This is a genomic window from Streptomyces sp. NPDC088747 (genome assembly GCF_044751025.1).
Classification (GTDB): domain Bacteria; phylum Actinomycetota; class Actinomycetes; order Streptomycetales; family Streptomycetaceae; genus Streptomyces.
Genome location: NZ_JBIVKZ010000003.1, coordinates 307093 through 364763, shown reverse-complemented (window position 1 = coordinate 364763; position 57671 = coordinate 307093). Strand labels below are relative to the sequence as shown.

At 70.2% G+C, this 57671-nt stretch carries 49 protein-coding genes and 2 pseudogenes (1 of these 51 running past the window's edge); 34 read left to right on the top strand and 17 right to left on the bottom strand.

Features of this window, described 5'->3' with window-relative positions; genetic code table 11:
• The 3 genes in view from ACIP79_RS10005 to ACIP79_RS09995 are tightly spaced (at most 36 nt apart) and all read right to left on the bottom strand, a layout consistent with a single transcriptional unit that may run on beyond the window.
• Positions 1–1628, bottom strand: partial view of a fumarate reductase/succinate dehydrogenase flavoprotein subunit gene (locus tag ACIP79_RS10005; RefSeq protein ID WP_401221659.1) — the 5' portion only. It extends 418 nt beyond the left edge of the window; 1628 of the gene's 2046 nt are visible here — the first part of the coding sequence; it begins with the start codon at positions 1626–1628; its stop codon lies beyond the left edge, outside the window.
• Positions 1629–1644: 16 nt separating this feature from the next.
• Positions 1645–2466 carry a hypothetical protein gene (locus ACIP79_RS10000; RefSeq protein ID WP_383680267.1) on the bottom strand — a complete coding sequence of 274 codons (822 nt, stop codon included), beginning with the start codon at positions 2464–2466 and terminating at the stop codon, positions 1645–1647.
• A 36-nt stretch (positions 2467–2502) separates the two neighbouring features.
• Positions 2503–2790: a hypothetical protein gene (locus tag ACIP79_RS09995; RefSeq protein WP_383680268.1), complete on the bottom strand. Its 288-nt coding sequence runs from the start codon at positions 2788–2790 to the stop codon at positions 2503–2505.
• A 329-nt stretch (positions 2791–3119) separates the two neighbouring features.
• Between ACIP79_RS09995 and ACIP79_RS09990 the strand changes: the two genes are divergently transcribed.
• The 7 genes from ACIP79_RS09990 to ACIP79_RS09960 all read left to right on the top strand — a co-directional run bounded on the left by ACIP79_RS09990 (position 3120) and on the right by ACIP79_RS09960 (position 14716).
• The gene (locus ACIP79_RS09990; RefSeq protein ID WP_401221655.1) at positions 3120–5426 is read left to right on the top strand and encodes an ABC transporter family substrate-binding protein; all 2307 of its coding nucleotides are present in this window, start codon (positions 3120–3122) and stop codon (positions 5424–5426) included.
• A gap of 472 nt (positions 5427–5898) precedes the next feature.
• The gene (typA, locus tag ACIP79_RS09985) at positions 5899–7806 is read left to right on the top strand and encodes a translational GTPase TypA (protein ID WP_387182133.1); all 1908 of its coding nucleotides are present in this window, start codon (positions 5899–5901) and stop codon (positions 7804–7806) included.
• Positions 7807–8450: 644 nt separating this feature from the next.
• The gene (locus tag ACIP79_RS09980; protein WP_401221652.1) at positions 8451–9479 is read left to right on the top strand and encodes an ABC transporter permease; all 1029 of its coding nucleotides are present in this window, start codon (positions 8451–8453) and stop codon (positions 9477–9479) included.
• Between the two features lie 101 nt (positions 9480–9580).
• The gene (locus ACIP79_RS09975; protein ID WP_401221649.1) at positions 9581–11377 is read left to right on the top strand and encodes an ABC transporter substrate-binding protein; all 1797 of its coding nucleotides are present in this window, start codon (positions 9581–9583) and stop codon (positions 11375–11377) included.
• An 86-nt stretch (positions 11378–11463) separates the two neighbouring features.
• Positions 11464–12441, top strand: coding sequence for an ABC transporter permease (locus ACIP79_RS09970; RefSeq protein WP_401221646.1), 978 nt, complete (start codon positions 11464–11466; stop codon positions 12439–12441).
• Positions 12442–12518: 77 nt separating this feature from the next.
• Positions 12519–13583, top strand: a complete 1065-nt coding sequence (locus ACIP79_RS09965; RefSeq protein ID WP_401221643.1) for an ABC transporter ATP-binding protein — start codon at positions 12519–12521, stop codon at positions 13581–13583.
• Between the two features lie 47 nt (positions 13584–13630).
• On the top strand, positions 13631–14716 hold the full coding sequence (locus tag ACIP79_RS09960; protein ID WP_401222106.1) for an ABC transporter ATP-binding protein: 1086 nt from the start codon (positions 13631–13633) through the stop codon (positions 14714–14716).
• 31 nt (positions 14717–14747) lie between these two features.
• On the opposite strand, the gene ACIP79_RS09955 is transcribed toward ACIP79_RS09960, so the two are convergent.
• Positions 14748–15515 carry a class I SAM-dependent methyltransferase gene (locus ACIP79_RS09955; RefSeq protein ID WP_401221641.1) on the bottom strand — a complete coding sequence of 256 codons (768 nt, stop codon included), beginning with the start codon at positions 15513–15515 and terminating at the stop codon, positions 14748–14750.
• Positions 15516–15615: 100 nt separating this feature from the next.
• Between ACIP79_RS09955 and ACIP79_RS09950 the strand changes: the two genes are divergently transcribed.
• From ACIP79_RS09950 to ACIP79_RS09940, 3 genes are read left to right on the top strand one after another with little or no spacing between them, the layout of a single operon-like run.
• Entirely contained in the window at positions 15616–16278 is a 663-nt protein-coding gene (locus ACIP79_RS09950) for an HAD family hydrolase (RefSeq protein WP_401221638.1), read from the top strand.
• Positions 16279–16319: 41 nt separating this feature from the next.
• Entirely contained in the window at positions 16320–16829 is a 510-nt protein-coding gene (locus ACIP79_RS09945) for a DinB family protein (protein ID WP_401221636.1), read from the top strand.
• A 22-nt stretch (positions 16830–16851) separates the two neighbouring features.
• A complete protein-coding gene (locus ACIP79_RS09940) occupies positions 16852–17226 on the top strand; it encodes a VOC family protein (protein WP_401221633.1) in 375 nt (124 codons plus the stop codon).
• A gap of 159 nt (positions 17227–17385) precedes the next feature.
• On the opposite strand, the gene ACIP79_RS09935 is transcribed toward ACIP79_RS09940, so the two are convergent.
• The 5 genes from ACIP79_RS09935 to ACIP79_RS09915 form a co-directional block, all read right to left on the bottom strand.
• Positions 17386–18432: an ABC transporter ATP-binding protein gene (locus tag ACIP79_RS09935; protein WP_401221630.1), complete on the bottom strand. Its 1047-nt coding sequence runs from the start codon at positions 18430–18432 to the stop codon at positions 17386–17388.
• Positions 18433–18458: 26 nt separating this feature from the next.
• Complete coding sequence (locus ACIP79_RS09930; RefSeq protein ID WP_401221627.1) at positions 18459–19496, bottom strand: ABC transporter ATP-binding protein; 1038 nt, start codon at positions 19494–19496, stop codon at positions 18459–18461.
• A gap of 58 nt (positions 19497–19554) precedes the next feature.
• Positions 19555–20535 (bottom strand): ABC transporter permease, encoded by a 981-nt coding sequence (locus ACIP79_RS09925; RefSeq protein WP_401221624.1) that lies wholly within the window; start codon positions 20533–20535, stop codon positions 19555–19557.
• A 102-nt stretch (positions 20536–20637) separates the two neighbouring features.
• Positions 20638–22392, bottom strand: coding sequence for an ABC transporter substrate-binding protein (locus ACIP79_RS09920; RefSeq protein ID WP_401221622.1), 1755 nt, complete (start codon positions 22390–22392; stop codon positions 20638–20640).
• Between the two features lie 99 nt (positions 22393–22491).
• Positions 22492–23526 carry an ABC transporter permease gene (locus tag ACIP79_RS09915; RefSeq protein WP_401221619.1) on the bottom strand — a complete coding sequence of 345 codons (1035 nt, stop codon included), beginning with the start codon at positions 23524–23526 and terminating at the stop codon, positions 22492–22494.
• A gap of 524 nt (positions 23527–24050) precedes the next feature.
• On the opposite strand from ACIP79_RS09915, the gene ACIP79_RS09910 reads away from it, so the two are divergent.
• From ACIP79_RS09910 to ACIP79_RS09890, 5 genes are all read left to right on the top strand, one after another.
• Positions 24051–25685: an ABC transporter substrate-binding protein gene (locus tag ACIP79_RS09910; RefSeq protein WP_401221616.1), complete on the top strand. Its 1635-nt coding sequence runs from the start codon at positions 24051–24053 to the stop codon at positions 25683–25685.
• Between the two features lie 61 nt (positions 25686–25746).
• The gene (locus tag ACIP79_RS09905; protein WP_401221613.1) at positions 25747–26670 is read left to right on the top strand and encodes an ABC transporter permease; all 924 of its coding nucleotides are present in this window, start codon (positions 25747–25749) and stop codon (positions 26668–26670) included.
• A gap of 22 nt (positions 26671–26692) precedes the next feature.
• Positions 26693–27676 carry an ABC transporter permease gene (locus ACIP79_RS09900; protein WP_383680307.1) on the top strand — a complete coding sequence of 328 codons (984 nt, stop codon included), beginning with the start codon at positions 26693–26695 and terminating at the stop codon, positions 27674–27676.
• A gap of 5 nt (positions 27677–27681) precedes the next feature.
• Complete coding sequence (locus ACIP79_RS09895; RefSeq protein ID WP_401221610.1) at positions 27682–28668, top strand: ABC transporter ATP-binding protein; 987 nt, start codon at positions 27682–27684, stop codon at positions 28666–28668.
• The gene (locus ACIP79_RS09890) at positions 28649–29737 is read left to right on the top strand and encodes an ABC transporter ATP-binding protein (protein ID WP_401221607.1); all 1089 of its coding nucleotides are present in this window, start codon (positions 28649–28651) and stop codon (positions 29735–29737) included. The genes ACIP79_RS09895 and ACIP79_RS09890 overlap by 20 nt, the downstream gene beginning before the upstream one ends.
• Positions 29738–29885: 148 nt before the next feature.
• Here the strand turns inward: ACIP79_RS09890 and ACIP79_RS09885 are convergent, their stop codons facing one another.
• Entirely contained in the window at positions 29886–32003 is a 2118-nt protein-coding gene (locus ACIP79_RS09885; protein WP_401221605.1) for a prolyl oligopeptidase family serine peptidase, read from the bottom strand.
• A 188-nt stretch (positions 32004–32191) separates the two neighbouring features.
• On the opposite strand from ACIP79_RS09885, the gene ACIP79_RS09880 reads away from it, so the two are divergent.
• The 8 genes and pseudogenes from ACIP79_RS09880 to ACIP79_RS09845 all read left to right on the top strand — a co-directional run bounded on the left by ACIP79_RS09880 (position 32192) and on the right by ACIP79_RS09845 (position 40567).
• The gene (locus ACIP79_RS09880; RefSeq protein ID WP_365435437.1) at positions 32192–32386 is read left to right on the top strand and encodes a hypothetical protein; all 195 of its coding nucleotides are present in this window, start codon (positions 32192–32194) and stop codon (positions 32384–32386) included.
• 65 nt (positions 32387–32451) lie between these two features.
• Positions 32452–33357 carry an N-acetyl-1-D-myo-inositol-2-amino-2-deoxy-alpha-D-glucopyranoside deacetylase gene (gene mshB / locus ACIP79_RS09875; RefSeq protein WP_401221603.1) on the top strand — a complete coding sequence of 302 codons (906 nt, stop codon included), beginning with the start codon at positions 32452–32454 and terminating at the stop codon, positions 33355–33357.
• Positions 33357–33776, top strand: a complete 420-nt coding sequence (locus tag ACIP79_RS09870) for a DUF6113 family protein (RefSeq protein ID WP_401221600.1) — start codon at positions 33357–33359, stop codon at positions 33774–33776. Before mshB ends, ACIP79_RS09870 begins: the two co-directional genes overlap by 1 nt.
• Before the next feature lie 160 nt (positions 33777–33936).
• Complete coding sequence (locus ACIP79_RS09865) at positions 33937–36270, top strand: hypothetical protein (RefSeq protein WP_401221597.1); 2334 nt, start codon at positions 33937–33939, stop codon at positions 36268–36270.
• Positions 36271–36443: 173 nt separating this feature from the next.
• Positions 36444–37388 carry an ABC transporter ATP-binding protein gene (locus ACIP79_RS09860; protein WP_401221594.1) on the top strand — a complete coding sequence of 315 codons (945 nt, stop codon included), beginning with the start codon at positions 36444–36446 and terminating at the stop codon, positions 37386–37388.
• Positions 37385–38125 (top strand): ABC transporter permease, encoded by a 741-nt coding sequence (locus tag ACIP79_RS09855; protein ID WP_401221591.1) that lies wholly within the window; start codon positions 37385–37387, stop codon positions 38123–38125. The genes ACIP79_RS09860 and ACIP79_RS09855 overlap by 4 nt, the downstream gene beginning before the upstream one ends.
• Positions 38122–39270 (top strand): annotated as a pseudogene (locus ACIP79_RS09850) (sensor histidine kinase); the annotation flags it as partial. The gene ACIP79_RS09855 and the pseudogene ACIP79_RS09850, both read left to right, overlap by 4 nt.
• A gap of 682 nt (positions 39271–39952) precedes the next feature.
• Positions 39953–40567: a response regulator transcription factor gene (locus ACIP79_RS09845; RefSeq protein ID WP_401221588.1), complete on the top strand. Its 615-nt coding sequence runs from the start codon at positions 39953–39955 to the stop codon at positions 40565–40567.
• 21 nt (positions 40568–40588) lie between these two features.
• Here ACIP79_RS09845 and ACIP79_RS09840 read toward each other — a convergent pair whose 3' ends face one another.
• On the bottom strand, positions 40589–41440 hold the full coding sequence (locus tag ACIP79_RS09840; RefSeq protein ID WP_401221585.1) for a transglutaminase-like domain-containing protein: 852 nt from the start codon (positions 41438–41440) through the stop codon (positions 40589–40591).
• A 275-nt stretch (positions 41441–41715) separates the two neighbouring features.
• Positions 41716–42717 (bottom strand): annotated as a pseudogene (locus ACIP79_RS09835) (GNAT family N-acetyltransferase); the annotation flags it as partial.
• A gap of 140 nt (positions 42718–42857) precedes the next feature.
• Here ACIP79_RS09835 and fdxA point away from each other — a divergent pair.
• Together fdxA and ACIP79_RS09825 are read left to right on the top strand one after the other, a co-directional pair.
• The gene (gene fdxA / locus ACIP79_RS09830; protein ID WP_006346810.1) at positions 42858–43178 is read left to right on the top strand and encodes a ferredoxin; all 321 of its coding nucleotides are present in this window, start codon (positions 42858–42860) and stop codon (positions 43176–43178) included.
• Between the two features lie 174 nt (positions 43179–43352).
• A complete protein-coding gene (locus ACIP79_RS09825) occupies positions 43353–44450 on the top strand; it encodes a bifunctional succinyldiaminopimelate transaminase/glutamate-prephenate aminotransferase (protein ID WP_401221581.1) in 1098 nt (365 codons plus the stop codon).
• Positions 44451–44599: 149 nt separating this feature from the next.
• Here ACIP79_RS09825 and ACIP79_RS09820 read toward each other — a convergent pair whose 3' ends face one another.
• Together ACIP79_RS09820 and ACIP79_RS09815 are read right to left on the bottom strand one after the other, a co-directional pair.
• On the bottom strand, positions 44600–45070 hold the full coding sequence (locus ACIP79_RS09820) for an ATP-binding protein (protein WP_401221578.1): 471 nt from the start codon (positions 45068–45070) through the stop codon (positions 44600–44602).
• Between the two features lie 348 nt (positions 45071–45418).
• Positions 45419–46453, bottom strand: a complete 1035-nt coding sequence (locus tag ACIP79_RS09815; RefSeq protein WP_401221575.1) for a heavy metal transporter — start codon at positions 46451–46453, stop codon at positions 45419–45421.
• Positions 46454–46546: 93 nt separating this feature from the next.
• Here ACIP79_RS09815 and dapE point away from each other — a divergent pair, with 93 nt between their 5' ends.
• Both dapE and ACIP79_RS09805 read left to right on the top strand, forming a co-directional pair.
• A complete protein-coding gene (gene dapE / locus ACIP79_RS09810; RefSeq protein ID WP_401221572.1) occupies positions 46547–47626 on the top strand; it encodes a succinyl-diaminopimelate desuccinylase in 1080 nt (359 codons plus the stop codon).
• A 119-nt stretch (positions 47627–47745) separates the two neighbouring features.
• Complete coding sequence (locus ACIP79_RS09805) at positions 47746–48504, top strand: TIGR00730 family Rossman fold protein (protein WP_383683393.1); 759 nt, start codon at positions 47746–47748, stop codon at positions 48502–48504.
• Positions 48505–48626: 122 nt separating this feature from the next.
• Here ACIP79_RS09805 and folP read toward each other — a convergent pair whose 3' ends face one another.
• The gene (folP, locus tag ACIP79_RS09800; RefSeq protein WP_401221568.1) at positions 48627–49487 is read right to left on the bottom strand and encodes a dihydropteroate synthase; all 861 of its coding nucleotides are present in this window, start codon (positions 49485–49487) and stop codon (positions 48627–48629) included.
• 184 nt (positions 49488–49671) lie between these two features.
• Between folP and ACIP79_RS09795 the strand changes: the two genes are divergently transcribed.
• Both ACIP79_RS09795 and ACIP79_RS09790 read left to right on the top strand, forming a co-directional pair.
• Positions 49672–50028: a DivIVA domain-containing protein gene (locus ACIP79_RS09795; RefSeq protein WP_387182181.1), complete on the top strand. Its 357-nt coding sequence runs from the start codon at positions 49672–49674 to the stop codon at positions 50026–50028.
• Positions 50025–50603, top strand: coding sequence for a DNA-3-methyladenine glycosylase I (locus ACIP79_RS09790; protein ID WP_401221565.1), 579 nt, complete (start codon positions 50025–50027; stop codon positions 50601–50603). The genes ACIP79_RS09795 and ACIP79_RS09790 overlap by 4 nt, the downstream gene beginning before the upstream one ends.
• 94 nt (positions 50604–50697) lie before the next feature.
• Here ACIP79_RS09790 and ACIP79_RS09785 read toward each other — a convergent pair whose 3' ends face one another.
• Entirely contained in the window at positions 50698–51504 is an 807-nt protein-coding gene (locus ACIP79_RS09785; RefSeq protein WP_401221563.1) for an enoyl-CoA hydratase/isomerase family protein, read from the bottom strand.
• Between the two features lie 372 nt (positions 51505–51876).
• Here ACIP79_RS09785 and ACIP79_RS09780 point away from each other — a divergent pair, with 372 nt between their 5' ends.
• The gene (locus tag ACIP79_RS09780) at positions 51877–52044 is read left to right on the top strand and encodes a DUF3117 domain-containing protein (RefSeq protein ID WP_003966491.1); all 168 of its coding nucleotides are present in this window, start codon (positions 51877–51879) and stop codon (positions 52042–52044) included.
• Between the two features lie 121 nt (positions 52045–52165).
• On the opposite strand, the gene ACIP79_RS09775 is transcribed toward ACIP79_RS09780, so the two are convergent.
• Entirely contained in the window at positions 52166–52867 is a 702-nt protein-coding gene (locus tag ACIP79_RS09775) for an O-methyltransferase (protein ID WP_383683409.1), read from the bottom strand.
• A 214-nt stretch (positions 52868–53081) separates the two neighbouring features.
• Here ACIP79_RS09775 and sigE point away from each other — a divergent pair, with 214 nt between their 5' ends.
• The 4 genes from sigE to ACIP79_RS09755 all read left to right on the top strand — a co-directional run bounded on the left by sigE (position 53082) and on the right by ACIP79_RS09755 (position 57653).
• Positions 53082–53783 (top strand): RNA polymerase sigma factor SigE, encoded by a 702-nt coding sequence (sigE, locus tag ACIP79_RS09770; RefSeq protein WP_383683385.1) that lies wholly within the window; start codon positions 53082–53084, stop codon positions 53781–53783.
• Positions 53780–54748: a zf-HC2 domain-containing protein gene (locus ACIP79_RS09765; RefSeq protein WP_401221560.1), complete on the top strand. Its 969-nt coding sequence runs from the start codon at positions 53780–53782 to the stop codon at positions 54746–54748. Before sigE ends, ACIP79_RS09765 begins: the two co-directional genes overlap by 4 nt.
• 658 nt (positions 54749–55406) lie before the next feature.
• Positions 55407–57008 carry a trypsin-like peptidase domain-containing protein gene (locus ACIP79_RS09760; protein WP_401222103.1) on the top strand — a complete coding sequence of 534 codons (1602 nt, stop codon included), beginning with the start codon at positions 55407–55409 and terminating at the stop codon, positions 57006–57008.
• 192 nt (positions 57009–57200) lie between these two features.
• Entirely contained in the window at positions 57201–57653 is a 453-nt protein-coding gene (locus ACIP79_RS09755) for a sec-independent translocase (protein WP_387182189.1), read from the top strand.
• Positions 57654–57671 lie beyond the last annotated feature (18 nt).

The window sequence follows — 57671 nt, the reverse complement described above, 5'->3', positions numbered from 1 at the left end:
ATGCCGACCAGGTCGTTCATCGCCTGCTGGAGTTCCTGGTGGAGGGTGTACGGGTTCTCGGGCGGCCGTCCGGCGGATGTCCGGGGGGCCGCCGCCGGGGCAGCGTCCTCCACGCCCGCCGGGGCAGGGTCCTCCACGCCCGCCGGGACCGCGTCCTCCACACCTGCCGGGACCGCGTCCTCCAGCCCGGTTTCGGGGCCCTCGGCCGAGAAGGGCCGCAGGGCCTCGGCCGCCGCCGTGTCGATCTGGATCTCGTCCAGCGGGGGCCGCTCACCGAGTTCGGCCGCGTACCGAGCCGCGTGCAGGCCCGCCCGGCGTCCGAACACCAGCAGGTCCGAGAGCGAGTTGCCGCCGAGCCGGTTGGAGCCGTGCATACCGCCGGCCACCTCACCGGCGGCGAACAGACCGGGTACGCCGCGTGCCGCCGCGGTGTCCGACTCGACCGCGATGCCGCCCATGACGTAGTGGCAGGTCGGGCCGACCTCCATCGCCTCGGCGGTGATGTCGACGTCCGCCAGCTCCTTGAACTGGTGGTACATGGACGGCAGTCGGCGCCGGATCGCCTCGGCGGGCAGCCGGGTGGAGACGTCCAGGAAGACGCCGCCGTGCGGGGTTCCGCGGCCCGCCTTCACCTCGGAGTTGATGGCGCGGGCCACCTCGTCACGGGGGAGCAGCTCGGGGGGACGCCGGTTGTGGTCCGGGTCCTCGTACCACCGGTCGCCCTCTTCCTCGGACTGCGCGTACTTCTCCTTGAAGACGTCCGGGATGTAGTCGAACATGAAGCGTTTCCCGTCGGAGTTCCTGAGCACACCGCCGTCGCCGCGCACCGACTCGGTGACGAGGATGCCCTTCACCGACGGCGGCCAGACCATGCCCGTCGGGTGGAACTGCACGAACTCCATGTTCAGCAGCGGCGCCCCGGCCAGCAGGGCCAGCGCGTGCCCGTCGCCCGTGTACTCCCACGAGTTCGACGTCACTTTGAAGGACTTGCCGATGCCGCCCGTGGCGATCACGACCGACGGCGCCTCCAGGACGAAGAAGCGGCCCGACTCGCGCTCGTAGCAGAAGGTCCCGGAGACGCGGGCACCGTCCTTCAGGATCCGGGTGACGGTGCACTCCTGGTACACCTTCAGGCGGCTCTCGTAGTCGCCCGTCTCCTTCATGTCCTCCTGCTGGAGGGACACGATCTTCTGCTGGAGGGTGCGGATCAGCTCCAGGCCCGTACGGTCGCCGACGTGCGCGAGCCGCGGGTACTCGTGCCCGCCGAAGTTGCGCTGCGAGATCCGGCCGTCCTTCGTCCGGTCGAAGAGGGCGCCCCAGGTCTCCAACTCCCATACGCGGTCCGGCGCTTCCCGCGCGTGCAGCTCGGCCATCCGCCACTGGTTGAGGAACTTCCCGCCCCTCATGGTGTCGCGGAAGTGGACCTCCCAGTTGTCACCGGAGTTGACGTTGCCCATGGCGGCGGCGATCCCGCCCTCGGCCATCACCGTGTGGGCCTTGCCGAACAGGGACTTGCAGATCACGGCGGTACGCGCGCCGCGCTCGCGTGCCTCGATGGCGGCGCGCAGTCCGGCGCCCCCGGCACCGACCACGACGACGTCCCACTCCTGCCGGTCGACCACGGACATCACAGGGCCCCACTCACTAGAAGAAGCGCGGATCGTCGAAGGCGCCGGAGGCGACGAGATACACATAGAAGTCGGCGAGCGCCACACTCACCAACGACGCCCAGGCGAGCAGCATGTGACGGTCGTTCAGCCTGCCCACCCACTGCCACATCCGGTAGCGCACGGGATGCCTGGAGAAGTGCTTCAGCTTGCCGCCCACGATGTGCCGGCAGGAGTGACAGGACAGCGTGTACGCCCAGATCAGCACGATGTTGAGCAGGAAGACCAGGGTGCCGAGACCCATGTGCCCCCACTCGTAGTGCTCGTCGCGGAAGGCGAGCACGGTGTCGTACGTGAGGATCCCGGCGACGAGGATGGCCGCGTAGAAGAAGTACCGGTGGACGTTCTGGAACACCAGCGGGAAGCGGGTCTCACCGGTGTACTTCTTGTGCGGCTCGGCGACCGCGCAGGCCGGCGGGCTCGCCCAGAAGCCGCGGTAGTAGGCCTTGCGGTAGTAGTAGCAGGTCAGCCGGAAGCCGAGCGGGAAGATCAGGATGATGACGGCGGGGGAGATGCCCCACCAGCTCCCGAACAGGTCCGCGTTGGGCCCGGAGCGCATCGGCTCGCAGCGGTCGGCCAGACAGGGCGAGTAGAACGGCGAGACGTACGGCGCCGCGTAGTAGTCCGTCTCGGCGAACGCCCGCCAGGTCGAGTAGACGATGAAGGCCAGCAGTCCGGCCGCGGTGACGGCGGGCGCCAGCCACCAGCGGTCCGTCCGCAGGTGCGGGGCGCTGATCGCGGCGCGTGTACCGGCGCGTACACCGCCGCTCTTGGGATGGGGTTCCGTACCAGTGGCCAACTCATGACTCCGGTCGGGATCGGGGGCGTGGCGGACTCAGGGGGCGCGGCGGTCGCGGGAGCCGAGGCCCTCGTCGTCCGAGTCCGTCCACAGGGAGGTGTCGTAGGGCGTGTCGGGGATGGAGACGAGGTCGGGCCGCCTTGGGGCGGACAGGCCCGGGGCGGCCTCCCTCAGCAGCGCGACGCTCTCGCGGAGGTGGTCGGCGTCGGTGCGCACGCGGCGCATCTCCAGCCCCTCACCGATCTGCTGCTCCAGGCGTCCCACCGACCTCGCGAGGTCGTCGAGGCAGCGCTGAACTGATGTCAGGTCGTCCTGCACGGACATGACTTGCCCTCTCTTTCACGGACCCGCGGGCCCGAGGCGGCAACGTTCATGCGCCTGCGAGTGTCGCGCGTCACATGAGCCCGTGTGAAGGCGTGTGCATGGATTGGTGGATCTCACTCGTCCGTACGCCCCCGCCGCACGCTGGGCGCGCGCCGGGGCCGGGGGCCGCGAACAGTCGTCGTTGCGCCGCACGGGTGGGCTTTCCGCCCGGCGCCGCCGTGTCGCAGCCTCGGCCCCGCCCCCCTCCCCTTCAGTGGGTGCATAGATCTGATCAGCTCCATATACGGCCAAACGTGATCAGAGCCGAGCGTCCCCCGGAGGTTGCAGTGATGTCCCACGACGGCGTCGGTCTGCGCGCGGTGATGCGCTCGGTCGCGTTTCTCACCGCGGGCGCGCTCGCGGTGCCCCTGCTCACCGCGTGCAGCACGCAGGACCAGGCCGGCAAGCCGGTCGCCGGGCAGGACATCGCGCCCGCGACCCGCGACCGGATCGCCGACGGCGGCACCCTGCGCTGGGCCGTGGACGCCGTACCGGAGACGCTCAACACCTTCCAGGCGGACGCCGACACCACGACGTCCAGGGTCGCCGGCGCCGTACTGCCCTCGATGTACCGGCTCGACGCGAACGGCCGGCCGCGGGTCGACACGGCCTACCTGGAGTCCGCGAAGGTCGCCGAGCGCGAGCCCAAGCAGGTCGTGCTCTACAAGCTCAACCAGCAGGCGGTGTGGAGCGACGGCCGGGAGATCGGCGCCGCCGACTTCGCCGCCCAGTGGCGTGCCCTGTCCGGGAAGGACTCCGCGTACTGGACGGCCCGCAACGCCGGCTACGACCGCATCGAGAAGATCGAGCGCGGCGCCGGCGACCTGGAGGTCAAGGTCACCTTCAGCCGCCCGTACGCCGACTGGAAGTCGCTGTTCTCGCCGCTGTACCCGAAGGACGTCATGGGCACCCCGGACACCTTCAACGACGGCGCGCGCCGCAAGCTGAAGGTCACCGCCGGACCCTTCGCGCTCAAGAAGGTCGACCGCGAGGACGGCAAGGTCACCCTCGCCCGCAACCCGCGCTGGTGGGGCCGCCCCACCAAGCTCTCCGAGATCGTGCTGCGCGCCGTACCCCGGGACGAGCGGGCCGCCGCGCTCGCCGAAGGCAAGCTCGACCTGGCCGAGATCGACCCCGCCGACGCCCGGCGGATCACCCGTGTCACCGGCGCCAAGGGCAGTGCGCCCCACCAGGGCCCCGGCGCCGAGCTCACCCCCGCGAAGGCGTTGCGTTCCTGGGCCCTCGCGCACGGCTCCGACGAGGAGGCCGCGGGCGAGGAGATCAGCGCCCGCGAGAAGCGGCGCGCGGCGATGGCGGAGTACGCGGGCCGGCAGTCCGCGCTGCGCGGTTTCGTGGTCCGCAAGTCCCTCGAACCCGCCTACACCCAGCTCGCGATGAACGGCTCCGAGGGCCCCCTCGCCGACGAGCGCGTCCGCCGCGCCGTGGCCCGCGCCCTCGACCGCGAGGAACTCGCCAAGGTGGTCCTCGAACCCCTCGGGCTGCCCGCCGTGCCCGTCGGCAGCCATCTCGCGCTCGCCGGCCAGGGGGCGTACGCCGACAACAGCGGCGCCCTCGGCGGGCAGGACACCGCCGAGGCGCGGGCACTGCTCGCGGACGCCGGGTGGGTGCCGGGCGGCCCGGTCAAGGAGCGGAAGAAGGCGGAGGAGGCGGCCGGGTCCGAGGGCGAGGGCGCTGTCTCGCGGGAGGGCTCCGGCGAGAGCTCCGGCGAGAGCTCCGGGGAAGGCTCGGGCGAGGGCTCGGGAGAAGGCTCGGGCGAGGGTTCGGGAGAAGGCTCGGGCGAGGGTTCGGGAGAAGGCTCCGAAGGGGGCTCGGACGACGGGACGTACATCGTCGGCGAGGACGACAAGCCCGCCGAGGCCGACCGGGAGAAGAAGAAGGACCCCAAGGACCACTCCGGGAAGCAGTACGGGCGCAACGAGGCCCAGGGCGCCAAGCACGGCGGAGCGCCCGGCGCGTACGCGCCCAAGGGCACGGCCGCCCCGGCGGGCACCGCGGCCGCCCTCGCCAAGGACGGCAAGCCCCTGACGCTCCGCTTCGTGGTGCCCACCGGCGCCGGCTCGGAGTCGCTGCGCGCCGTCGCCGACCGCGTCTCGCGGATGCTGGAGCGCGTCGGCATCCGTACGGAGATCAACAGGGTCCCGGACGACAGCTACTTCAAGGACCACATCGCGTCCGGCGACTACGACCTGGCGCTGTACTCCTGGCCCGCCTCCGCCTTCCCGGCCACCGACGCGCGGCCCATCTACTCCAAGCCCGTACCGGCGGCCGACGGCTCCCTCACCGTCGAGCAGAACTACACCCGCGTCGGCACCGACCAGGTCGACCAGCTCTTCGACCAGGCCATCGCCACCCTCGACGAGGAGGAGGCGCGCTCCCTGGTCCGCAAGGCCGACGCCCGTATCTGGGCCGCCGCCGGATCGATTCCCCTCTACCAGCGCCCCCAGCTGACGGCCGCCCGCACCAACCTCGCCAACACCGGCGCCTTCGGCTTCCAGACGCCGGTCTACGAGGACATGGGCTTCCTGAAGAAGGGGGCGCAGGGCGCGCCGCGGGCGGAGAAGAAGAAGGACAAGTAGCGCGCACCTCCGGAGCCGGGCGTTCCGGACGAAGTCGGGGAGTACTTCGCGTGGCACCCGGGGGACGCCGAGGGGTCGTCCCGCGCCGCGGTGTCCGGCGGCCCGGTCGGGGCCGGATCCACCCGCCCTCGTCCGGGCCGCGGCCGTGCCGAGCCGGACGGGGCCATGCGCCGGACCGTGACGAGACCGGTCGTACGTCCATGACCTGCGGTGATTCCAGCGATCGCGGAGAGCGTGTCACGTCGGACGCCGCCGCGGCCGCGGTCGCCCGGCGGATCGGCCCGGCCGCCACGCCCGCCGCGGGAACCGCCCGTGCGGGAGCCCGCGAGTACGGCCCAGGAGCCCGGCGCACAGGCCCGCGGAGGCCGCCGGTGTCCGGGCCCCGTACCATGGGGTAAGGCCGTGGCGTGTTCAGCCCGGCAGGCCCCGCGCTGCGGAGGCCGTCCACTCACTCCGGGAGAAGCGCCTCAATATGGCCACGCGCCACGACATCCGCAACGTTGCCATCGTCGCCCACGTCGACCACGGCAAGACCACTCTGGTCGACGCCATGCTCAAGCAGGCCGGTGCCTTCGCCGCGCACGCCGCCGAGTCGCTCGACGACCGCATGATGGACTCGAATGACCTGGAGCGTGAGAAGGGCATCACGATCCTGGCCAAGAACACGGCCGTGAAGTACCACCCGAAGGATGGCGGCGACGTCATCACCATCAACATCATCGACACCCCCGGTCACGCCGACTTCGGTGGCGAGGTCGAGCGCGGCCTGTCGATGGTGGACGCGGTCGTGCTGCTGGTCGACGCCTCCGAGGGCCCGCTGCCCCAGACGCGGTTCGTGCTGCGCAAGGCGCTGCACGCCCGGCTGCCCGTCATCCTGTGCATCAACAAGACGGACCGGCCCGACTCGCGCATCGACGAGGTCGTGAACGAGGCGTACGACCTCTTCCTCGACCTCGACGCCGACGAGGACCAGATCGAGTTCCCGATCGTCTACGCGTGTGCGCGTGACGGCGTGGCCTCGCTGACGAAGCCGGAGAACGGCACCGTCCCGGCCGACAGCGACAGCCTGGAGCCCTTCTTCTCCACGATCCTCTCGCACGTCCCGGCCCCGGAGTACGACGAGGCGGCCCCCCTCCAGGCGCACGTCACCAACCTGGACGCCGACAACTTCCTCGGCCGTATCGCGCTGCTCCGCGTCGAGCAGGGCGAGCTGCGCAAGGGCCAGACCGTCACGTGGATCAAGCGCGACGGCACGATGTCCAACGTGCGCATCACCGAGCTGCTGATGACCGAGGCGCTCACCCGCAAGCCCGCCGAGAAGGCCGGCCCCGGTGACATCTGTGCCGTCGCCGGCATCCCGGACATCATGATCGGCGAGACGCTGGCCGACCCCGAGAACCCGATCGCGCTGCCGCTGATCACGGTCGACGAGCCGGCGATCTCGATGACCATCGGTACCAACACCTCGCCGATGGTCGGCCGCGGCGCCACCGGCAAGGGCGCGGACGCCAAGGCCGCGGTCAAGGACCGCAAGGTCACCGCCCGCCAGGTCAAGGACCGCCTCGACCGCGAGCTGATCGGTAACGTCTCGCTGCGCGTGCTGGACACCGAGCGTCCGGACGCCTGGGAGGTCCAGGGCCGTGGTGAGCTCGCGCTCGCCATCCTGGTCGAGCAGATGCGCCGTGAGGGCTTCGAGCTGACCATCGGCAAGCCCCAGGTCGTCACGCAGATGATCGACGGCAAGGTCCACGAGCCGGTCGAGCGCATGACCATCGACGTCCCCGAGGAGCACATGGGCGCGGTCACGCAGCTCATGGGCGTCCGCAAGGGCCGCATGGACAACATGTCGAACCACGGCTCCGGCTGGGTCCGTCTGGAGTTCGTCGTGCCGTCCCGCGGCCTCATCGGGTTCCGGACCGAGTTCCTCACGGGCACGCGTGGCACCGGCATCGCGCACTCGATCCACGAGGGTCACGAGCCCTGGTTCGGCGTGCTGACGACCCGTAACAACGGCTCCCTGGTCGCCGACCGCGCCGGCGCCGTCACGGCGTTCGCGATGACGAATCTCCAGGAGCGCGGCGTGCTGTTCACCGACCCCGGCACCGAGGTGTACGAGGGCATGATCGTCGGCGAGAACTCGCGCTCCGACGACATGGACGTGAACATCACCAAGGAGAAGAAGCTCACCAACATGCGGTCGGCCGCGGCCGATTCCTTCGAGGCGATCGTCCCGCCGCGCAAGCTCTCGCTGGAGCAGTCGCTGGAGTTCTGCCGCGACGACGAGTGCGTCGAGGTGACCCCGGAGGCCGTTCGCATCCGCAAGGTCAAGCTGGACGGCCGTGAGCGCGCCCGCGCCGCGAGCCGCGCCAAGAACGGCTGATCCGGTCGCTCCGGGCGGCTCCGGCTGACCCTGATCGGGGTCGCCGACAAGGCCGCGAGCATCGGCAACCGAGCCCGGGTCCCCCCATGATGGGGGGACCCGGGCTTTCTGCTGCGCAAGAACTAGCCGCGCCACAAACCCCTCGCAACTGGTTTTCCCGTCGCGCCGTGTCCGAAATGCGGTTCCTCCCGCCCGATACGCATGTAACAAGTCCGTTTCGCGGGCTTCTCTCTCAGATCATTTTGTCCAGATTTTGGAAGATGTACGCATCAGCTGTGATGGAACCGAGACCTAAAGGCAGTGGTCGGTATCTGGCTCATGTCAGATAGTTAGCCGCGTAACGCTCGGGTCAATGGGTCATGCGCTGCGGGGGCAGCGTTCGACTCACGAGCACAGTGGGGTGTCTGACCCTCCGTCAGGGGTGTCGGAGGTCAGACGGAGAACCCCTTGTCCGTGCACCGGTTGAGTCATGAGGAGGCACAAGATGCCAACTACGCGTGTTCACCTGCGAGTTGTCGCCCGCCGCGCCCTGGCGCTCAGCGACCTCTAGGCATACGTCTCTCCTGATTCACATGGTCCGAACCCTGGACGCCCACAACCCTGTGGCGGCCATGGGCTCGGCGTACCCATGAAATGGACGAACCATGACCAGTCCGATCGAGATCAAGGGCGCGGAAGCCTCCACCGAGGTCGACGAGAAGGCCGAGCCGAAACGTTCCGAGAAACCGGAGAAGTTGGCGGGGCGTTCACCCGGCCAGCTCATGTGGCGCCGCTTCAAGCGCGACCGCACCGGTGTGCTCTCCGCGTACATCGTGTTCTTCTACTTCCTGATCGCCGCTCTCGCTCCGCTGATCTCGAAGCTGTACGGCAAGAACCCGTACACGCTCTACGGGCAGGAAGACCCGACGCTCCTCAACGACTTCAACATGCCGGCGGGGCCCAACGGCGGCATCACCTCGGAGTACTGGTTCGGCATCGAACCCACCCTGGGGCGCGATGTGTTCATGCAACTCCTGTACGGCATGCGCACCTCGCTCTACACGGCGCTCGCCGCGACCGTCGCCATGGTGGTCATGGGCATCCTGATCGGCCTGGTCGGCGGGTACTTCGGCGGCAGGGTGGACTACTGGCTCGGCCGGTTCACGGACTTCCTGCTGGCCTTCCCCAGCCAGCTGTTCATGATCGCGTCGATGCCCGTCATCACCGTGATGTTCGTCGCCCCCGACGAGGAGACCCCCACCTACATCCGCACGCTCGCCATCGTCGGCGTGCTCTGGTTCCTGGGCTGGATGGGACTCTCCCGGCTGATCCGGGCGGTCACCCTCTCGCTGCGTGAGCGGGAGTTCGTGGAGGCCGCGAAGGTCGCCGGCGCCTCGCCGTGGCGCATCATCCGCAAGGAACTGCTGCCCAACCTCGTGACCCCGATCCTGGTGCAGGGCACGTACATGCTGCCCAGCACCATCCTCTCGGTCGCGTTCCTCTCTTTCGTCGGCGTGGGTTACACCGAGCCGACCCCTGACTGGGGACGGATGTTCGCCATCGGGTCGGACATCTACGAGCAGGACCCCGTCTACATGTTCTTCCCGGGTGTCGCCATGGTCGTCTTCGTCGTGGCGTTCAACCTCCTCGGGGACTCCGTCCGGGATGCGTTCGATCCCAAGACGGGCCGCTGATTCCAGCGAGGGCCGCTGCCACCCGGGAGCCGGCGACAACCGGCCGTGCACTGCAAGGCAGCACCAGTGATCACTACTCACAGGCAGGTGGACTCAACTCCATGAGCATCCTCAGTTCCCTCAGAGGGCGGACCGCAGTCGCCGCGGTCGCGGTCGGCGCCCTGGCGCTGGCCGGCTGCAGCAGCAGTGACAGCGGCAGCAACAAGGACACCAGCAAGCAGAAGAAGGACGCCGCCGCGCAGTCCCAGGCGGTCAAGTTCGGTACGGCCGCGGACTCCACGGGTCCCGCCGAGGAGGTCACCGGAGCCAAGCCCGGCGGCACCGTGCAGGTCTATCAGGAGACCGACTTCTCGCACCTGGACCCCGCGCAGATCTACGTCAGCGACGGCGGCCTGCTCTCCAAGCTGATCTACCGCGGTCTGACCACGTACATAGAGGACGGCAAGGGCGGCCTGACCGTCGTCGGCGACCTCGCCACCGACCCCGGCAAGATCTCCGAGGGCGGCAAGACCTGGACGTACACGCTGAAGGACGGCATCAAGGACGAGACCGGTCATGTGATCGACTCGGCCGACGTCCGGCACACCTTCGAGCGGCTCTACGACCCGTTCATCACGGACGGCCCGTCGTACATCCAGCAGTGGCTGTCCGGCTCCGGCACCGCCTACCGTGACGCGTACGAGGGTCCGTTCAAGGGCAAGCACCTGCCGGACACCGTGCTGGAGACGCCCGACGCGAAGACCATCGTCTTCAAGTTCAAGACCCCGCAGCCCGACCTGGCGCAGGCGCTGGCCATGGCCGGTTACTCCATCGTTCCGGAAGAGACGGACACGAAGGAGAAGTACGACACCGACCCGGTCGCCGTCGGCCCGTACAAGATCTCGGAGTTCAAGCCCGGCAAGAGCGTCAAGCTGGTCAAGAACACCAACTGGGACGCGAAGACGGACCCGATGCGCCACCAGTACGTCGACGGTTTCGACCTTGAGGTCAACCACGACGACGAGGACCAGACCAAGACGATCCTCGCCGACCGCGGCGACGCCAAGAACTCGATCATGATGACCGGCCAGGTCGCCACCACGCAGGTGCAGAAGGTCGTGTCCGACGCCGCCGCGATGAAGCGCACGGTCCAGGGCTACGCGCCCTACGTCTGGCAGCTGAACTTCAACCTCGACCGCATGAAGGACAAGAAGCTCCGCGACGCGATCACCCTCGCCCTGCCGGCCACCTCGATCTTCCGGGCCGACGGCGGTAACTACGGCGGTGAGGTCGCCAACAGCCTGATGTCGCCGACCACTCCGGGCTACGACAAGTCGTACGACCCCTTCAACCGGGCCAAGAAGCCCAACGGTGACATAGCGGCGGCCAAGAAGCTGGTCGAGGAAGCCGGCGCCGAGGGCAAGAAGGTCGTCTACGCCTACTCCAACACCCCGGTCCGCCAGCAGCAGGCCATCCTCATCGAGGACGCCCTCACCAAGATCGGTCTGGACGTCCAGAAGAAGGAGATCGACTCCGCCACCTGGTACGAGCAGGTCGGCAAGGTCGACAACGGACTCGACCTCTACATGACCGGCTGGGGCCAGGACTGGCCGTCCGCCAACACGGTGTTCCCGCCGCTGTACGACGGCACGCAGATCCAGGACGGTTCGTCGAACTACGCGCACATCAACGACGACCACGTGAACTCCGAGATCGCCCGCATCCAGAAGATCACGGACTCCGCGGAGGCCTCCAAGGCCTGGAACACCCTCAACCAGTACATCAGCGAGAAGGTCAACCCGGCCGCGCCGATCTACTACACCAAGGTGTTCCAGATCGCCGGCTCCAACGTCGGTGGCCTGCGCTACTCGACGGTGACCAGCTACATCGACCCGACCCGGGTCTTCCTCAAGAGCTGACCACGGTCCCGGGGGCGCGCTCAGCCGAGCGCGCCCCCGGGTGCTCCTGTCCCTGGCCGCAGCCGTCCCGAGAGCAGCGTTCCGCCATGCTTCGATTCATCCTTCGCCGGACGTTCGGCGCGATGCTCATCCTTCTGCTGATCAGCGTCGTCACGTTCCTCATGTACTACGCCATCCCCCAGGACCCGGCGACGCTCTCGTGCGGCAAGAACTGCACTCCGGACGCGCTCGCGATCATCCACAAGAACCTGGGCATGGACGACCCACTGCCCGTGCAGTACTGGAAGTTCCTCTCCGGCGTCTTCGTCGGACGCGACTTCGCCGTCGGCCACTGCCCGGCCCCCTGCTTCGGCGTCTCCTTCCGTGACCAGCAGATGGTCTGGGACACGATCATGGACCGCTTCCCGCTGACGCTCTCGCTCACGATCGGCGGCCTGGTCGTCTTCCTCATCGTCGGTCTCGGCACCGGCATGATCGCCGCGCGCTACCGGGGAACCTGGCTGGACAAGGGCGCCAGCAGCATCTCGCTGGTGCTCAGCTCCTTCCAGATCTACTTCCTCGGCCCGATCGTCCTCGGCATCTTCGTCTACAGCACGGGCTGGCTGGACAAGCCCAAGTACGTGCCGCTGACCGACGATCCGTGGGGCTGGTTCATGGGCCTGCTGATCCCCTGGCTCGTCATGTCCGTGATCTTCACCGCCAACTACACGCGTATGGCACGCTCGACGATGATCGAGCAGCTCCAGGAGGAGCACGTGCGCGCCGCCCGCGCGAAGGGCATGTCCGGCCGATACGTCTTCTTCCGGTACGCCTGGCGCGGCTCGCTCATCCCCATCCTCACCATCCTCGGAATGGACCTCTCCGCGCTGCTCGGCGGCGCCATCGTCACCGAGTTCACCTTCGGTCTCGCGGGTCTGGGCCGGCTCGCGGTGGATTCGGTGGTCGGCAAGGACCTGCCGAAGCTGATGGGCGTGATGCTCGTGAGCGCCGCGTTCATCCTTGTACTGAACGTCATCGTCGACGCCCTGTACGCGGTGGTCGATCCACGCGTACGACTGGCGTAGGCCCTCATCCGCAGTGCCGCGGTAGCTGTGCCGCAGACCCGCTCGTCGTCCTGCTCGTAGTACCGGGAGAAACCGCAGTGACCACTCTCACCAAGCCGGAGGACGCGCCGGCTCCCACCGGATCCGACGCGTTTCTGTCGGTCCGCGACCTGCATGTCCGGTTCTCCACGGAGGACGGCGACGTCAAGGCGGTCGACGGTCTCTCCTTCGATCTGGAGCGCGGTACGACCCTCGGAATCGTCGGCGAGTCCGGGTCCGGGAAGTCCGTCACCAACCTGACCGTCCTGGGCCTGCACAGCAAGCTGAACACCACCGTCGAGGGCGAGATCGTCCTCGACGGCAAGGAGTTGACCACCGCCACGGAGAGCGAGCTGGAGCAGCTCCGCGGCAACAAGATGGCGATGATCTTCCAGGACGCGCTGACCGCACTGTCGCCGTACCACACGGTCGGGCGGCAGATCGGCGAGCCGTTCCGCAAGCACACCGGAGCTTCCAAGAGGGAGGCGAGGGAACGGGCGATCGAGATGCTGACCAAGGTCGGCATCCCGCACGCCAGGGAGCGGGTGGACGACTATCCGCACCAGTTCTCCGGCGGTATGCGCCAGCGCGTGATGATCGCGATGTCGCTGGTCTGCAACCCCGATCTGCTGATCGCCGACGAGCCGACGACGGCCCTCGACGTGACCGTCCAGGCGCAGATCCTCGACCTGCTCAAGGACCTCCAGCAGGAGTTCGGGTCCGCCATCATCATGATCACCCACGACCTCGGGGTGGTCGCGAACATGGCGGACGACCTGCTCGTGATGTACGCGGGCCGGGCGGTGGAGCGCGGCACGGTCCGCCAGGTGCTCAAGGAGTCGCAACACCCCTACACCTGGGGCCTGTTGGGATCCATGCCGCGCCTCACGGCCGACGTCGACGAACCGCTGATGCCCATTCCGGGCGCGCCGCCGTCGCTGCTGAACCCGCCGTCGGGCTGCCCCTTCCACCCGCGGTGCACCTTCACCGCCGAGGTCGAGGGCTCCGACCGCTGCGTGGACGTGCGACCCGAACTGCCGGTGGGGCGCGGCTCGGCCTGCCATCTGACGTTGGACCAAAAGAGCCACATCTTCACCGACACGATTCGGCCCAGGCTGGGCTGAGGGGACTGACTGTGAGCGACGAGAAAACCGCGGTCGTGACCGACGCGATCCCCGGGCAGCGGGACGAGAAGCCTGAGCCGCTGCTGAGTGTCAAGGGCCTGAAGAAGCACTTCCCGGTCAAGGGAGGCTTCCCGATCAAGCGAACGGTCGGCGCCGTCCAGGCCGTGGACGGCGTCTCCTTCGACGTGTTCCCCGGCGAAAGCCTGGGCCTGGTCGGCGAGTCGGGCTGCGGCAAGTCCACGACTGGACGGCTGCTGACCAAACTCCTGGAGCCGACGGGAGGCACGATCTCCTACCGCGGGAAGGACATCAGCAACTCCTCCCGGCGCCAGCTGCGTCCGATCCGTTCCGAGATCCAGATGATCTTCCAGGATCCGTACGCCTCCCTGAACCCCCGTCAGACGGTGGGCACGATCATCTCCGCCCCGATGGAGATCAACGGCGTCAATCCGCCGGGCGGCCGTGAGGCCCGGGTGCGGGAACTGCTGGAGACCGTCGGCCTCAACCCCGAGCACTACAACCGCTTCCCGCACGAGTTCTCCGGCGGCCAGCGGCAACGCATCGGCGTGGCGAGGGCGTTGGCCCTGTCGCCCAAGCTGATCGTGGCGGACGAGCCGGTGTCCGCGCTGGACGTGTCGATCCAGGCGCAGGTGGTGAACCTCCTCCAGGAGGTCCAGCGGGAGATGGGCATCGCGTTCGTCTTCATCGCCCACGACCTGGCGATCGTGCGGCACTTCTCGCACCGGGTGGCGGTCATGTACCTCGGCAAGATCGTCGAGATCGCCGACCGCACGTCCCTCTACACCGGGCCGCGTCACCCCTACACGCACGCGCTGATGTCGGCCGTCCCCGACGCCGACATCGACGCCGAGAAGAAGGAACGCATCCGCCTGGAGGGCGACGTACCCTCGCCCATCTCGCCGCCCTCGGGCTGCCGCTTCCGCACCCGCTGCTGGAAGGCGCAGGACAAGTGCGCGCAGGAGGAGCCGCCGCTGGTCCGGATCTCGGGGAACGCCGAGGGCCACCTGACGGCGTGCCACTTCCCGGAGGACCCGACGATCGAGGCCCGCGCGGAGGACATCATCATGGATCCGGCGCTGGCGGCGCTGGAGGACGAGATCGCGAAGAGCTGAGGTTCAGAGCGTCGTCACGGGGCGGGCCGCGCTACTGATCCCCGGGTCCGGGCCGCGGCGAAGATTCCCGGGGCCGGGCCACGGTGATGATCTCCGGGGCGGTGGGGGTGAACGGCCCCCGCCGCCAGTCCCCGAACCGCTCGTGGACGGCGAATTCCGCTTCGGTGAGGAACCCGTCGAGCTCCGCCGGGCCGAGGAACCGCAGCGTGCTGCGGCTCATCCGCGGCCGGTCCCACCGCGGGTGCTCGAACGTCTCGGTGAACGTGACCCGGTCCCCGGCGACCGGGGTCTCGACGTCGTGCCGGACGCGTACGACCTCGCCGTGGGCGTCCGTCGCCTCGCGCGTCCGCTCCGGAGTCCAGCTCTCCCAGGCGCGGGCCGCCGGGTTGCGGGTCTCGAAGACGAACCGGCCGTCCTCGCCGAGGGCACGGCGGGCCGCGGCCAGGGCCAGGCGCAACTCACCGTCCGTCAGCAGGACTTGGAAAGCGTGGCCGGTCATCACGACGAGGTCGAACTCCCGCTCCCACCGTGTCGTGGTGAGATCCCCGAGCACCCACTCGACATCCGCCCGCCGCCGCGCCTGGACCAGCATCGCCGCGGCGGGGTCGAGCCCGCAGAGCCGCCCCTCGTGCCCGGCCTCGCGGGCCCGCCCGAGCAACATCCCCGTCCCGCAGCCGACGTCGAGGACGGACCGGGCGGACAGTACGAGATCCAGGTAGAAGTCCTCGGCGGGACCCCATGGATTGAGGGTGTCGTACAGGGCGGCCAGTGAGAGGTCACTGAACGAACGGTCAGCCATCGAAGCAGTCTGTCAGCCCGTGGGCCCGCTCGGACCACTGACCGGGACACTGGCGGCGACCTGCCGGACCGCGGGCCGACCGCGGTGAGGGGAGGGGGAGTTGGAGCGGCACGCGGTGGCCGCCGTCCTCTTCGACGTGGACGGTGTGCTGATCGACACCGCCGACGCGCACGGACGCGTCTGGCGTGCCTGGGCGAGAGGGCACGGACTCGACCCGGAGGCGGTCTGGCGGGCCACGCAGGGCCGGCGTCGCACGGACATCCTCCGGCTGCTGGTCCCCGGACGGGATCCCGCCGGGGAACACCTGGCCCTGGACCGGCTGATGGCGGCCGAGGAGCCCGGCTTCCGCGCCTTCGACGGGGCCCGCACGCTCCTGCGGTCCCTGCCGCCGCACCGGTGGGCGGTCGTCACCTCCGGCCGCGCGCGTCCCACCGAGGCCCGCCTCGCCCGGACCGGGCTGCCCGTTCCCGGCGTACGGGTGTGCGCCGAGGACGTCCGCGAGGGCAAGCCGTCACCGGAGGGGTATCTCACCGCCGCCGCACGCCTGGGCGTCGACCCGGCCCGCTGTGTGGTCGTGGAGGACTCACCCGTGGGTGTCGAGGCGGGCCTCGCCGCGGGGTGCACGGTGTACGCGGTGGCCACCACCCACCGGCCGGCCGAACTCGCCCGCGCCGACGCCTGGTTCCCCTCGCTGCGGGAGGCGGGCCGTGCGCTGACCGCCGTACCGCCGGGGGAGGGGAGCGGGCCGGACGCGGACGGTTAATCGCTCGACATCGAACCGGCCTGCCGGGATGCTTCACCCCGATGACGACGACGCGAACAGACACGCCTCCCGCCTGGGACGAGCGCACGCAGCTGGCCACCTTCCTCGACTACGCCCGCGCCACGGCCCGCGCCAAGTGCGAGGACGTCTCCCCGGAGAACGCGCGCAAGTCCCTGCTGCCAGGCTCCCCGCTGATGACCCTGAGCGGACTGATCAGCCACCTGCACTGGGTGGAGTACTACTGGTTCCAGGTGGTGTTCCTCGGCGAGGAGGACGAAGGCCCCTGGACGGACGAGGACCCCGACCGCGAGATGCGCATCGCCGTCGACGTCCCGCTGCCGGACCTGCTGGCCGACTACGAGCAACAGTGCGCCCGCTACCGGCGGCTGGTGGCCGAGCACGACCTCGACAGCACCGCCGAGCGCCCCGTCCGCGACGGCCGCCACGTGAACCTCCGCTGGATCATCCTCCACCTGATCGAGGAGACGGCCCGGCACAACGGCCACCTCGACATCTTGCGCGAACTGGCCGACGGCCGGACCGGCGACTAGACCCATGGGAGCGGCAGAACCCTTGAACCCGACCATCCGCACCCTCACCTTCGACTGCACGGGCGACCCGTACGATCTCGGCCTCTTCTGGAGCGAGCTGCTCGGCCGCCCGCTGGCCGACGACGACAAGCCCGGTGACCCGGAGGCGATCATCCGGGACCCGTCCGGCGGCCCGGCGATGCTCTTCGTCCGCGTCCCGGAGGGCAAGACGGCCAAGAACCGCCTCCACCTCGACCTCCAGCCGCAGGGCCGCACCCGCGCCGCCGAGGTGACCCGGGCCCTGGAACTCGGCGCCCACCACATCGCGGACCACACCCGCCCGGACGGCGGCGGCTGGATCACCCTCGCGGACCCCGAGGGGAATGAATTCTGCGTGGAGCGGGGGGAGTTGGGCTGAGCCCCGCGAGCGGGGCCCCGGCACCCCTCGTACGAGAAGAAGGCCCGCACTCCGGAGAGTGCGGGCCTTCGTTCCCCGGGAACCGGACGTTCGTCCGCTCGGGTCAATGGGCCGGCGAAGGTCGGTTCCGTGGGTCGCGGGCTGACGGAATGGGGTGTGTCAGGCCGTGACCTCGGGGTTGTTGGCGAGGCGGGGAGCCGGGACGGTCTCCCTCACCTCGGGGTAGTGGCAGGCGGTCAGATGGCCGTTGCTGCTGCCGCTGATCTGGACCAGCGGCGGAGCCTCCGACGCGCACTTGTCCGTCGCCTTCCAGCAGCGGGTGCGGAAGCGGCAGCCGGAGGGCGGGTTGAGCGGCGAGGGCACGTCACCGGTGAGGAGGATGCGTTCGCGGGACGGGACATCGTCCGCCGTGGCCTCGGGAACGGCGGACAGGAGCGCGCGCGTGTACGGGTGGCGCGGGTTGTCGTACAGGTCCTCGCGGTCGGCGATCTCGACGATCTTGCCGAGGTACATGACGGCGACGCGCTGCGAGAAATGGCGGACGACGGCCAGGTCATGGGCGATGAAGAGGAACGCGATACCCAGGTCCTTCTGGAGATCCTGAAGGAGGTTCACGACCTGTGCCTGGATCGAGACGTCCAGCGCGGACACCGGCTCGTCCGCCACGATCAGCTTGGGCGAGAGGGCCAACGCCCGTGCCACGCCGATGCGTTGCCGCTGGCCGCCGGAGAACTCGTGCGGGAAGCGGTTGTAGTGCTCGGGGTTGAGGCCGACGGTTTCGAGGAGTTCCCGTACGCGGTTTTCGCGGCCGCCCGCCGGGTTGACGTCGTTGATCTCCATCGGACCCGAGATGATCTTTCCGACGGTCTGTCGTGGGTTCAGGGAGGCGTACGGGTCCTGGAAGATCATCTGGATCTCGGAGCGGACCGGGGCGAGCTGCCTGCGGTTCGCGTGCGTGATGTCCTGGCCGCGGTAGCGAATCGAGCCCGCCGTCGGTTCCAAGAGCCGCGTGATCAGCCGGCCCGTCGTCGACTTGCCGCAACCGGACTCGCCGACCAGGCCCAGGCTCTCACCCTCGGCGATCTGGAAGTCGAGGCCGTCCACGGCCTGGACCGCGCCGATCCTCCGCTTGATGGGGAAGCCTCCCATCACCGGGAAGTGCTTGGTCAGGCCGGTGACGTCCAGGAGGGGGTTCGTGTTGCTCATGGTCGTGAAGTCCCGTCTCTTGTACGTCAGTGCGACCGGGTCGCGGCGTAGTCGGTGAAGAAGTCGCGGCGCTGGTCCGCCGTGAGGTGGCAGGCGGCACCTCGCCCGTCCGTGATTACCAGCGGAGGCTGCACGGTGGAGCAGAGACCGCCACCGACCTTCTCCGGGAAGGTGCACCGGGGGTGGAAGCGGCAGCCGGTGGGCGGGTTCAGGAGGGAGGGCGGCGAGCCGGGGATCGGCGACAGCGGAACGTCGACCGGTCCGTCCAGGCTCGGCATCGAACCCAGCAGACCCCAGGTGTAAGGGTGCTGCGGCTGGCGCAGCACCTCCTTCTTGGTGCCGCGCTCCACGCACCGGCCGCCGTACATCACCAGCACGTCGTCCGCGATGTCGGCGATGACACCGAGGTCGTGCGTGATGAAGATGATCGCCGTGCCGAACTCCTGCTGGAGGTCCTTGAGCAGGTCCATGATCTGCGCCTGGACCGTGACGTCCAGCGCCGTGGTCGGCTCGTCCGCGATCAGCAGCTCCGGGTCGCAGACCAGCGCCATCGCGATCATCGCGCGCTGGCGCATACCGCCGGAGAACTGGTGCGGGTAGTCGTCGACCCGCATGTCCGGCTGCGGGATCCCGACCCGCCTCAGCATCTCGATCGCACGGGCCCTGGCCTCCTTCTTGGAGGCGCCGGTGTGCTTGCGGTACGTCTCGCCGATCTGCTTGCCGATCGTGTGGTACGGCGAGAGCGAGGCCAGTGCGTCCTGGAAGATCATGGACATCTTGTTGCCGCGCAGCCGCTCCATCTCCCGCTCGGAGGCGGTCAGCAACTCCTTGCCGTCGAGCAGGATCTCGCCCTCGATGGCGGTGCGGTCGCGGTCGTGCAGGCCCAGGATCGTCAGGTTGGTGACGGACTTGCCCGAGCCGGACTCGCCCACGATGCCGAGCGTCTTGCCCTTGACCAGGTCGAAGGAGAGACCGTCGACGGCCTTGACCATGCCGTCTTCGGTGGAGAAGTGGACCTTCAGATCCCTGACGGACAGGAAGGGCTGCTGATCGGTGCTCGTCACGGGGACGCTCCTGAGGGGGGTGGTGCCGGGGTAGCTGTCGGGGGCGGGGTGCCCGGGGTCAGGCGAGCCGGATCCGCGGGTCGATGAGGGCGTAGACGGCGTCGACGATGATGTTGAAGAACACGATCGCGCCGGCCGACAGGATGGTGACGCCGAGCAGCATGGGCAGGTCGCTCTTGTTCACGGAGTCCACCGCGAGGCGGCCGATGCCCTGCATGCTGAAGACCGACTCCGTGATGATCGCGCCGCCGATCAGGGTGCCGAGGTCGATGCCGAAGACCGTGACGATGGGACCCATCGCACCGCGCCAGGCGAACCGGAAGAAGACGTTCGCACGGGACAGGCCCTTGGCGCGGGCGGTGCGGACGTAGTCCTCGCTGAGCTGTTCGACGAGCTGGGAGCGGGTCATACGGGTGTAGTTGGCGGTGAAGATGATCGCCAGGGTCAGCCAGGGCAGCAGGAGCCCGGAGAACCAGGCGGCCGGATCCTGGGTGAGGGGCGTGTACGAGGGCTGCGAGAACAGGCCCAGCTTCGAGACCAGGAAGAACATCGCGACGTAGCCGACGAAGTAGATCTGCAGCGAGGAGCCGAACAGCGAGGCCGAGCTGGCGAACTTGTCCAGGAACTTGCCCTGCTTGAGGGCGGCGACCATACCCGCGCCGACACCGAAGACCAGGAACACGACGGCCGCACCGAAGGCGAGCGAGAGGGTCGTCGGAAGCCGGTCCAGGATCGTGCCGAGGACGGGCTCGCGGTTGGCGAAGGAGTAGCCGAGGCAGGGGGCGTTGCAGTTCCCGAAGCTGGCGTAGTCACGTCCGACGAAGACACCCTTGAGCCAGTCCCAGTACTGCACCGGGATCGGGTGGTCGATGCCCAGGTTCTTCCGGATCTGCGCGAGCATGTCGGGCGTGCAGTTCTTGCCGCAGGACATCATCGCCGGGTCACGCGGGATGGCGTAGAAGAGGCCGAAGGTGATGGCACTGATGATCAGCAGAATGACCAGTGCGCCGAGGACTCGGCGGATGAGGAAGCGGGGCATGGGGGCGTGACTTTCCGGACGGGGCGCCGTCGCCGGGGGCGTGGAGGGGAGAGGGCCGGAGGGGGCGGCCGGGCGAACGGCCGCCCCCAGGGGTCGTACGGCTTAGCTCATCGCGTACAGCTTGCACAGCGCGATGCAGGTGTTGCCGCTGTCGTAGACGACGTTTCCGACCTTGGAACCGTGCATCCAGTTGCGGATCTTGTGGTAGTCCGGGACGACCGGCGCCAGTTCCATGATCTGGCGGTCGATGGCACCCCAGGCCTTGTTCGCCGCGGCGGTGTCCGTGATCTTGGCCGCCGCGTCGATGGCCCTGTTGACGCTCGGGTCGTTCAGCTGGGCGTAGTTGCTGCGGCCGTCGCCGATGTTCTTGCCGCTCCAGCAGGGGTAGAAGACCGAGTAGCCGTTCGGCCAGTCCGGGCTCCAGCCGGCGCCGAACAGGTCGAAGTCATTGTCGATCTTGCCGATCTGCGTGTAGAAGGTCGACTTGTCCACTTGCTTGTTGACGACCGTGAAGCCGGCCGCCTCCAGCGCGTTCTTGACCGCGACGGCCACCTTCACCTGGGTGTCCGAGGACTGGTAGGCGATGACCAGCTTCTGGCCCTCCTTGCCGGCCTCCTTCAACAGGGCCTTGGCCTTGGCCGGGTCGCCACCGGGCTTCTTCTTGACGCCGTAGAGGTCGAACTGCTCGTAACCCGGGGTCACCGGAGCGAGGATGGTGGTGGCGATCTCGCTGGTGGAGGCGCCGCCCTGGATCGTCTGGATCTGCTGGTGCGGCCAAGCATGGTTGATCGCCTGGCGGACCTTGACGTCCTTGATGCGGGTCATGTTGATCGGCCAGTAGTAGGTGACCGTGTCGACCTGCGTGAGGACGCGCTTCTTGAGCGTGGCGTTCGTGAGGACCTGGGCGATGCGCTCCGGGGCGACCTCGTTGAAGATCGACATCGCGTACTGGTCGTTGCCCGAGTCCGCGATGTAGCGGTCGGTCGAGGCCACAAGCTCGAAGCCGAACTGGAAGACGAACTTGTCCGGGTAGTTGTTGCGGATCGCATCGGTCGACGGGTCCCAGTGCTCGTTGCGCACATAGGTCAGTGACTTGCCGACGCTGCGGCTGCCGATCTTGTACGGGCCGGAGGAGAACGGACGCTTGTCGTAGTCCTCCTTGGTGTCGTTCTTCTTGTTCACCAGTCCGTAGCCCGGCATGGCGAGCGTGAAGTTGAAGTCGCCGCGCGCCTCGGTCAGGCGGAAGGTGACGGTCTTGCCGTCGATCTCGATGGAGTCGAGAGACTTGCCGTCGTAGGGCCCGGTGTACTTGTCACCGCCGACCAGCCACTGCTGGACGTAGCGGGGACCCTCGGTGACGAAGGTGGCGAAGAGGCGCTCGAAGGTGTGGCGGACGTCGTCCAGGGAGATGTCCGAGCCGTCCTCCCACTTGACGCCGTCCTTCAGCGTGAAGGACCAGGTCTTGCCGCCGTCCTTCATGGTGCCGGCGTCGGTGGCGAGGTCGCCGACCAGCGTCGCACCGCCCTTGTCGTCGATCTTGTAGCCGGTGAGGCCGCGCAGGATCGGCCGTGTGATGGCGCCCTCGGTGGAGACGTAGATCTGCGCCGGGTCCAGGTGGTCCATGTCGAACTGGTCGAGCGAGTAGATCGTCCCGCCCTTGACCGCTCCCGTGACCTCCGGCGCCGGGCCGGTCGAGTCGGCCTTGGTGCCGACCGGGATCTCCTGGGTCTTCGAGCCGCTGACCGAGGGGACCTTGCTGGCCGACTTGGTGTCGCTGCCGCCGCACGCGGTCAGCACCGACGCCGAGGCCGCGACCACACCGGTGGCTATCAGGAAGTTTCTACGGGAGAAAGACATGGGTGAAACCTGCCTTATGAGGACGTTCGGAACGGATGGGCCGGCCGCCTGAAATGACCGGGTGGAACGGGGTGGCTGCCGCCTGGACTTACGGGGTGGCTACCGCTTGGACTTCGGGTCGAGCGCATCGCGCACCGAGTCGCCGAGCAGGTTGAAGGCGAGGACGAAGATCACCATGGACACGCCCGGAAAGAGCATGAAGGTGAGGTCCTCGGTGTAGAACTGGGCGCCGCGCTGGATCATGACGCCCCAGTCCGGGGTCGGGTCGATGATGCCGACGCCGAGGAAGGACAGCCCGGCCTCCGCGGTCACGTAGGCGGGGAGCATCAACGTGGACTGGATGAGGATCGGCGTCCACAGGTTGGGCAGCAGCTCCTTGAACACGATGCGCCGTGGCGACGCGCCGGTGACCTTGGCCGCCTCGATGTACTCCCGCTCGCGCAGACCGAGTACCTGGCCGCGCAGCAGTCGGGCGATGGAGGCCCAGCCGAACGAGGAGAGGACCAGGATCAGGGCGGCGGCCCGCAAAGAGGTGGGGATGTTGTCGTCGGGGGCGACGAACAGCCCGTACACGACCGGCATGAAGGCGATGAAGAACAGCGTCGACGGGAACGACAGCACGATGTCGATGATCCGGCCGACGAGATAGTCGGTCTTGCCGCCCAGATAGCCCGCGGTGGTACCGACGACCACGCCGACGACGGTGGTCAGCAGGGTGGCGGCCACGGCGAGGCCCAGCGAGGTCCGGATGCCGTACAGCAGGTAGGTGAAGACGTCCCGCCCCAGCTGCGGTTCGATCCCGAACCAGAACTCCGAGCTCATCCCGCCGTTCGCCCCCGCCGGGTAGGCGAAGGCGTCCAGGAGCTCGGGCCGCTGGCTGGCGTACGTGGTGTACGGGTTCTTGCCGTACAGCTTCGCTATCAGCGGGGCGCATATCGCGATCACGAAGAAGAAGATCACGATGTAGGCCGAAATGACGCCCGTGCGGTCACGCTTGAACCGCTTCCAGGCGAGTCGTCCCGGAGAGCGACTCTCGGAGCCCTTTGGGGTGGAAGACGGCGTCGATGCCGCAGGCTCGACGCTCTCGTCGATCACCTCGAGCGGGGCGGCCGCGGAAGGAGGAGGGAGGGTCATGGTGCTCCGTGCCCGAAGGGGTCAGGGCTCCGCAGGTCGTTCCCTACGGGCTACGCCGGACTTTTTCAACGCAATTCATGCAAGGTCAATAAAATCTGGCCCGCCTTGGGTTTGTCTTTACCTTCTTTGCTTCTGCTTGACTCCGACGTAACTACGCGTGTAGCGCACTGTGGCCGATCCGTGTCCGGAAACGGACCAACTTCCCCAATCGGGCAAGGCGTTCGATATGCGGACGCGGGAGTCGCGGAATGCGTACATCTGGTGCACGCAATCCAACGGTTCCGCATCGAAGGATGAAGATCCGTTGCGCCCACCGTCCGGAGCCTCCGCGTCCGGTCCGTGGTCAAGTGGAGCGTCTGGTTCCGGAGTGCCCGCATCCGGGTGGCATCGCCACTCGGAAGGGTGGCCCGAATGTGCGACTTGCCCTTTATCGGAAGATATTGAGCGCTAAAGGCACAGCGCACCGGAGCCCAGAGCGAACGCCCCGGCGCCGGCGGCACAGCGCACTCTTGAGGAGGCACTCCATGCGTGGAGCCACGCACGCCAAATGGGCCGCATGCGCGGCGGCGGTAGCCCTCGCGGCGACCGCCTGCGGGGGCGGAGGGAGTGACAGCGGCGGCGGCGACGGCACCGGGGTCGTGAGTTCCTCCTGGGGCGACCCGCAGAACCCGCTGGAGCCTGCCAACACCAACGAGGTGCAGGGCGGCAAGGTCCTCGACATGGTCTTCCGGGGGCTCAAGCGGTACAACGCCAAGACCGGCGCCGCCGAGGACATGCTCGCCGAGAAGATCGAGACCTCGGACTCGCAGAACTTCACGATCACGATCAAGGACGGCTGGAAGTTCAGCAACGGCGAGGCGGTCACCGCCCAGTCCTTCGTCGACGCGTGGAACTACGGGGCCAGCCTCAAGAACAACCAGAAGAACGCGTACTTCTTCGGGTACATCGACGGGTACGACAAGACCCACCCGGAGGACGGCAGCAAGCAGAGCGCCGACACCCTGTCCGGGCTGAAGGTCACCGGCACCGACACCTTCACCGTCAAGCTCAACCAGAAGTTCTCGACGTTCCCCGACACCCTGGGCTACGCCGCCTTCTCGCCGCTGCCCAAGGCGTTCTTCGACGACCACGCGGCCTGGGTGAAGAAGCCGGTGGGCAACGGGCCCTACACCATCGACTCGTACACCAAGGGCTCGCAGATGTCCCTGCGCAAGTGGGACGGCTACTCCGGCGAGGACAAGGCGGAGAACGGCGGCGTGGACCTCAAGGTCTACACCGACAACAACACCGCCTACACCGACCTCATGGCCGGCAACCTCGACCTCGTCGATGACGTACCCGCCTCCCAGCTCAAGAACGCGCAGAGCGACCTCGGTGACCGGTACATCAATACGCCCGCCGGGATCATCCAGACGCTGGCTTTCCCGTTCTATGACAAGAATTGGGACAAAGCGGGGATGGAGAAGGTCCGCAAGGGCCTGTCCATGGCGATCAACCGCGAGCAGATCACCGACACGATCTTCCAGAAGACCCGCACACCGGCCTCCGACTGGACCTCACCGGTGCTCGGCGAGGACGGCGGCTTCAAGGAGGGCCTGTGCGGTGACGCCTGCGAGTACAACGCGAGCGAGGCCAAGAAGCTGATCCAGGAGGGCGGCGGCCTTCCCGGCGGACAGATCAAGATCTCCTACAACGCGGACACCGGCTCGCACAAGGAGTGGGTCGACGCCGTCTGCAACTCCATCAACAACGCCCTGGGCAACGACAAGGCCTGCGCCGGCAACCCCGTCGGCACCTTCGCCGACTTCCGCGACCAGATCACCTCGGACAAGATGTCGGGCCCCTTCCGGGCCGGCTGGCAGATGGACTACCCGCTGATCCAGAACTTCCTCCAGCCGCTGTACTACACCAACGCCTCGTCCAACGACGGCAAGTGGACGAACAAGGACTTCGACAAGCTCGTCGACCAGGCGAACGCCGAGACCGACCGGGCCAAGGCCGTGGAGCTCTTCCAGCAGGCCGAGGAGGTCCTGCGGGACGACATGGGCGCCATCCCGCTCTGGTACCAGAACGGCAGCGCCGGCTACTCGGACAAGGTCTCCAACGTGGCGCTCAACCAGTTCAGCGTCCCCGTCTACAACGAGATCAAGGTCAACTGAGCCGAGCCGCGGGGAGGGCCGCCGCGGGTGCGACGGCCCTCCCACTACCTCCGGAGTCCTCATGGGACGGTATGTGATCCGGCGCCTGCTGCAGATGATCCCGGTCTTCATCGGCGCCACCCTGCTGATCTTCCTGATGGTCAACGTGATGGGCGATCCCGTCGCGGGCCTGTGCGGGGACCGGGCGTGCGACCCCGCCACGGCAGCCCAGCTGGAGAAGGAGTTCGGCCTCGACAAGCCCGTCTGGCAGCAGTACCTGACCTACATGGGCAACGTCTTCACCGGCGACTTCGGCACCGCCTTCAACGGACAGCCGGTCACCGAGCTGATGTCGACCGCCTTCCCCGTCACCATCCGGCTGACGATCGTCGCGATCCTCTTCGAGATCGTCATCGGCATCGCGCTGGGCGTCGTCACCGGCCTGCGCCGCGGCCGTCCCGTCGACACCGGCGTCCTGCTGTTCACCCTCGTCGTCATCTCGGTGCCCACCTTCGTCACCGGCCTGCTGCTCCAACTGCTGCTCGGCGTCGAGTGGGGCTGGATCAAGCCGTCGGTCTCCTCGGACGCCACCTTCGGCGAACTGATCGTGCCCGGCCTGGTCCTGGCCTCCGTCTCCCTCGCGTACGTGACCCGGCTGACCCGGACCTCCATCGCGGAGAACAAGCGCTCCGACTACGTCCGTACGGCGATCGCCAAGGGCCTGCCGCGGCGCCGGGTGATCACCAAGCACCTGCTGCGGAACTCGCTCATCCCCGTGGTCACCTTCATCGGCACCGACGTCGGCGCCCTGATGGGCGGCGCGATCGTCACCGAGCGGATCTTCAACATCCACGGCGTCGGCTTCCAGCTCTACCAGGGGATTCTCCGCCAGAACACCCAGACCGTCGTCGGCTTCGTGACCGTCCTGGTGCTCGTCTTCCTGGTCGCCAACCTGCTCGTGGACCTGCTGTACGCCGTACTCGACCCGAGGATCCGCTATGCCTGAGCCTGAACCGCCGAAGCCGTGGATGTCCGGCGGTGGCCGTGCCCCGGAGGACGGCGCGATCGCCGCGACGGGCATGGGCGGCGCGATGGACCTCGCCACCAGCGAGGGGGAGACGCTGGAGAAGACTCCGGGCGGCCCCGAGGGCACGGGACCGCAGGAGAAGCCCCGCAGCCTGTGGTCCGACGCCTGGCGCGACCTGCGGCGCAACCCCGTCTTCATCATCTCCGCGCTCGTCATCCTCTTCCTGGTGGTCATCTCGCTCTGGCCCTCACTGATCGCCTCCGGGAACCCGCTCAGCTGCGACCTCGCCAAGGCCCAGGAAGGCTCGCAGCCGGGCCACCCCTTCGGCTTCGACGGCCAGGGCTGTGACGTCTACACCCGGACGGTGTACGGCACCCGCGTCTCGATCGCCGTCGGTGTCTGCGCCACACTCGGCGTCGCGATCCTCGGATCGGTGCTCGGCGGCCTCGCCGGGTTCTTCGGCGGGGTGTGGGACTCGGTCCTGTCGCGGATCACCGACATCTTCTTCGCGATCCCCGTCGTCCTCGGCGGCCTGGTCCTCCTCTCCGTGGTGACCAGCAACACCGTCTGGCCCGTCATCGGATTCATGGTGCTGCTCGGCTGGCCGCAGATCTCCCGCATCGCGCGCGGCTCCGTCATCACCACCAAGCAGAACGACTACGTGCAGGCCGCCCGCGCCCTCGGCGCCTCCAACTCACGGCTCCTGCTGCGGCACATCACGCCGAACGCCGTCGCTCCGGTGATCGTCGTGGCGACCATCGCGCTCGGCACGTACATCGCGCTGGAGGCGACCCTGTCCTACCTCGGCGTCGGCCTGAAGCCCCCCACGGTCTCCTGGGGGATCGACATCTCCTCGGCGTCCGCCTACATCAGGCAGGCCCCGCACATGCTCCTGTGGCCCGCCGGCGCCCTCGCGATCACCGTCCTGGCGTTCATCATGCTCGGCGACGCGGTGCGCGACGCCCTCGACCCGAAGCTGAGGTGACCGCCGTGCTGCTCGAAGTGCGCGACCTGCACGTGGAGTTCAGGACCAGGGACGGGGTCGCCAAGGCCGTCAACGGCGTCACCTACAGCGTCGACAAGGGCGAGACCCTCGCCGTGCTCGGCGAGTCCGGCTCCGGCAAGTCGGTGACCGCGCAGGCCGTCATGGGCATCCTCGACATCCCGCCGGGGAGGATCACCGGCGGCGAGGTCCTCTTCCAGGGCAGGGACCTGCTGAAGCTGAAGGAGGAGGAACGGCGCAAGGTCCGCGGCGCCGAGATGGCGATGATCTTCCAGGACGCGCTGTCCTCCCTCAACCCGGTGCTCTCGGTGGGCGACCAGCTCGGCGAGATGTTCACCGTGCACCGCGGGATGTCCAGGAAGGACGCCAGGGCCAAGGCCGTCGAGCTGATGGACCGGGTACGGATCCCGGCCGCCGCCGAGCGCGTGCGCGACTATCCCCACCAGTTCTCAGGCGGTATGCGCCAGCGCATCATGATCGCCATGGCGCTGGCCCTGGAACCCGCCCTGATCATCGCCGACGAACCGACCACCGCCCTCGACGTCACCGTGCAGGCCCAGGTCATGGACCTGCTCGCGGAGTTGCAGCGCGAACTCCACATGGGGCTCATCCTCATCACCCACGACCTCGGCGTGGTCGCGGACGTCGCCGACAAGATCGCCGTGATGTACGCCGGCCGGATCGTCGAGTCGGCGCCGGTGCACGACATCTACAAGGCCCCCGCACACCCGTACACCAAGGGCCTGTTGGAGTCGATCCCGCGCCTGGACCAGAAGGGCCAGGAGCTCTACGCCATCAAGGGCCTGCCGCCGAACCTGATGCACATCCCGCCGGGCTGCGCCTTCAACCCCCGCTGTCCGATGGCCCAGGACATCTGCCGGACCGAGGTGCCCCCGCTCGCGGAGGTGGACGAGGTCCGCAGGAGCGCCTGCTTCTTCTGGAGGGAGTGCCTCGATGACACAGGCAGCCACTGAGGCGACGACGGCCAAGCCGGCGCCTGAGCCGATCCTGGAGGTCGAAGGGCTCGTCAAGCACTACCCGTTGACCCAGGGCATCCTCTTCAGGAAACAGGTCGGGGCCGTCAGGGCCGTCGACGGCGTCGACTTCCACCTCGGCCGGGGCGAGACCCTCGGCATCGTCGGCGAGTCCGGCTGCGGCAAGTCCACGGTCGCCAAGATGCTGGTCAACCTGGAGAAGCCGACCGCCGGGGTGATCAAGTACAAGGGCGATGACATCACCCGGATGTCCGGCAAGGCCCTCAGAGCCGTACGCCGCAACATCCAGATGGTCTTCCAGGACCCGTACACCTCGCTCAACCCGCGCATGACCGTCGGCGACATCATCGGGGAGCCGTACGAGATCCACCCCGAGGTGGCGCCGAAGGGCGACCGGCGCAAGAGGGTGCAGGACCTGCTGGACGTGGTCGGGCTCAACCCCGAGTACATCAACCGCTATCCGCACCAGTTCTCCGGCGGTCAGCGTCAACGCATCGGTATCGCACGGGGGTTGGCGCTGCGCCCCGAGATCATCGTCGCCGACGAACCGGTCTCCGCGCTCGACGTCTCGGTCCAGGCGCAGGTGATCAACCTGCTCGACCGGCTCCAGAGCGAGTTCGACCTGAGCTACGTCTTCATCGCGCACGACCTCTCCATCGTGCGGCACATCTCCGACCGGGTCGGCGTGATGTACCTCGGGCGGATCGTGGAGACCGGCAGGGACGCCGAGATCTACGACCACCCGACGCATCCCTACACACAGGCCCTGCTCTCCGCGGTGCCCGTCCCCGACCCCGAGGCCCGCGAACACCGCGAGCGGATCATCCTCACCGGGGATGTGCCCTCCCCGGCCAACATCCCCTCGGGGTGCCGTTTCCGCACCCGCTGCTGGAAGGCGCGGGAACGGTGCGCGATGGAGGTGCCGCTGCTCGCGGTGCCCGCGGAGTTCCGGCTCGTGGAGGGTCCGGCCGCGCACGACTCCGCCTGTCACTTCGCGGAGGAGAAGCAGGTGGTGCCGCCGGAGGCCCCTCCGACGGGGGCCGCATAGCCGCACAAACGTGCACCAATCGCGTTTACACGCAGGCAACTCGGTGGAAGCGGTACCGATATACGGACGCGTCAGTCTGACTGACGTACGGCCGTGCGGGTGCCGTAAACGGGCCGGGAGCGCCATGTCTCCCGGCCCGTTGCCGTGCCTACGCCAGCCCCAACGAGCGCTTCAGGAAGTCCACCTGGAGCAGCAGCAGGTTCTCCGCGACCTGTTCCTGCGGGGTCATGTGCGTGACTCCGGACAGGGGCAGCACCTCGTGCGGGCGGCCGGCGGCCAGCAGAGCCGAGGAGAGCCGCAGGGAGTGCGCCACCACCACGTTGTCGTCGGCGAGGCCGTGCACGATCATCAGCGGCCGGTGCGGCTCGGCGGGCGAGGAGAGCCCCTCGTCGGTGACCAGCGAGCTCTTCGCGTACGCCTGCGGGGCCGCCGCCGGATCGCCCAGGTACCGCTCGGTGTAGTGGGTGTCGTACAGCCGCCAGTCCGTTACCGGGGCGCCCGCGATGCCCGCGTGGAACACGTCGGGGCGGCGCAGCACCGCGAGGCCCGCGAGCCAGCCGCCGTAGGACCAGCCGCGGATCGCGACCCGTGACAGGTCCAGCGGAAACGTCTCCGCCAGGCCGTGCAGCGCGTCGATCTGGTCGTCGAGGGAGAGCGTGAAGTCGTCGCGGACCGCCTTCTCCCAGCCGGGGGAGCGGCCGGGCGTGCCCCGCCCGTCCGCCACGACCACCGCGAAACCCTGGTCCGCGAACCACTGCGAGGTGAGGTGCGCGTTGTGCGCCGCCAGCACCCGGGGACCGTGCGGACCGCCGTAGGGATCCATCAGAACCGGCAGGGGAGTGTCACCGCGGTAGTCCCTAGGCATAAGCACGGCGCATGGGATTTTCTGTGCGCCCCCCTGTGTAAGGGTCACGCGCGGGGACAAACCGGGATGTTCGGCGTACGAGGCGATCGTCGCGGCCCGCTTTCCCTCCCGAAGCACCTGCACCTGGGTGCCCGGCTGGTCCAGTACCGCCGAGACGAGCACGGTCACGCCCCCGGCGCGGACCGCCGAGTGCACGCCGGGCTCCTGCGAGAGGCGCTCCAGGCCGAGTTCGTTGACCCGGTACACATGCACTTCGCCGGTCTCGGGCACGGTCGCCGTCTCGCCCGCCGAGGCCGAGACCAGCACCTCGTCGTCCGACACGTCGAGCACCGCCCGTACGTGCAACTGCGGACCTGTGAGCGGGCGTTCACCGAACGCGAGCACCCGCGCGCCGCCCTCGTCGGCGATCCGCACGAGCTGCCCCGCGGGGCTCCAGCAGGGCACGCCAGGGAAAAGATCAAGCCATTGTGGATCTTCGTCCGCGTGCACCATCCGGGTCGTCCCGGTGTCCGGATCCACGGCCAGGAAGAGCTGGCTCCGCTGGTCCCTGGCCTGCACGAGAATGAGCGGCGCTCCGGCCTCTGACCAGTGCACATGTGCCAGATACGGGTACCGGACCCGGTCCCACACGACCTCCGTGCGCACCCCGTCGAGATCGATGACACAGAGGCGGACCTGGGCGTTGGCGCTTCCGGCCACCGGATAGGCGACCTGTTGCGGATCGCGCTCCGGCTGTGCGGGATCGGCGATCCACCAGCGGCGTACGGGCGCGTCGTCGGCGCGGGCGACCAGCAGCCGGTCGCCCTCCGGCGCCCACCAGAAGCCGCGCGAACGCCCCATCTCCTCGGCCGCGATGAACTCGGCCAGCCCGTAGGTGACCGTCTCCGCCTCGGGTCCCGCGAGCTCCCGGTCGTCCTCGCCCTCGGCGCCGACGACCCGCAGGGCGCCCTTGCTGACGTACGCCACGAGCCGTCCGTCGGGGGAGGGGCGCGGGTCGATCACCGGTCCCGGTACGCGCAGTTCACGTGCCGTGCCGGCCCGCAGTTCGGCCGTGAAAAGCCGCCCTGACAAGGCGAAAGAGGCCAGCTCGACCGCGGTGTCGGTGGCGTAGCCGACGATCCCCGCGCCGCCCTCACGGCTGCGTTCGCGGCGCGCCCGTTCGGCCGCCGACAGGTGTTCCGTGCCGCCCCCGAGCAGGGTCTCCGGGTCGGCCGCGACGCGCTCCCCGCCGTCCGCGACGTCGAGTACCCACAGCAGATTCGCCCGGTCCGTGCCGGAACGGGAACGCAGGAACACGACCCGGGAACCGTCGGGGGCCACGGCGAAGGCGCGGGGCGCTCCGAGCGTGAACCGCTGGGTGCGCGCGTGCCGTCGGGGGAAGGAGAGGGGCTCGGTCGTCATGCCCTGACCATATTGGCCATGCGCCCCCTTGTGCGGCAGTGCGCCGATCGATGCGCGCGTACGGATAGTTATGATCACTAGCGCTGTGTGGGTATGAACCCGCTGGCTGCTGTATGGACTTACCGACCCCCCATGTCCGACTCCGTACCGGACCCCCCTGTCCCTGGGATCTTTGGAGGTGAACCGCCGTGGCACTCTCGATTTCGGCGGTGGTGCTGCTGGCGATCATCGTCTTCATCCTGGTGAAGAAGTCAGGACTGAAGGCGCCGCACGCCATCGTGTGTGTCCTGCTCGGGTTCTATCTCGCTTCCTCGACGGTCGCGCCCACGATCAACGAGGTGACCACGAACATCGCGGGCATGATCGGCAGCATCAACTTCTGACCGGCCCCCGGCTCGGGCCCGCGCCCGCCTCAGCGGCGGGCCGGGCGCCTCGTAGGGTGGGTTCCATGACGGAACTGCCCGACCGGCGTCTGCTCCTGGTGCACGCGCACCCGGACGACGAGTCGATCAACAATGGCGCCACCATGGCCAGGTACGCGGCCGAGGGCGCCCACGTGACGCTGGTGACCTGCACCCTCGGCGAGGAGGGCGAGGTCATCCCGTCGGAGCTCGCCCACCTCGCGGCCGACCGGGAGGGCGGGCTCGGCGCGTACCGCGTCGGCGAACTGACCGCCGCCATGAAGGAACTGGGCGTCACCGACCACCGCTTCCTCGGCGGGCCCGGGCGCTACCGCGACTCCGGGATGATGGGCACCGAGCAGAACCGGCGCCCCGGCGCCTTCTGGTCCGCCGATGTCGACGAAGCCGCCGGACACCTCGCCGAGGTGATCCGCGAGGTGCGCCCCCAGGTGCTCGTCACCTACGACCCCGACGGCGGCTACGGACACCCCGACCACATCCAGGCACACCGGGTGGCCGTGCGCGCCGCCGAGCTGGCCGCGCGCGCCGACTTCCGCCCCGGTCCCGGGGAGCCCTGGCCGATCGCCAAGGTCTACTGGAACAGGGTCCCGCGCTCCGTCGCGGAGGAGGCCTTCGACCGTCTCCGCGAGGCCCTCCCACGGCTGCCGTACGCCAAGGCGGCCGTCCTGGACGACGTACCGGGCGTGGTCGACGACCCGGTGATCACCACCGAGGTCGACGGCACGGCGTACGCCGCCGCCAAGGCCGCCGCGATGCGCGCGCACGCCACCCAGATCGAGGTGGCCGAGCCCTGGTTCGTGCTGTCCAACGAGCTCGCTCAGCCGCTGTTCACCACGGAGTACTACGAGTTGGTCCGCGGCGAGCGGCCGGCGTCGCGTGAGACGGACCTGTTCGCGGGGACCGACGGGCAAGAGCGAGAGGCGGGCGTGTGATGAGTACGACAGGACAGCGGGGGAGCGCGATCGCCCAGCCGGTGACCGTGCCCTCGGGCGTACGGATCGCGGTCTATCTGGGACTGTTCGTGCTCGGCGCCGTCGTGGGGGCCGCGGGAGCGCTCGTGCAACCCGGCTGGTTCCCGGGCGGATTGCTGCTCGCGCTGGCGGGCGCCGGCGGGCTCTTCCTCGCCGGAGCGCGCGGAGTCGGCACCAGGGCCGGGGCCGGCGCGCCCGCGGCCGGCTGGATGGTCGCCGTCATCCTGCTCACCGTCTCCCGCCCAGAAGGCGACTTCGTCTTCGGCACCGGATTCGGCTCCTACCTCTTCCTGCTCGGCGGTATGGCCCTGGCTGTGATGTGCGCCACGCTTTGGCAGGGGCGGCAACCCGACGGCCCCGCCGCCCGACTTGGCAAGTGACGTACCACTTCGCCGTATCCGGCAGGTGCGGGTCCCGTGGGGGTTTCCTTCGCCGGCGAGGTTTGCGGGCCGGACATGGCCAGTATGGTGGTGCGCGCCGCCGAGCTGCCCGAGATGAGGTCGAGGAAACGGGCGGCGGAGCCAACCGGGAGAACTTGCCTTGAGTCGTGAAACTGACAGTTCGTCCTCCGGGCCCAACGGGCGCGGTGGAGCCGCGTACCCGTCGGGGACGCCGCCGTACGGGACCCCCCAGGCCTCCGACAGCGGCGCCGAAGCGGGCCGTTCGGCCGCCGGCGCCCCTCCGGAGGAGCGCAAGACAGAGACCACGCTGACGACGCGGATCCGGATCAACATCCCTGGATCGCGGCCCATCCCGCCCGTCGTGGTGCGTACGCCGGTCGCGGACACGGACATGTCCCCCGAGAACGCCGACGGATCGGGCGCCGGGGCGGGCGGTGGCGTGGAGCCCTCGCGCGCCCTGAGTTCGCCCAACGGAGCGTCCACGGCCATGGACGTCCCGGCGGGCGCGGCTCCGGTACCCGCCGCCGACGAGAAGGCGAGCGACTGGTTCGCGCCGCGCAAGTCCGGTGCGCCCAAGGGCGGTCCGGGCAGCGGGTCGACCAACGGGGCGGGTCTGCCCGTCGGTTCGGTCCCCGGCGGCGCTCCTGTTCCCGCCGGGCCGCAGGCCTCGGGTGCTCCCGCGGGACCGCAGGCTTCGGGTGGCGGCCGTCACAGCGCTCCCCAGCAGGGCGGCGCGCGTCCCGCCGGTGCGAACGGCGCCGGTCCGATGGGCGCCGGTCCGATGGGCACCCCCGGAGGCGCCCGGACCGGCAGCGCGAACGGGGCCGGAGCGACCGGCGCAGGACCCGTGGCCCCCGGTCACGGCGGCGGCACCGGTTCCTACGACGTCTCCGGAGCCCTCGGCAACACCGGCTCCTTCCCGCCCGTCGCGGCCGACCCCGCCGGACCCCGGCGTGAGGAGCTCCCGTACTACCCGGACGGCGGGCAGCGCGGCCCCGGCAACGGTGCCGGCCCCGCGGGGCCGACCGGAGGCCCGGTCACCGGCGCGGGTCCGCTGGTCCCGTCGATGGGACCGGGCGTGGCTCCCGGCAGTCTGGCCGCGGGTCCCGGCGGGCCCGGGACGGGCGGACCGGGGATGGGCCCCGGCGGCCCGGGAACGGGTCCAGGCGGGCCCGGCACCGGCCAGGGATACCCCGGACAGGTGGGACCCGGCGGCCAGGGCGGTCCGGGAGCCCCGGGATACCCCGGCAACGGAGGCAGCAACTTCGCGGGCGGTCTCAGCGACGACACCGCGATCCTCACGCCGCAGCAGCCGGCCCCGGACCCGGGCCCCGGCGGCTACGGCGGCGGCGCCGGAGAGAACGTCTCCGGGCACACCCTGACCAGCGGCATCCCCGTCGTACCGGCCACCCAGAACTCGCCCTTCGGTCCCGGCGCTCACCCCGACGGGCCGCTGCCGCACACCCCGCCGAAGCTGCCCGAGCCGGTCCAGGAACCGGCCCCCGCGGCGAAGCGGACCAAGAAGAAGGGCCGCAGCAAGCTGGTGCTGCTGGGCGTCGGCGTGTTCGTCATCGGCGGCGGTGCCTACGGCGCCGGGCTGCTCATGAACCACTCGGACGTGCCCAAGGGCACCACCGTGCTCGGCGTCGACATCGGCGGCGGCACCCGCGACGAGGCCGTCCAGAAGCTCGACGCCGCCTTCGGCGACCGTACGGACAAGGCGCTCCAGCTCTCGGTCGACGGCGACACCGTCTCGCTCAAGCCGGACCAGGCCGGGCTCCAGCTCGACACCCAGGCCACGGTCCGCGCCGCCGCGGGCAGTGACTACAACCCCGTCTCGGTGATCGGCTCGCTGTTCGGCCAGGAGCGGGTCGTCGAGCCCGCGATGCCCGTCGACGAGGAGAAGCTCAAGGCCGCCCTCCAGGGCGCCGCGGGCGGCTCGGGGTCGGCGAGCGACGGCACGATCAAGTTCGAGTCCGGCAAGGCCGTCGCGGTGTACGGCAAGGCGGGCAAGGGCGTCGACGCCGGGGCCTCCGCCCAGGTCGTCGAGGACGCCTACCGCACCCAGGTAGAGACCGGCACCACCACACCGGTGAAGGTCGCCACGTCCACCCAGCAGCCGACGGTCAGCGACGCCGAGGTCGACCGGATGATGAAGGAGTTCGCCCAGCCGGCGATGTCGGACCTCGTGACCGTGCAGACGGACGCGGCGCACACCGTGTCGTTCAGCCCGGAGAACTCCCTCTGGAAGTTCATCGCGGTGAAGGCCGTCGACGGCAAACTCACCGACACCTACGACCTCGACGCGCTCAAGGAGCTCTACGGCGGCGCCTTCGACGGCGTGACCATCGCGCGGGCCAACGGCTCGAAGACGGCCGTGACGCCGCAGGACGTGGTCGGCGCGCTGCGCCCCGCGCTCCTCGGCAAGACGGCGGCCGAACGCGTCGGCGTGATCGACACGGATCCCAGCTAGGTCCTGTCGTACCCGCCCTTCGAGAGGGCGCCCGGTCGTGAACACCACGGCGGGGCGCCCTCTCGCCGTTGCCCGGCCGGTCGGCCGACGGCGGGCCGCATGACATCTGTCATGCCGTACGCGCGACAGGCGACACTGCCGGGGACCGCCCCCGCGCGGCCACGATGGACCGCATGACAACCACTGCGACGACCACGGCGACGACCACCGGCACGGTGGTCCGGTTCGAATCGGTGACCAAGGAGTACGGCGGCGTCCGGGCCGTGGACGGGCTGACACTCGACCTGCACCCCGGCGAGACCGTCGCCCTGCTGGGCCCCAACGGCGCCGGCAAGTCCACCACGCTCGACCTGCTCCTCGGCCTCAAGCGCCCCGACAGCGGCGCGGTCCGGGTGTTCGGGACCGGCCCGCGCGAGGCCATCGTCGCCGGCCGGGTCGGAGCCATGCTGCAGAGCGGCGGGCTCATGAACGAGGTCACCGTCGGCGAACTGGTCCGGCTCGCCTGCGACCTGCACCCGAAGCCGTACGGCGTGAGCGACGTGCTCGCCCGCGCGGGCATCTCGCAGTTCGCCGACCGCAAGGTCGACAAGCTCTCCGGCGGCCAGCAGCAGCGCGTTCGGTTCGCCCTCGCCACCGCGGGGGACAGCGACCTGATCGTGCTCGACGAACCCACCACCGGCATGGACGTCTCCGCCCGCCAGGCATTCTGGGCCACCATGCGCGAACAGGCCGACCAGGGCCGTACGGTCCTCTTCGCCACGCACTACCTGGAGGAGGCCGACGCGATCGCCGACCGGGTGCTGGTCCTGCACCGGGGACGCCTGCTGGCCGACGGCACCGCCGCCGAGATCAAGGCGAGGGCGGGCGCGCGGCGGATCGCCTTCGACCTGGAGAGCCCGGCCGGCGTGATCGACGAGGCCCCGCTGCGCGCGCTGCCCTTCCTCACCGCCCTCGACGTCTCCGGCCACACGGTCCGCATCCAGTCCGCCGACGCCGACGCGACCGTCCACGCCCTCTACGGCCTCGGCGTCTACCCCCGCAACCTCGAAGTCGCCGGGCTCAGACTTGAGCAGGCCTTCGTCGCCATCACGGCCGCCGAGGAGGCGAAGCAGAAGTGAACAGCCTGATCAAGCTGGAGATCATCCGCGCCCTGCGCAACCGCAAGTTCCTGTTCTTCTCGGTGATCTACCCCTCGGCCCTGTTCCTGCTGATCGCGGGCAGCGCCGACAGCACCACCGAGGTGACCGGCACCGGACTCACCCTGCCGACCTTCTACATGGTCTCGATGGCCTCCTTCGGCGCCCTGACCGCCGTACTGATGGGCAACAGCGAGCGCATCGCGAAGGAACGGGAGAGCGGCTGGGTACGGCAGTTGCGGCTCACCACGCTGCCGGGCCGCGGCTACGTGCTGGCCAAGACGGCGAGCGCGGCCGTCGTCAGCCTGCCCTCCATCGTGGTCGCCTTCGTGGTGGCCGCGACCGTGAAGGACGTACGCCTTGACGCCTGGCAGTGGGTCGTCCTCACCTTCGCCATCTGGGCCGGCAGCCTGGTCTTCGCCGCGCTCGGCGTCGCCATCGGGTACCTCGCGAGCGGCGACGCGGTCCGCCCGATCACGATGATCGTCTACTTCGGACTGTCCATGCTCGGCGGTCTGTGGCTGCCGAGCACGACCTTCCCCGGCTGGCTCCAGGACATCGCGAAGTGGCTGCCCACGCACGCGTACGCTGCCCTGGGGCAGTCCATCGAGCTCGGCGACGCCCCGCAGGCGAAGGACCTCGCCATCCTCGCCGTCTCCTTCGTCCTGTTCGCGGGAGGCGCGGCCTGGCTGTACCGGAAGGACACGCTGAAGGCGTGAGCGGCGTCGGCATCGGGCAACGCCCGCAGAACCGCAGGCAGCGGATGGTCAAGTCCCTGTGGACCGGCATCTGGCTCGTCTACCTGAGCGCGCCCGTCACCGACCTGCTGCACGGCGGCCACAGCACCGGCGTGCGGATCCTCGGCTGGCTCGGCCTGGCCGCCTTCGTCTGCTGGTACATGGTCCTGGTCTTCCGCACCGGCCGCGGCGAGACCAACGCGGTGGTCCTCGGCTCCCTGGCGGTGCTGGCCACCCAGTCCGCCGTCCTGTCCCTCACCCTGGGCCGGGAGTGGCTCGTCCTCTTCGTGTACGTCTCGATCGCGTCCGGCGCCGCCCTGCCGCTGCGCTGGGCGCGCTGGACCATCCCGGCCGCCGCCGCCCTGCTGACGGCGATCGCCCTGGCCGTCCCGGACGGCACGGCGTATCTGGCCGGGCTCCTCATCCCGGCGCTCCTCGGCGGGTTCGCGATGACCGGCGTGCGCGAGCTGGTACGGACGACCATCGCGCTCCGGGAGGCCCGCGCCACCGTCGCGCAGCTCGCCGCGAACGAGGAGCGGCTGCGGCTGGCCCGCGACCTGCACGACCTGCTGGGGCACTCACTGTCCCTGATCACCCTCAAGAGCGAACTGGCCGGACGGCTGCTCCCCGACCACCCCGACAAGGCGGCTCAGCAGGTCACCGACATCGAGAACGTCAGCCGCCAGGCCCTCGTCGACGTACGCGAGGCGGTCTCCGGCTACCGGCGGCCCCGGCTGGCCGGTGAACTCGCCGGCGCGGAGGCCGCGTTGACGGCGGCGGGCGTCCTCCCCGACCTGCCGGCCGAGCCGGACCTCACCTCGGTCCCCGAGGAGAGCGAGTCCGCGCTGGCGTGGGCGCTGCGCGAGGCGGTCACCAATGTCGTACGGCACAGCGGGGCGCGGCGCTGTGTGGTGGGCCTCGTGCGCCGCCAGACGTTGGACGGCCCCGTGCTGGAACTGTCCGTCGAGGACGACGGCCCGGGAGGCCAGAACGCCGGACCCGGCAACGGACCGGGCAACGGCCTGACCGGCCTGGCCGAACGCCTGGCGAAGGCGGGCGGATCGCTGGAGGCGGGCGTGGCGAGGAACGGGTTCCGGGTGGTCGCGCGGGTGCCGACGGGGGGCGCGGACGGACGGTCGGCGGACGACCGGGCCGCGGGTGCCGCGGACGGCCGGTCCAGGGGTGCCGCGGACGGCTGGGCCGTGGGGGATGCGGGCGATCAGCCCTCGGGGGAGAGGGCCGACTGGGCCGCGGGTGCTGAGGCCGGCCGGGCCGGGGGTGCCGCGGACGGCTGGGCTGCGGGGGATGCGGACGATCAGCCCTCGGGGGAGACGGCCTGCTGGGCCGCGGTTGCTGAGGCTGGCCGGCCCAGGGGGGACGCGGACGGCCGGGCCGCGGGTGCCGCGGACGACCAGCCCACGGGGGAGACGACCGACCGGGCCGCGGGTGCTGGGGACGGCTAGCCCACAAGTGCCGCGGACGATCGGGCTGCGGGTGCCGCGGACGACCAGCCCACGGGGGAGACGGCCGACCGGTCCACGGGTGCTGAGGCCGGCCGGGCCGCGGGGGACGCGGACGGCCGGGCTGCGGGTGCCGCGGACGTCCAGCCCGCGGGGGAGACGGCCGACCGCGCCGCGGGTGCTGGGGACGGCCGGTCGGCGGGGGACGCGGACGATCGGGCTGCGGGTGCCGCGGACGTCCAGCCCGCGGGGGAGACGGCCGACCGGTCCACGGGTGCCGAGGCCGGCCGGTCGGCGAGGGACGCGGACGGCCGGGCCGCGGGGATGCGGGAGCCGTAGGATCCGGGGCATGAGCCGCACGATCAAGGTCCTGCTCGCCGAGGACCAGTCGATGGTCCGCGAGGCACTCGCCGCCCTGTTGGGGCTGGAGCCGGACATCGACGTCGTCGCCCAGGTGGCCCGCGGGGACGAGGTGCTGGCGGCGGCGCGCGAGCACGACGTGGACGTGGCGCTGCTGGACATCGAGATGCCGGGCAGGACCGGTATCGAGGCGGCGGCCGAGGTCCACCGGGCGCTCCCCGGCGTCAGACTGGTCGTCCTCACGACCTTCGGCCGCCCCGGCTACCTCCGCGGCGCGATGGAGGCCGGCGCCGACGCCTTCCTGGTCAAGGACGCCCCCGCCGCCCAACTCGCCGAAGCGGTACGGAAGGTGCTCGCCGGCGAACGTGTCATCGACCCCACCCTGGCCGCCGCGGCCCTCGCCGAGGGCGCCAACCCGCTGACCGACCGCGAGCGCGAGATCCTCCGTGCCGCCGCCGACGGCTCGACCAACGCCGAACTGGCCCTCACCCTCCACCTCTCCCAGGGCACCGTCCGCAACTACCTCTCCACGACGATCCAGAAACTGGCGGCGCGGAACAGGGCGGAGGCGGTACGGATCGCGAGGGAGAAAGGCTGGCTGTAGCGCGTCGGGGAGGGAGTTGCCTCAGTTGAGCCGCGCCCGCGCGGCGAGCGCCTGACTTCGCACGCGGGCCGCCGCCGCTTCGTCGACGGCGGCCACGACGTCCGCATAGGCGTCGAGTTCCTTCGACCCGCCGAGGAAATCGCCCCGCTGGACGAGGAGTTGCGCCCGCTCGTAACGCAGCCGGGCGGGATGCGAGGGCAGCAGCAGCGACAACTCCACGGCCCACAGGGAGACATCGGACCGCTCGGGCCGGGCTGCACCCCAGGCGCGGATGTTGTTCAGGATGCGCAGGACGACGTCGAGCGGGTCGGCGGGGGAGAGCATCGCAGGGTCGAGCGGTGCCCCTGTGGCGCCCGCGACCAGCAGTTCCGCGTCGGAGCCGGTGAGTACCCGGCCGCGGTCGAAGGGATCGGCGAGGACCTGTTGCTCCGGGGGCCCGAAACCGACGACGAAGTGGCCGGGGAGCGCAACCCCGTACACGGGCGCCCCGGCCCGCCGAGCGACCTCCATCCACACCACGGAGAGCAGGATGGGCAGCCCGCGCCGCCGCCGCAGCACCTCGTGGAGGAGGGAGGAGCCGAGCCGCTGGTAGTCCCCGGGCGCGCCGTGGAACTCACAGCGCTCGCCGAGGAGTTCACCGAGGGCGGCCGCCCAGGAACGGGGACCGCCCGGCCGGAACGGCAGCAGGCCCGCGAGCCGGTCCAGCTCCATCTGCGCCTGGTCCATCCCGGCCTCGTCGAGGCCGCCGTCGGCCGCGGCGCCCACCAGCAGGCACAGCACCGCGAGATCGGGCCGCTCGGCCCGCGCCTCCGCGCCGAATCGCCGCCGCACCTCGGCGGCACGCTCCGGCTCCGGGGGATGTGGGGAACGCATAGCAGCCTCGTGCCCGTTCACGCCGATCGATACCGGTCGCCGGCAACCATTTGTTCCCCTCGCCCACCGACGCCCGGCCCCCGTCCGAAACCGCCGCCCGGTTCCCCGACCGGCCGCGCCTCGACCGAGCTGCGCCGGAGCCCCGTAGAGGGCTGCGCCGTCGTGCGGTCGCGGGTCTCGTCGTGGCTGGTGGCGCTGTTCCTCGCGCCCCTGGCGGGGGCCGGTCGCTGTCTGGAGGCGTTGCTCGGCTGCTCTTGGGCGGCGCCGGGCTCGGAGGTCTGGGGGCTCTGGGGGTCCCGGTAGTGGTGGTAGGCGTGATGGGGGCTGAACCCCATTCCGTCGTACAGCACGCGCGCCCCCGTGTTGTCCGCCTCCACCTGGAGCCAGCCCGCGGAGGCGCCCTCGTCCAGGGCGCGGTGGGCGAGGGCGGCCATCACAGCGGTGGCGAGGCCCTCGCGGCGGCGCGCGGGGTCGACCTCGACCGCGGCGAAACCGGCCCAGCGCCCGTCCACCACGCACCGCCCGATCGCGGCCGGTCCCGCCCCCGCCGCGCCCGGCACCGTCGCGAACCACACCGACGGCCCGCTCTCCAGCACCTTCAGGGCCACCTCGCTCAGCCCCTTGCGCTGGTAGCGGTCCAGCCAGCTCGCGTCCGCCTCCCGGGAGAGCACGACCCCGGGAGCCTCCCGGTCCCCGACCGGCGCGAGCGCCCCCGTCCACAGCTCGGCGGTCACCTCACGGGTCCACCCACGCGCCTCCAGCCCGGCACAGAGCAACTCCTGCGTGCCCTCGGCCCCGGTGGCGGTCTGGACGTACGCGGGCAGGCCACGGGCGGCGTACCAGTCCCGTACGCACGTCAGCGCCTCGTCCAGCGGCAGGCCGGGATCGCCGAGCGGCAGCACGGAGTTGGCGCGCCGGGTGAACCCGGAGGCCGCCCGCAGCTCCCACCCACCGAGCCGCTCACTCTCCACCGGCCGCCACGCCCGCGCGGCGACCCGTGCCAACTCCTCGTACGTGGCGGCCGGGCCGCGCCGCCGTGCCGGAGCCGACGGAACGACCTTGCCCGCGACCAGCGCGGTTTCCGGAACACTGACGCGTTCGCCGGTGCGCCGTGTGATCGTCAACACACCGTCGTCCCATGATGTGAGAACACCAACCGTGTCGGTGAATTTCTCCCCGTTGGCGGCATCGTCGTACAGACGCCGAACAGATACGCGTTTGCCCACGTCAGCAGCGGTGATGCGGACGACAAGGCGGCCGGTCGCGGAGATTTCCACAGGTCGGTTCACCCCTCCTGTTCGGATCGGGACCAAGAACGGAGATACTAGGTGCGGGCATCGACGACGCCGCGCTTCCGCGCGCCAGGCGGCGGAGCCTACGGAGGCCCGCCAGCGCCCTATCGAGGAGGAACGACAGCGTGACCTACGTCATCGCGCAGCCTTGTGTCGACGTCAAGGACAAGGCGTGCATCGAGGAGTGCCCGGTCGACTGCATCTACGAGGGCTCCCGGTCCTTGTACATCCACCCGGACGAATGCGTCGACTGCGGAGCCTGCGAGCCGGTGTGCCCGGTCGAGGCGATCTTCTACGAGGACGACACTCCCGAGGAGTGGAAGGACTACTACAAGGCGAACGTCGAGTTCTTCGACGAACTCGGCTCGCCCGGCGGTGCCAGCAAGCTCGGCCTGATCGAGCGCGACCACCCCTTCGTCGCCGGGCTCCCGCCGCAGAACCAGTAAGCGGCCCGCACACGCGCGCCGCCTCGGTCCCGTACGGCCTGATCGCCCTGGTCGCCGTACGGGACCGAGGCGTTTGCCGGGGCGGCGAGCACATCGACTGCCATTGAGCGCAGCGAGTACCAGCGACGCGCGCGGTTCCAGACCGCCGTACGCGTCAGAAAGCGAGTCCATCCCGTGTCCGCAGTCACCGACCGGCTTCCCGCCTTCCCCTGGGACAAGCTGGAGCCCTTCAATGCGACGGCCGCCGCCCACCCGGACGGCATCGTCGACCTGTCCGTCGGCACCCCGGTCGACCCGGTGCCCGAGCTGATCCAGAAAGCTCTCGTGGCGGCCGCGGACTCGCCGGGCTATCCCACGGTCTGGGGCACGCCCGAACTGCGCGACGCGCTCACCGGCTGGGTGGAACGGCGGCTCGGCGCACGGGGGGTCACCCACCGCCACGTGCTCCCGATCGTCGGCTCCAAGGAACTGGTCGCCTGGCTCCCCACCCAGTTGGGCCTCGGCCCCGGCGACAAGGTGGCGTACCCCCGGCTGGCCTACCCGACGTACGAGGTCGGCGCCCGCCTCGCCCGTGCGGACCACGTCGCCTACGACGACCCGACGGACCTGGACCCGACGGATCTGAAGCTGCTCTGGCTGAACACCCCGTCGAACCCGACGGGCCGCGTCCTGTCGGCGGCCGAACTCGCCCGGATCGTCGCCTGGGCCCGCGAGCACGGCATCCTCGTCTTCTCCGACGAGTGCTACCTCGAACTGGGCTGGGAGGCCGACCCGGTCTCGGTCCTCCACCCCGACGTGTGCGGCGGTTCGTACGAGGGGATCGTCTCGGTCCACTCGCTCTCCAAGCGGTCGAACCTGGCCGGCTACCGCGCCGCGTTCCTCGCGGGCGACCCCGCGGTCCTGGGCGACCTCCTCCAGATCCGCAAGCACGGCGGCATGATGACCTCCGCGCCGACCCAGGCCGCCGTGGTCGCCGCCCTGTCCGACGACGACCACGTCCGCGAACAGCGCGAGCGCTACACCGTCCGCCGTACGGCCCTGCGGGAAGCGCTCCTGGCGCACGGCTTCCGTATCGAGCACAGCGAGGCCAGCCTGTACCTGTGGGCGACCCGCGACGAGTCCTGCTGGGCCACCGTCGCGCACCTCGCCGACCTGGGCATCCTCGTCGCCCCGGGCGACTTCTACGGCCCGGCGGGCGAGAACTTCGTACGCGTGGCCCTCACGGCGACGGACGAGCGGGTGGCGGCGGCCGTGGCACGACTGGCGCGCTGACCGCGTCAGAGCTGAGGCACGGCCTCAGCGTTGACCGTGCCGGCGCCGAGGCACGGCCTCAGCGGCGACCGCCCCGGCGCCGGGGCAAGCGAAACGGGGGTCCAGGGAAGAGCGCTTCCCTGGACCCCCGTGACCGTGCGGAGCCGGTGTCAGCCGAGCGGCAGACCCTTCAGCGGCAGCTGGTCCGCGGGCAGTCCGCCCTTGACGGCGTCGGTCGGCAGCCCGCCCTTGGTGACCGCGTCCGTGGGAAGGCCACCGCCCGCCGTCTTGGCGGTCTCACCGAGCAGGTTGCCGGCCTGCCCCGCGGTGTCCCCGGCCACCTGCTGCGCGGCCGGCGTCGCCGTCTTGGCGACCTTTCCGCCGGTCTTGCCCGCGGCCGGCACTGTCGTCTTGACCGCGTCGCCACCGGACTTGCCCGCGAGGCCGGTCACGTTCTGAGCCGCACCGTCGACCGTGTTGCCGACGCTCGCGCCGTCCAGGGCGGTCAGGCCGCCGAGGTTGGGGCCGGCCGGCAGTTCGGGGGCCGCGCTGGCGGAGCCGGCCGCACCGACCCCGGCTGCCGCTCCCGCTGCGACGAGCAGCGCGGCACGGGCGATCCGGCGGGTCAGGGGGAGGGACATGATGCTCCTTAGACGGAAGAGAACGGTGAAGTGTCCATCCAGGCCCGTCAGTTGAACGAACTGACCGCCGACTGGCTGTCGGCCGAAGGTGATCGTTCCGGACTCGGACGCAGTGACTACCGCTCGAAGCCGTCGAAGGTTTCGGTGGCCCGACGTAAAGAGTTGGTAATGCGTCGCATAATCAGCTACGGATAAAATCGGGCAAAAAGCGTCCGAGGGGAAGTCTGTCGAATCCTTACGGCCCTTTGTTCTCAAGGGATTCGGCGGAGACGAGGGTGAGCGTGCGAAAACCCGCCCGCATCTCCGGTGCCCCGGCCGCCGCCTCCCCCCAACGGGGGAGGACTCGCACTACTGCCCGGTGACGATCCGGACCTCTTCGGTGGACGCCTTCGCGTCCGAACCCGCGCTCGTGTCGGACGGACTCCACTCGCTGTCGGCGCTCTCGGCCCTCCACTCGCGCCCCGCGTACGAGACCCGCTCGATGTGCAGCGACGCGGAGTTGGCCACGGCCCAGTGCGCCAGCTCCCACCCGCGCTCGCCGACGGTCGTCCCGTCGGCGCCCCCGGTGGCGGAGACCGCGGAGACGGGCAGGGTCACGGTCCGGCTCGCGGTTGTCGACGGGGGAGATGCCGAGGCGGAACCGGTGGCGGCGGTCGAAGGGGACGCGGTGGCGGCGGCTGTCGGTGAGGCCGGGGCGTCCGCGTCGCCCACGGCCGCGCCCGTCTCCGCCAGGACGCCGCGCCCGAAGTCCCGTACGAGCGCCGCCCGGACCGAGTCCGCGCCGCCGGTCACCGTCGCGTCGGCGGGCCCCTGGCAGGTCAGCGTGGCCGCAGATCGGCCGGTCAGGGCCGCGGCCAGCAGGGTGGCGTCCGGCTCGTGCTTCGCGTACGCGTCCGGGAAGGCACTGCGCTGCACTCGCTGGGCGGCGACGGTGAGCGGCAGTCGCGCGTAGTCGTCGACCTTGGCCAGGTGCTCGTAGAAGATGTCCGCCGCGTACGTCGGGTCCATGATCTCCGCCGTCGTCCCCCAGCCCTGCGAGGGGCGCTGCTGGAAGAGGCCGAGTGAATCCCGGTCGCCGTGTCTGATGTTGCGCAGCCCGGACTCCTGGATGGCGGTGGCGAGCGCGATGGCCACGGCACGCTCGGGCATGCCGCGGTTGGTGCCGACCGCCGAGATCGTCGCCGCGTTCACCGCCTGCTCCGGCGTGAAGTCGTACGACTCGTCGTCGCTCTGGCCCGAGACGACCGTGCAGCGGGGGATGCCCGGTCCGCCGGTGAGGTACTGCACCGTGAGATAGCCCGCGAGCGCGAGCAGGACGACGACGGCCCCTCCGAACCGGAGGAGGCGGCCGCGCCTGGCAGGGGTGGGGGACGGCTCTGACACGTCGTACAAGGTACTGGAGGTTACTGTCACGTACGTGTGGGCTGTGGACAACGGCGTCGATCGGGCGGAGCCGTGAACGCTAGGGTCGACGGCATGGCCGACACCTCCCTTGACCTCACGCTGGACGCCGCCGAGCTGACCGCGGCGCTCGTCGACTTCCCGTCGGAGAGCGGCAGCGAGAAGCCGCTCGCGGACGCCGTCGAGACCGCGCTGCGCGCCCTGCCGCACCTGACGGTCGACCGGTACGGCAACAACGTCGTCGCGCGGACGAACCTGGGCCGCGCCGAGCGCGTCGTCCTCGCCGGCCACATCGACACGGTCCCCATCGCCGGAAACGTCCCCTCCCGCCTCGACGAGGACGGCGTGCTGTGGGGCTGCGGCACCTGTGACATGAAGTCGGGAGTGGCGGTCCAGCTGCGCATCGCGGCCACCGTGCCCACCCCCAACCGCGACCTCACCTTCGTCTTCTACGACAACGAAGAGGTCGCCGCCCATCTGAACGGCCTGAAACACGTGTCCGAGGCCCACCCCGACTGGCTGGACGGCGACTTCGCGATCCTCCTGGAGCCGACGGACGGCCAGGTCGAGGGCGGCTGCCAGGGCACGCTGAGGATGTTCCTCAAGTTCACGGGGGAGCGGGCGCACTCCGCGCGCGCGTGGATGGGCTCCAACGCGATCCACGCCGCGGCCCCGGCCCTGGCCAGGCTCGCCGCCTACGAGCCGCGCACCCCGGTTGTGGACGGCCTCCGGTTCCACGAGGGCCTCAACGCCGTGCGGATCGAGGGCGGCGTGGCCACCAACGTCATTCCCGACGCCTGCACCCTGGTCGTCAACTTCCGCTACGCGCCCGACCGCAGTGAGGCCGAGGCGGAGGCCTTCGTGCGCGACTACTTCGCGGACTGCGGCGTGGACGAGTTCGTCGTCGACGACCACACCGGCGGCGCCAGGCCCGGCCTGACCCACCCCGCGGCGGCGGCCTTCATGGCGGCCGTCGGCGGAGAGGCCCGCCCCAAGTTCGGCTGGACCGACGTCGCCCGCTTCAGCGCCCTCGGGGTGCCCGCGGTGAACTACGGCCCCGGCGCCCAACTCCTGGCGCACAAGGTCGACGAGCGGGTCAGGGCCGCCGCGATCCCGGAGGCGGAGGAGCGGCTGCGGGCCTGGCTGACGTCCTGAGAAGGGCCTGAACCACCGCTGTGCCGTGCTGGTGTCAGGCGGACATGCCGGCTTCCCCCCTCCGTAACCGGCGGAGATCTACGCTGGGGTGGAACGACCCGCAAGCGGAGGGAGCACACATGGCTACTGGCAACCCCGAGGGCAAGAAGCGGCCACCGGAGGAGCAGCGGCTCGGACCGGTGCTGCGCAGGCGGGATCAGGTGCAGGGAAGCACCACCGACCAGCGCCTCCTGGACGCGGGAGGGCCTTCCGACTGGGTGCACACCGACCCCTGGCGGGTGCTGCGCATCCAGTCCGAGTTCATCGAGGGCTTCGGCACGCTGGCCGAACTCCCGCCCGCGATCAGCGTGTTCGGGTCCGCCCGGACGAAGGCCGACTCTCCCGAGTACGAGGCGGGCGTGGCGCTCGGCCGCGGTCTCGTCGAGGCCGGCTTCGCCGTGATCACCGGCGGCGGCCCCGGTGCCATGGAAGCCGCCAACAAGGGCGCCTGTGAGGCCAAGGGCATCTCCGTCGGCCTCGGCATCGAGCTGCCCTTCGAACAGGGCCTCAACCAGTACGTCGACATCGGCCTCAACTTCCGCTACTTCTTCGTGCGAAAAATGATGTTCGTGAAGTACGCGCAAGGCTTCGTGGTCCTCCCCGGCGGACTCGGCACCCTGGACGAGCTCTTCGAGGCACTCACCCTCGTCCAGACCCAGAAAGTCACCCGCTTCCCCATCGTGCTCTTCGGCACGGAGTACTGGGGCGGCCTGGTCGACTGGCTCAAGAACACCCTCATCGCCCAGGGCAAGGCCTCGGAGAAGGACCTGCTGCTCTTCCACCTGACGGACGACGTGGACGAGGCGGTGTCGCTGGTGTCCAAGGAGGCCGGGCGCTAGGCCCTGTCGTCAATTTCAGCCCGTCCGGCGTTTGAGGACGAGCGCGAAGCGCGAAAGGGGGGTCTGGGGGCGCAGCCCCCAGGGGACGGGACGGGAAGGGGCGGAGGGGGCGAGAAAACCCCCTACGCCAGCCCCCTCCGGGCCACGGACGGCGGCCGGTGCCCCGCGATGGCGGCCACCATGTCCAGCACCTGCCGCGTCTCCGCGACCTCGTGGACGCGATACACCTGCGCCCCGAGCCACGCGGACACCGCGGTCGTCGCCAACGTCCCCACCACCCGCTCCTTGACCGGCTTGTCCAGCGTCTCGCCGACGAAGTCCTTGTTGGAGAGGGAGACCAGGACCGGCCACCCGGTGGCCACCATCTCGCCCAGCCGCCGCGTCGCCTCCAGGCTGTGCCGCGTGTTCTTCCCGAAGTCGTGCCCGGGATCGATCATCACGGACTGCCGGGGCACGCCCAGCGACACCGCCCGCTCGGCCAGCCCGACGGTCACCCCGAGAATGTCGGCCATGACGTCGTCGTACGTGACCCGGTGCGGACGCGTACGAGGCTCGGCGCCCCCGGCGTGGGTGCACACGAGACCCACGCCGAACCGCGCGGCCACCTCGGCCAGCCGCGGATCGACCCCGCCCCACGCGTCGTTGAGCACGTCCGCCCCGACCTCGCAGACCGCCTCGGCGACCTCGTGCCGCCACGTGTCAACGCTGATGATCACTTCGGGGAAACGCCGGCGGACCTCGGCGACGAAACCGACCGTGCGGCGCGCCTCCTCGTCGGCGGTCACCTCGTCGCCCGGCCCCGCCTTGACCCCGCCGATGTCGATGATGGCGGCGCCCTCGGCCACCGCCTGCTCCACCCGGACGAGCGCGGGCTCGTCGAGGAACGTGGACCCCTGGTCGTAGAAGGAGTCGGGGGTCCGGTTCACGATGGCCATGATCACCGGCTCGTGCGGGTCGAATTCGTGCTTGCCCAGCCTGAGCATCCCCTGTGACCTCTCCCAGTAAGTCCCGCTGATAAGCCGCCTGCGACCTTAACTGTCAGACTCGCATGGCACGATCGGACCCGACACTGTCAGCATCAGCACCAACCGCTTCAGCGCAGTGCGCCGAAGCGCCATTCACGCCGACGCGCCTCCGCGCCGGCACCGGAGCGTGGGGACCTCAGCGATGTTCATGTTCTTGTTCCTGGTCGTCGCGCTCGCCGTGGTGGTCGCCGCGGTGACGGTGGCCGTGGTGGGCGGCGGCGAGAGCGCGCCCCTCCCCGAGGCCGTACCGGACCGGCTGGCGGACCCGCTTCCGCTGGACCGCCCGGTGAACAGGGGAGACGTCGAGACGCTGCGCTTCCCCATCGCGCTTCGCGGCTACCGCATGTCGGACGTCGACGACGTCCTGGGCCGTCTCGGCGCCGAGATCGGTGAGCGGGACGCCCGGATCGCCGACCTGGAGGCGGCGCTCGACGGCGCCAGGTCGGCCTCGGTCGCCTCCACCTCGCTGCACAAGCCCGCCGAGGAGGACCACCGGTGACCGACGCTCTCGCGGGTCCGGACGGCGCGCTGCGCTGCCCGTGGGCGCTGTCGACCGAGGACTACGTCGCGTACCACGACGAGGAGTGGGGCCGCCCGGTCCACGGCGACGACGCGCTGTACGAGCGGCTGTGCCTGGAGGCGTTCCAGTCGGGGCTGTCCTGGATCACGATCCTGCGGCGCCGCGAGGGGTTCCGCGCCGCCTTCGCCGGCTTCGAGATCGCCAAGGTGGCGACGTTCACCGACGCGGACCAGGAGCGGCTGCTCGCCGATCCCGGCATCATCCGCAACCGCGCCAAGATCGCGGCGACGGTCGCCAACGCGCGGGTGCTCACCGACTGGGCGCCGGGTGAGCTGGACGAGCTGATCTGGTCCTTCGCGCCCGACCCGGCCGGCCGGCCGGCCCCGAAGAGGCTTGCCGACGTCAGGGCCGTCACCGACGAGTCGACCGCGCTCTCCAAGGCCCTCAAGAAGCGCGGCATCCGTTTCGTCGGCCCGACGACGGCGCACGCCCTCATGCAGGCCTGCGGCCTGGTCGACGACCACCTCGCGGACTGCGTGGCCCGCGGCCACTGACGGTTACGGCGATCCCTGACGGTCACCGCGGGCACTGACTTCCCCCGCCCCGGATTCCCGGGCCGGGGGAAGCAGCAGTGCGCGACGACACCCCCTAGCGCCCCAGGTACTTCGGCTTCTCCTTGTTCACGAACGCCTGCACCGCGATCAGGTGGTCCTCCGACGCGCCCGCCCGTGACTGGAGTTCGTCCTCTTTCTCCAGCGTCTCGTCGAGCGAGTGGGAGAGCCCGAACGCCAGGGACTCCTTCAGCGCCGCGTACGCCAGTGTCGGACCCTCGGCCAGCGTGCGGACCACCTTCTCGGCCTCGGCGCGCAGCTCGCCCGACGGCACGAGCCGGTTCGCGATCCCCAGTTCGAAGGCTTCCTGAGCGGTGATGCTGCGCGGGAAGAGCAGGAGGTCGGCGGCGCGCCCGGGGCCGATGACCCGGGGGAGCGTCCAGGAGATGCCGGAGTCGGCGGTCAGGGCGACCCCGGCGAAGGACGTGTTGAAGGCAGCCGTCTCGGCCACCACGCGGTAGTCCGCGGCGAGCGCGAAGCCGAAACCGGCCCCCGCAGCCACACCGTTCACCGCGGCCACCACCGGCTTCGCCGCCCCGGTCAGGGCCCGCACGATCGGGTTGTAGTGCTCCCGCACGGTGCTCATGACACCCTCGCCCCCGCCCGACGCACGCGCCGCGTGCAGGCCGCCGACGTGCTCCTTGAGGTCCTGACCCACGCAGAACGCCCGGTCTCCGGCGGCGGTCAGCAGCACGGCCCGTACGGAGTCGTCGGACGCCGCGGCCTGTGCCGCGTCCCGGAGGGCGACCTTGGCCTCCGTGTTCATCGCGTTCATCGCCTCGGGGCGGTTCAGCGTGATCGTCGCGAGTCCGTCGTTCACCTCGTAGAGCACGGTCTCGGCCATGGCGGGTCCCCTCAGGTGTCGCGGCTCCGTCGCACCGGCCTACCCGCCGGTACGTATCGCTTCCGAGGACAGCATGACGGAGATCACTGACAGCGGAGCCGCCCGGACATGTGACCTGTGTCAAAGAATTCCTGACCTCGGAAGGTCGTGCGGCGGCGCAGTATCGCAGTCACATCGCCGAATTGAGTGGTTTTGCTCAAGCGCGTTGCGCAAGCGATGCCGACTGATGTTGGTCATCGGGTCCTGAGATGCGGGATAATGGCCTGGAAGCAATGTGTTCGATGCCGGTGACGCGTGTCCTATGAGGGGACGGGCGTGCCCTTCTAAGGGGCCGTCGGCGACGATGAGCTGGTTTCAGGAAGGGGAACGAGCATGGCGGCCATGAAGCCGCGGACGGGCGATGGCCCGCTCGAGGTGACAAAGGAGGGGCGGGGCATCGTCATGCGCGTTCCGCTCGAAGGCGGCGGTCGGCTCGTCGTCGAGTTGACCCCTGACGAGGCCGACGCGCTCGGCGACGCTCTCAAGAAGGTCGTCGGCTGACGCGGGACGCGACCGCACCCTTTTCAGCTGCCCTGGCATCGTACGCGGTGCCGGGGCAGCTGTATTTGGGGGGTACGAAATCGACGTAACCGCTGGTCAGGGCGTTTTCGGGTGCTCCCGGTCAGCGTTTGACCGCGCACAGCAGGCCGTCGCCCACCGGCAGTAGCGAGGGCACCAGCTCCTGGCTCTCACGCACCGCGCGCAGCAGTTCCCGCAGCCGCCCGACTTCGGCGGGCTGCGGTCCGGAGTCCACCGTGCGGCCGTCCGCGAAGACGCCCTCGAAGACGACGAGCCCGCCCGGACGCAGCAGGCGCAACGATTCAGCGAAGTACTCCAGGCACTCCAGACGGTCGCCGTCGCAGAAGACGAGGTCGTACCCGGAGTCCGCGAGGCGGGGCAGGACGTCGAGGGCGCGGCCGGGGATGAAGCGGGCGCGGTTGCTCGCGAAGCCGGCGGCGCGGAAGGCCTGCCGGGCGAACTGCTGGCGCTCCGGCTCCGGATCCACCGTGGTCAGTACCCCGTCCGGCCGCATGCCGTTGAGGAGATGAATTCCGGAGACTCCGGTCCCGGTCCCGATCTCCGCCACCGCTTTCGCGTCCACGGTGGCGGCGAGCAGCCGCAGCGCGGCGCCTGTACCGGGCGACACCGAACGCAGCCCTGCGTCCTGGGCCCGGTCCCGGGCCCAGAGCAGTGCTTCGTCCTCGGCGACAAAGGCGTCGGCGAACGCCGCCCAGCCTGGCTGCCGGTTGCCGGTGATGACCCTCTCCTGTCCCCGTAGTTGCCTGGCCGTGACTGTATCCGTTGGTGCCGGGAACCCGCAGATGGGACCAGGCGTTTAGAGGGGTGGGGAAACGCACTGGGGGAAGCGCATGGATCAGGACACCGAGGAAGCGCTCACGCAGCGATTTGAGCGCGTATCAATTTCTCGTAAAACCGCTTATCCGGAGCTAACGGGCGAGGTGGCTATGGTAGGGGCTCCACTGGACACCACCAGAGCCGACAGGGGAGGTGCGGCTGCGCCTGTGGATCGGGGAGGAGTGCTGCGGCGCTTTCTCAGGTCGGCGGGTGAGCCGAAATCCGTGACCAACACCGCTGACAGTTTCCACAGCGCCGACTCCGCGCAGACCGCGACGTTCACCAGCGACGCGGAGTCGCAGGCGTGGACTCCGCCCACCTGGGAGGAGATCGTCAGCACGCACAGCGGCCGGGTCTACCGGCTCGCCTACCGCCTGACGGGTAACCAGCACGACGCCGAGGACCTGACCCAAGAGGTCTTCGTCCGTGTCTTCCGCTCCCTGTCCACCTACACGCCCGGCACCTTCGAGGGCTGGCTGCACCGCATCACCACGAATCTCTTCCTGGACATGGTGCGCCGAAAGCAGCGAATCCGGTTCGACGCCCTCGGCGACGACGCGGCCGAGCGCCTACCCAGCCGTGAGCCGTCACCGCAGCAGGTCTTCAACGACGCGCACTTCGACGCCGACGTCCAGCAGGCGCTGGACACCCTCGCGCCCGAGTTCCGCGCCGCGGTCGTCCTCTGCGACATCGAGGGACTGTCGTACGAGGAGATCGCCGCGACCCTGGGCGTCAAGCTCGGCACGGTCCGCAGCCGGATTCACCGTGGCCGTTCGCAGCTGCGCAAGGCCCTCGCGCACCGGTCCCCCGAGGCCCGTGCCGAGCGCCGCGGCTTCGCGGTGACCGGTGTGCCCGCGCTGGGAGGAGGGGGCGCGTCCGCGTGAGTGGAACTCGTCCTACACCTGCCGAGCAGCATCTGGGAGACCGACTGTCCGCCCTCGTGGACGGAGAGCTCGGTCATGAGTCGCGCGAGCGCGTCCTGGCCCACCTCGCCACCTGCGCGAAGTGCAAGGCCGAGGCCGCGGCCCAGCGCCGACTGAAGAACGTGTTCGCGGAGATGGCGCCGCCGCCCCCCTCCGAGAGCTTCCTCGCCCGTCTCCAGGGCCTTCCCGGCGGAGGCGACTCCGACGCGGGCATGGGCTCACCGCTGGGCGGAGGTGCCTTCGGTGGAAGAATCCCCGGCGGTTCCGCCGGCACCGGCATCTTCGGAGTACGGGGTGAGCCCTTCGGCTACGTCCCCTCCGAACCCCACACCGACGTACTGCCGCCCTCCTCGGGACGCGGCTTCCGTATCCATGACGTCGGCCGTCACGAGGCCGAGCGGTCGGCCTCGCGCGGACTGCGCTTCGCCTTCGCCGCGGCGGGAGCGGTGTCGCTCGCCGCGGTCGCGCTCGGCGGGGTGTCGACCGGCACGGGCCCCGACACCGCGGACGCGCGCGGCGGATCCGGTTCCGGCAGCAACGTGACACCGATGCGTACGCAGGGCGCCGGGGCCTCGACGGCTCCCGACGCGCAGCGGCGCCGGTCCGTCGGGCCGCTGCTCGCTCTTGGTGAGCGGACGCTCGGCGAGAGCACGGTGGCGCCCACCGAGGTGTCCGCGCCGCTGTTGCCCGGAGTCCCCGCTCCGGTCGACCACGCTCAGGAAGTCATGCACACGCTGACGGCACCCGTGGTCGCCGGCGCCGCCGTGATGTCCCCGCTCATACGTCCGTTCACCGACGTCGATCCGGTCGCGCTGACCTCGTGGTCCACCGCCCCCGACGTCACGACCCCGGGTCTGCTCGCGGCACCCGGATCCCTCTCGTCCTCCTCTCCCGCCCCGTCCGCCACCTCCGGCTCCCTCCGCTGACCTCGCCCACTGCGCGGCGGCCCGTGAACCTGGTTGAATCCGGGGTGGGCCGCGTCCGCGGGAGGTGTCCCGGACGCGGAGTCGGCAATCTGCGGCAACCGCCGGTGAGTTGAGCGCGGGGGCCGGGTGTGGGGAGAGCATGAGCGAGGGGAAGCCCCCGAAGGCGAAGTGGTGGAGCCGGCCCCGGCCGCCGGTCGCCCCCGGGGATACGGGAGTTGGCCCGTCCGAGGGCGAGCCGGTACCCGACGGCGATTTCGAGCTCGCCCGACCTCACGAGGACGGCGCCCTGTCGAAGCCACCGGGCTCTTACGCGCACACCGACACCGTGGGTTCCACCGAAACCTCCGCCTCCGACAGCGACTTCGAACTGGCCGCGCCTGCTCCGCAGGGCGGGGAGAGCGCGTCGTCCGGCGAGGCCGAGGCCGGGACCGACGCCGGGGGTGCGGCGCGGCTTGGTCCTGGGGGTGACGAGCCGTCTGGGAGGCCGGGCGTCGGGGCTGGCGCCTATGGCGATGCCGACACCGACGCCGATGCCGATGGCGACTTCAAGCTGGCTGGGCCTGTTCCGGCTCAGTCCGCCGCTGAACCGGGTGATAACTCCGGCGTTCGCCGGTCCGATCACTCCGGGGGCCGGGCCGCCGAACCCCCAGCGGATGGTCTGCCTGATTCCTCCGCCGACCTTCCGTCCGGACCCCCCGCCGTTCCCGTGCCCGAACCGTTCGCCGCCCCAGCGTCCGGACCCCCCTCCGTTCCCGTGTCCGAACCCCGGCCCGACTTCCCCCCGGAGCCCGCTGACAGCCGCGCTTCGGAACCCCGGCACCCCCTTCCCTCGGGTTCCGCCGAATCTCAGGCCCCCGCTCCGTCCGCCGCTCCACCCCGCGACCACCACCCCGAGCCCCTCCACGCCCCCGACCCCTACGGCACGCCGCCCTACGGGGAGCCGGGGCCGTGGGCGTCGGCGCCGCCGGTGCAGTATCCCGAGGCCACGCCCGCGCGGGGGACTCAGGTTCCGGGCGCGTACTCGGAAGGGCAGGCGCACGACACGTACGCACCGCCAGTGGCCACCCCGTGGCAGAACTACGACCCCTGGGCGGCCCCCGGCCCTCTCCAGCAGACGGGCGCGGCCGTGGCGACCACGGAGCAGCGGCGGAGGCGGACGAACAGGGCGCTGGTCTCCGGGGCGGTGCTGATCGCCCTCGTCTCCGGAGGCGTGGGAGGGGCCGTGGGGGTGTATCTGGAGCGGAACTCCGGGGAGAGTGACGTCGAGCTGCCGCAGGCCGGGAAAGAGGCGCCGAGGCGGGCCCCGGACAGCGTGGCCGGGATCGCCGCGCAGGCGCTGCCCAGCGTCGTCACCCTGCATGTGAGCGGCTCCGAGGAGGAGGCCACCGGAACCGGCTTCGTGCTCGACGGCCAGGGACACATCCTCACCAACAACCACGTGGTCGAACCGGCCGCCGACAGCGGCGAGATAACCGTGACGTTCAGCGGCGGGGACACCGCCGAGGCCGAGGTGGTGGGCCGCGACAGCGGGTACGACCTCGCCGTCGTACGGGTGTCCGGCGTCGACGGCCTGGAACCCCTGCCGCTCGGCAACTCCGACAGCGTCCAGGTCGGCGACCCGGTCGTCGCCATCGGCGCGCCCTTCGACCTCGCGAACACCGTCACCTCCGGCATCATCAGCGCCAAGGAGCGGCCCATCACGGCGGGCGGGGAGAGCGGCGACGGCAGCGACGTCTCGTACGTGGACGCGTTGCAGACGGACGCGCCGATCAACCCCGGCAACTCCGGCGGCCCCCTCCTCGACTCGCGGGCCCGCGCCATCGGCATCAACAGCGCCATCCGCTCGGCCGACAGCGGCTCGGGACCTGAGGGCGGCCAGTCCGGTTCGATAGGGCTCGGTTTCGCCATCCCCATCAACCAGGGCAAGCGCGTAGCCGAGGAACTGATCAACACCGGCAGGGCGACCCACCCGGTGATCGGCGTCACGCTCGACATGGACTACACGGGCGACGGCGCCAGGGTCGGAACCGAGAGCGGCGACGGCGGTCCGGCGGTCACCGCGGGCGGCCCCGGCGCCAGGGCGGGCATCGAGCCGGGCGACATCATCACCGAGGTCGACGGCCGGCCCGTGCACTCCGGCGAGGAGCTCATCGTGAAGACCCGGGCCCACCGCCCGGGAGACACGCTCCGGCTGACGGTCCTGCGGGGCGGCACGGAGAAGCTGATCACCCTCGTCCTCGGCTCGGCCGACAGCAACTGACAGGAACCTCACAGAAAGGCGTCCGAGGCCTGCTCCGAACAGCAAACATCACGGAAAACCCGCCGTGTACATGAACTCGGAAGCCCCGGGACAGTTCCGGACGGACGGGATGGCCGGGTACCGTGGACCCGGCCCGGACCACGGAAGAACCGCCGAGGGCCCGAGGACCGAGGACATCGCAAGGAGCTTCAGGTGTTCAATGACATAGGACCGCTAGAGCTGGTGGCGCTCGTCGTCCTCGCCGTGCTCGTCTTCGGTCCGGACAAGCTCCCGAAGATGATCCAGGACGTCACGCGCACCATCCGCAAGATCCGCGAGTTCTCGGAGAGCGCCAAGGCGGACATCCGCGAGGAGCTCGGCCCGGAGTTCAAGGACTTCGAGTTCGAGGACCTCAACCCCAAGACGTTCATCCGCAAGCAGCTGGACAACGACGAGCTGGGGCTCAAGGAGATCCGCAACGGCTTCGACCTGAAGAAGGAGATGGCCGACGTCACGGACGCCGTCCACGGCCGTGACTCCGACTCGGCGTCCGGCTCGGGCTCCGGGTCCGGCTCCTCCGGCGGGTCCGTCGACATGACGAAGAAGCGCGAGAAGCTCGACCTCGCCAAGGACGAGCGCCCGCCTTTCGACGCGGACGCCACCTGAGCGGTCGGACGCCACCTG

Excerpts from the sequence above, each read along its gene's own strand:
- ACIP79_RS09900 (WP_383680307.1), top strand. The coding sequence starts at position 26,693 with ATGTCCGGCGGTGGCCGTGCCCCGGAGGACGGCGCGATCGCCGCGACG.
- ACIP79_RS09780 (WP_003966491.1), top strand. The coding sequence starts at position 51,877 with ATGGCGGCCATGAAGCCGCGGACGGGCGATGGCCCGCTCGAGGTGACA.
- ACIP79_RS09885 (WP_401221605.1), bottom strand. The coding sequence starts at position 32,003 with ATGACGACCGAGCCCCTCTCCTTCCCCCGACGGCACGCGCGCACCCAG.
- ACIP79_RS09805 (WP_383683393.1), top strand. The coding sequence starts at position 47,746 with ATGGCTACTGGCAACCCCGAGGGCAAGAAGCGGCCACCGGAGGAGCAG.
- ACIP79_RS09890 (WP_401221607.1), top strand. The coding sequence starts at position 28,649 with ATGACACAGGCAGCCACTGAGGCGACGACGGCCAAGCCGGCGCCTGAG.
- dapE (WP_401221572.1), top strand. The coding sequence starts at position 46,547 with ATGGCCGACACCTCCCTTGACCTCACGCTGGACGCCGCCGAGCTGACC.
- ACIP79_RS09915 (WP_401221619.1), bottom strand. The coding sequence starts at position 23,526 with ATGACCCTCCCTCCTCCTTCCGCGGCCGCCCCGCTCGAGGTGATCGAC.
- ACIP79_RS09925 (WP_401221624.1), bottom strand. The coding sequence starts at position 20,535 with ATGCCCCGCTTCCTCATCCGCCGAGTCCTCGGCGCACTGGTCATTCTG.
- ACIP79_RS09795 (WP_387182181.1), top strand. The coding sequence starts at position 49,672 with ATGTTCATGTTCTTGTTCCTGGTCGTCGCGCTCGCCGTGGTGGTCGCC.
- ACIP79_RS09955 (WP_401221641.1), bottom strand. The coding sequence starts at position 15,515 with ATGGCTGACCGTTCGTTCAGTGACCTCTCACTGGCCGCCCTGTACGAC.
- ACIP79_RS09945 (WP_401221636.1), top strand. The coding sequence starts at position 16,320 with ATGACGACGACGCGAACAGACACGCCTCCCGCCTGGGACGAGCGCACG.
- ACIP79_RS09920 (WP_401221622.1), bottom strand. The coding sequence starts at position 22,392 with ATGTCTTTCTCCCGTAGAAACTTCCTGATAGCCACCGGTGTGGTCGCG.
- ACIP79_RS09910 (WP_401221616.1), top strand. The coding sequence starts at position 24,051 with ATGCGTGGAGCCACGCACGCCAAATGGGCCGCATGCGCGGCGGCGGTA.
- ACIP79_RS09860 (WP_401221594.1), top strand. The coding sequence starts at position 36,444 with ATGACAACCACTGCGACGACCACGGCGACGACCACCGGCACGGTGGTC.
- ACIP79_RS09870 (WP_401221600.1), top strand. The coding sequence starts at position 33,357 with ATGAGTACGACAGGACAGCGGGGGAGCGCGATCGCCCAGCCGGTGACC.
- ACIP79_RS09975 (WP_401221649.1), top strand. The coding sequence starts at position 9,581 with ATGAGCATCCTCAGTTCCCTCAGAGGGCGGACCGCAGTCGCCGCGGTC.
- folP (WP_401221568.1), bottom strand. The coding sequence starts at position 49,487 with ATGCTCAGGCTGGGCAAGCACGAATTCGACCCGCACGAGCCGGTGATC.
- ACIP79_RS09935 (WP_401221630.1), bottom strand. The coding sequence starts at position 18,432 with ATGAGCAACACGAACCCCCTCCTGGACGTCACCGGCCTGACCAAGCAC.
- ACIP79_RS09990 (WP_401221655.1), top strand. The coding sequence starts at position 3,120 with ATGTCCCACGACGGCGTCGGTCTGCGCGCGGTGATGCGCTCGGTCGCG.
- ACIP79_RS09845 (WP_401221588.1), top strand. The coding sequence starts at position 39,953 with ATGAGCCGCACGATCAAGGTCCTGCTCGCCGAGGACCAGTCGATGGTC.
- ACIP79_RS09785 (WP_401221563.1), bottom strand. The coding sequence starts at position 51,504 with ATGGCCGAGACCGTGCTCTACGAGGTGAACGACGGACTCGCGACGATC.
- ACIP79_RS09820 (WP_401221578.1), bottom strand. The coding sequence starts at position 45,070 with ATGTCCCTCCCCCTGACCCGCCGGATCGCCCGTGCCGCGCTGCTCGTC.
- ACIP79_RS09980 (WP_401221652.1), top strand. The coding sequence starts at position 8,451 with ATGACCAGTCCGATCGAGATCAAGGGCGCGGAAGCCTCCACCGAGGTC.
- ACIP79_RS09840 (WP_401221585.1), bottom strand. The coding sequence starts at position 41,440 with ATGCGTTCCCCACATCCCCCGGAGCCGGAGCGTGCCGCCGAGGTGCGG.
- typA (WP_387182133.1), top strand. The coding sequence starts at position 5,899 with ATGGCCACGCGCCACGACATCCGCAACGTTGCCATCGTCGCCCACGTC.
- ACIP79_RS09905 (WP_401221613.1), top strand. The coding sequence starts at position 25,747 with ATGGGACGGTATGTGATCCGGCGCCTGCTGCAGATGATCCCGGTCTTC.
- mshB (WP_401221603.1), top strand. The coding sequence starts at position 32,452 with ATGACGGAACTGCCCGACCGGCGTCTGCTCCTGGTGCACGCGCACCCG.
- ACIP79_RS09970 (WP_401221646.1), top strand. The coding sequence starts at position 11,464 with ATGCTTCGATTCATCCTTCGCCGGACGTTCGGCGCGATGCTCATCCTT.
- ACIP79_RS09995 (WP_383680268.1), bottom strand. The coding sequence starts at position 2,790 with ATGTCCGTGCAGGACGACCTGACATCAGTTCAGCGCTGCCTCGACGAC.